The sequence below is a fragment of the Xanthomonas arboricola genome, assembly GCF_003353015.1.
In the GTDB taxonomy this organism is placed as follows: Bacteria; Pseudomonadota; Gammaproteobacteria; order Xanthomonadales; family Xanthomonadaceae; genus Xanthomonas; species Xanthomonas arboricola_E.
On sequence record NZ_QREM01000009.1, the window covers coordinates 1,254,729 to 1,312,399 of the forward strand.

Genomic DNA, 57,671 nt, shown 5'->3' on the forward strand with positions numbered 1-57,671 from the left:
CAGCACCGGCAACGCCGATCCCGCCGCACCACATCTGCACTTCGAGATCCATCGCCTGGGACCGGAAAAACAATGGTGGAAGGGAGAGGTGCTGAATCCCTATCCCGTGCTGCATGGCGATCAACCCCTGCAGTGATGCACCCAGTGGCGATGCAGACACGGGCCTGCGCGTGATGCGCAGGCCTTCGCAGTCAGATCAACATCCCGCCCGAGACCTCGATGCGCTGCGCATTGATCCACCCCGTTCCTGGCGCAAGTAACGCAGCAACCACCGGCCCGATATCGTCCGGCAGTCCTGGCCGTCCCAGCGCGGTGACCGACGACACCATTGCGTTGACCTGGGCGTTATCGCGTACGGTCCCGCCATTGAAGTCCGTTTCGATCGCACCCGGCGCCAGCGTATTGGCGCGAATGCCCCGTGCACCCAACTCTTTTGCAAGATAGCGGGTAAACACCTCCACCCCACCTTTCATCATCGCGTAGGCCGATGCACCGGGCAGCGCGAAGCGTGCCAGGCCACTGGACACATTGAGGATGCGTCCGCCATCGGCGATCAGCGGCAACAGCGCCTGGGTGAGGAAATACGGCCCCTTGAGATGGAGGTTGACCAGCGCGTCGAACTGCGCCGGCGTGGTATCGGCGATGGCTGCATGCAGCCCGGTGCCCGCGTTGTTGACCAGCGCATCGAACTGCGTACGATCCCAACCGGTCAGCACTTGCTTCAACTGCGCGGCGAATGCCGCAAACGACGCGGTGTCGGCAACATCCAGCGGCAATGCCTGCGCGCGGCGGCCGAGCTGGTGGATCTGCGCGACCACCGCAGCCGCCTCATCGGCCTGGCTGCGGTAGGTCAGCACGATGTCGCTGCCGTCTGCAGCGAGCGCAAGCGCGGCATTGCGGCCCAGGCCGCGGCTGCCGCCGGTAATCAGGGTGATCGGCGTGGTGGTCGACATGGATGGACTCCGGTGCGTGTTGCATGCGATGTGGAGCGATCAACAAACCAGCCGTGACCGCGAGACGGGCGTGACAGCGCCTGACCGTGCCAAGACTATTGCGCTTGCCGCGCCGCATAAATCGGTCCAACCTGATTGCACCGTTCAAGAACCTCGACCAATCGATGGACACCCTGGAGTCGCTGCGTGCCTTCCTGCGCGTGGCAGAGCTCGGCAGCTTTACGCGTGCCGCCGACACGTTGGGGCGACCCAAGGCCAGCGTCTCCACCGCCGTACAGCGGCTCGAAGCCTCGCTCGGCACGCAGCTCCTGCATCGCACGACGCGCCGCGTGCAACTCACCGGCGACGGCACCGCGTTCTACCAACGCAGCCGCGATCTGCTCGACGACATGGACGAGTTGCAGAGCATGTTTCAGCGCGAACGCAGCCAGTTGCGCGGACGCCTGCGGGTGGACATGTCATCCGGCATCGCGCGCAATTTCGTGATTCCCGCACTGCCCGCGTTCCTGGCGCAGCACCCGCAGCTGGAAGTGGAAATCAGCGGCACCGACCGGCGCGTGGATGTGGTGCGCGAAGGCTTCGATTGCGTGGTGCGCGTGGGCACGCTCGAAGACAGCAACCTGGTCGCACGGCCGCTCGGTGCGTTTCGCATCATTAGCTGCGCCAGTGCCGACTACCTCGCACGACGGGGCATGCCGCAGCGTCTGGACGATCTGGCACACCACGACCTGGTGCATTACGTGCCGACGCTGGGCCAGCGCTCGTCCGGCTTCGAGTACCACGACGGACACGCCTACCAGCTACTGCCGATGCGCGGGCCGGTCACGGTCAACAACGGCGATGCCTATCTTGCTGCGGCAATGGCGGGCCTGGGCATCATCCAGGCGCCAGCCAGCCCGTTACGTGCGCATCTGGACAGCGGCGCACTGATCGAAGTGCTTGCCGACCTTGCACCGGAACCGATGCCGGTCACGTTGCTTTACGCGCAGCGCCGCCACCTGCCGCAACGCGTGCATGCGTTCATGGACTGGGTTGCAGAGGTGATGGCACCGCATCTGGAGCCGTTGCAGCCCTAGCCCGCCGTGGATGCGATTGCCGGCACGTCGGCGCGCACGCGCGTGCGGAAGCGGCTCTGCAGCACGCCGACGCTGGCGGAACAGGCCATCAGCGCCTTGTGCAACAGATCGATTCCACTGAAGCACACCATCCCGGCATGCAGCGCAGGCGGTGCAGGCAGTGCGATACGCGCAACAGACCTAGGATCGGCCTGCAGGCTCCAGACAACAAAACAGGCACCTCTTGCGAGGTACCTGCATCGTTGCAGCGACAGGCCAGGCGCTGGAAGCGCGCCCGGCCCGGTCTGCGATCAGAACGTGTAGTTGAAGGTCAGCATGCCGTTGCGCGATGCGCCCCATGCGCCATAACCCCCGTTGAACTGCGCGTAGTAACGCTTGTCGAGCAGGTTGTCGACATTGAGCTGCACCGAGAACTGCGGCGACAACCGGTAGCGCGCGAAGGCGCTGACCAGTGCGTAGGCGCCTTGCTGGAAGGTGCCGTAGGCCGGGTCCACGTAGTACGAGCGGTTCTGCCAGTTGACGCCGCCGCCCACGGTCAGATCGCTCCATGCGCCTTGCGGGGTGTAGCTGTTGAACAGCTTGAGGGTGGTGCGCGGCAAATGCGTGTTGATCGAGGTACCGTTGTCATCGCGGGCGGTGTAGTGCGAGGCGCCGAAAGTGGTGTTCCAGCCCTCTGTCACCCGCCCGGACACCTCGAAATCGAAGCCTTCGCTGACCACGCCGTTGGCGGCCTCATACGCGAAGTCACTGCTACCGGGGACAACGACGCCGGTGGCCACGCCCAGGTTGTCCTGCTCGATGCGGAACACCGCCAGCGAGGCGTTGAGCTTGTCGTCGAACCATGCGGCCTTGACACCGGCTTCGTAGCCCTTGCCGCTCAACGGATCCAGGTAGCCGCCATTGGCATCGCGCAGGGTCTGCGGGTTGAAGATTTCGGTGTAGCTGACGTACGTCGACCACACATCGTTGATGTCGTAGACCAGGCCGGCGTACGGGGTGACTTCGGTCTGGCTGTCGGAGAACGGCACCAATTGCTGCGTAGCGGAGTCGAGATTGCGGCCATCGATCTGCCAGTCGGTGTAGCGCGCACCTACCAGCAACTTCAGCGAATCGGCCAGCGAAAAGCGCGCGGCCACGTAAGCCGCCTTCTGCTTGATGGTGCCGTCGCTCTGCACCAACCGCGGGCTCCAGTTGGGTTCCGGATAGGCGCCGTTCCAGCCGAAGTAGCTGGTCAGCGGCGTCAGGAACGGGAAATCGAAGGTACCGTTGTTGACGTATTCGCGACGGTTGTAGCTGGCACCGGCCACCAGCTGATGCTCGCGGCCGAACAGCTGGAACGGGCCTTCCGCATAGACATCGGCGCCATCGGCCTTGCGCTCGGTCTGGTAGTTGCCCGAGTACGGCACCACGCCGCCGCCGGTGGCGCGGTCGAAGCCGAAGATCGTATAGAACGGGTAGAACAGGTGATTGGCCGCTTCGGTCTTCTCGTGGCTCACATTCGCCTTGAGATTCCAACCGTTGTCGAAGCTCTGCTGCAGGCTGGCGAAGGTGCGCTGCAGACGCGTGTCCCAGAAGGTCCAGTCGGCCGCCGGGTTGAACGAACGATCGTAGTTCGGGCGAGTGCCATCGCTGTAGAACAGCGGGAAGCCGCCCCAGGTGACATCGTCCGATTCCTTCTTCTGGTACTCGTAACCCACGCTCAGCAAGGTGCTGTCGGTGAGGTCGGCGTCGATGATGGCCGAGCCGATCTTCTTGCGCAGGTTGTAGCGGTCCATGTCCGACTCGCCGTCCTGGTACACGCCGATCACGCGCGCACGCACGGTGCCGTCGGGGCTCAGCGGCACGGTGACATCGGCCACGCTGCGGGTCTTGTTGAAATCGCCGCCGCCCACCGACACGGTGCCGGTGAAGTCGCGGCTGAGCGCATGCTTGCGCACCAAGTTGATCGAGGCCGACGGATTGCCCGAGCCGGTCAGCAGACCGGTGGCGCCGCGTACCACTTCGACGCGGTCGTACAGCGCCACGTCCAGCGCCGAGTCGCCGTAGCTCCAGGCCTGCTCCATGTAGGCCGGAATGCCGTCGAACTGGTAGTTGTCGATGTAGAAACCGCGCGCGTAGAACTCCAACCGCTCGCTGTCGCTCTGTGCCGCCGAGATGCCGGTGACGTTGTTGAGCACGTCGGTGATGCTCTGCAGGTTCTGGTCGTCCATGCGGTCGCGGGTGATCACGGTCACCGACTGCGGAATCTCGCGCAGCGACAGGTTCATGCGCGTGCCGGCGGTGGTCTTCTCCACCGTGTAGCCCTTGGCCTGTTCGCCCTGCACGATCATCCGGTCCAGCGTGGTGACCTCGGCATCGGGGGCGGCAGCGGGCGTCTCGGCCAGCACCTGGCCGGCGGCCATGGTGCACAGCGCGGCCAGCAGCGCGCGCGGCAGGACATGGCGACGCGCGCCCACGGAAGCAAGACGCAATTCGGTACTACGGATCATCGGAGACTCCAACGCAGACGGGTCAGACCACGCGCTGCGAAGACGCCGCGCCGGCAACAAGGGGGAGGAACGCTGTGCCGAACCACCGGCAGCGCGTCATTTTAATGGGAATGATTCACATTTTAAACAGCCGGATTGACATTTTTTTAGCATTCGCTTGACATAAGCGAGCGCTACTGGACCTGACCCTCGGGTCGATCTGCATGATCGCGGTCTGCCATTCGCCCTTTCGATCCGGCCATTCAACGCGGCCAGGATCTGGCCGTTGCGAAGGAGATCAGCAAGGTCCGTTTCGATGGATTGCAGGCGCAGACCAGGCAACTCCTGTTGCTGCCACGCAGCAGGCACGGCCCATTCCACCGATGCTGGGCACCCATGGCAAGCACTGGCCATATCCACGCATCGGCGCCGGCCAACGTCGCGCAGTGGCAGGCGCAATGGGTTCGTTACACGCTGACCCATCGCGCACGAGGCCCCACAAAAAAAGCCGGCTTTCGCCGGCTTTTTTCAGGCAACACGCAAGGGCTTACAGCGCCTTGGCTGCCGCGACCACATGCTCGGCGGTGATCTTGAAGTACGCGTACAGCTGGTCGGCCGGCGCCGAGGCACCAAAGGTATCGATGCCGACCACGTCGCCGTCCAGGCCCACGTACTTGCGCCAGAAGCCGGTCACGCCCGCTTCCACCGCCACGCGCTTGCGCACCGCATTCGGCAGCACCGATTCGCGATAGGCCGCATCCTGGCGGTCGAACACATCGGTCGACGGCATCGACACCACGCGCGTCTTCAGCCCTGCCGCGTCCAGGGTCTGCTTGGCTTCCACCGCCAGCCCGACTTCCGAACCGGTGGCGATCAGGATCACGTCCGGCACGCCGCCTTCGGCCTCGGCCAGCACATAACCGCCGCGCTCGATCAGCTTGAGCTGCGCGTCGCTGCGCGGCTGGTGCTGCAGGTTCTGGCGGCTGAACACCAGGCAGCTCGGGCCGTCCTTGCGGGTGATGGCGGCCTTCCAGCTCACCGCCGACTCCACCGCATCGCCCGGGCGCCACACATCGTTGTTGGGGATGTAGCGCAGCGAGGCCAGGTGCTCCACCGGCTGATGGGTCGGGCCATCTTCGCCCAGGCCGATCGAGTCGTGCGTGTACACATGGATGGCGTGGGCCGGATTCAGCGCGCTCATGCGCACGCCGTTGCGGGCGTAATCGCTGAACACCAGGAAGGTGGCGTCGAACGGAATGAAGCCGCCGTGCAGCGCCAGGCCATTGGCGATGGCGGTCATGCCGAACTCGCGCACGCCGTAGTAGACGTAGTTGGCATTCGGGTCATCGGTGACCACCGACTTGCTGGCCTTCCACAAGGTCAGGTTGGAATGCGCCAGATCGGCCGAGCCGCCGATCAACTCGGGCAACAACGGCGCAAACGCTTCGATCGCCAGCTGCGAGGCCTTGCGCGAGGCGATGGTCTGGCCGTCCTGCTGCGCCTTGGCGATGTAGGCATCGGCCTGGGCGATGAAGTCGGCCGGCAGCTCGCCGTGCGAACGGCGGGTCAGCTCGGCGGCTTCGGCCGCGTACTGCTTGCCGTATTTGTCGAACAGCTGCTCCCACTCGGCCTGACGCAGCGTGCCGGTGCCACCTGCGCGCCAGCCGGCGTAGATCTCTTCGGGAATCTCGAACGGGCCGTACGGCCATTCCAGCGCCTTGCGGGCGCCCTCGAGTTCTTCCTTGCCCAGCGGTGCGCCATGCGAGGATTCCTTGCCGGCCTTGCTCGGCGCACCGAAGCCGATCTTGGTGCGGCAGCAGATCAGCGTGGGCTTGTCGGTATTGTCCAGCGCGGTCTCGATGGCGGCCTTGATCTTCTCGGCGTCATGTCCGTCCACATCGCGGATCACATGCCAGCCATAGGCCTCGAAACGCTCCGGGGTGTTGTCGCTGAACCAGCCGGCGGTGTTGCCGTCGATGGAGATCTGGTTGTTGTCCCAGAACGCGACCAGCTTGCCCAGGCCCCAGGTGCCGGCCAGCGAGGCGGCTTCGTGGGAAATGCCTTCCATCATGCAGCCATCGCCCATGAACACCCAGGTGCGGTGGTCGACGATTTCCAGCTCCGGACGGTTGTAGCGCTGCGCCAGCAACTTCTCGGCCAGCGCGAACCCGACCGCATTGGCAAAGCCCTGCCCGAGCGGACCGGTGGTGGTTTCCACCCCGGGGGTTTCGCTGCGCTCGGGATGGCCGGCGGTCTTGCTGTGCAGCTGGCGGAACTGCTTGAGCTGCTCGATCGGCAGGTCGTAGCCGGACAGGTGCAGCAACGCGTACTGCAACATCGACCCATGCCCGTTGGACAGCACGAAGCGGTCGCGGTTGAACCATTGCGGGTTGTTCGGGTTGTGCCGGAAATAATCGTTCCACAGCACTTCAGCGATATCGGCCATGCCCATGGGCATGCCGGGATGGCCGGACTTGGCGGCTTCGACCGCATCTGCGGCGAGAAAACGGATGGCGTTGGCCAGCTGGCGGCGGGTGGGCTGGGTCATGGGCGTCTATGGAAGCGGAGGGGAACACCGCTGGAAGCGGAGACCGCTATTCTCCCACAGAGCGTGTTAGTGGGGCCGGGATTGGGAATTCGGGATTGGTGAAGCCGAGCCAGAGCCTCTGCAGCCTCGTCTGCTAGACAGCGGCGCAACTGGCGGCGCAAACGCCGTCGCAACACCCCAACCTGACCTGGCACCTGCCGGTCGCAGCAGCCAGCTCTGACGAATCCCCAATCCCGACTCCCGAATCCCTATTCTTCGCCCTTGGCCACAAGGGTCGTCAGCGCCAGATCCCCGGTCACGTTCAGCGCCGTCCGGCACATATCCAGGAAGTGATTGACGCCCAGGATCATGCCGATGCCGACCGGGTTGACCCCGACCATCGCGCAGATCAGCGCCACCACCGGCAGCGAGCCGGACGGCACGCCCGCGGTGCCGATGCCGCCCAGGATGCAGACCAGCATCACCATGAACTGCTGACCCAGGCTCAAGTCCACGTTGAAGAACTGCGCCAGGAAGATCACCGTCACCCCTTCGAACAGGGCGGTGCCGTTCTGGTTGGCGGTCGCGCCCACGGTCAGCACGAAGCGCGACACCCGCGGCGGCAGGCCCATCTCGTCGGCCACGCGCAGGGCGGTCGGCAGGGTGGCGTTACTGGAGGCAGTGGAGAACGCCATCATCGTGGCCTGCTGGGTCTGCCGGAAGAAGCCGATCGGCGAACGTCCGGCGAACTTCACCGCCAGCCCGTAGCTGACCACCATGTGCAGGCCCAGCGCCAGCACCACCACGCCGACATAAGCGCCCAGACGGACCAACAGATCGAAGCCGAACAGCGCAGCCAGGTTGAACATGAAACAGGCCACCGCATATGGCGCCAGCCGGATCACCAGGCCGATCAGGGTCATCGAGATTTCGAAGACACCTTCGATGCCGCGCTTGAGCGTGGCCACCTTTTCATCGGCGGTGAGCACCATGCCCACGCCGAACATCACCGCAAAGAACATCAGCGACAGGATCGCGCCGTTGCTGGACGCTGCAGCTATCACGTTGCTGGGCACGATCGACAACAGCATGTCCATGCCCTGCGGCTGGGTGCCTGAGCTGGAGATGATCTCTCGGGTGCGCTCGGCGTTCTGCTGGATCAACTGGTTGGCCAGTTGCGGGTCCACGCCCGCGCCAGGCTTGAGCACATTCACCAACACCAGCCCCAGCAACACCGCCACGCCGGACAGCACGATGGTGTAGCCCAGGGTGCGCCACCCCACCCGCCCGAGCGCGCGGATGTCGCCCATTTCGGAAATGCCCATCACCAAGGCCGAAAACAGCAACGGCACGATCAGCATGAAGATCAGATTGAGGAAGATCTGCGAGAACGGAGTGGTGACGTACCTGGTCACCATACGCACCCAGTCCGCATCGCTGCCGGCCAGGTAGTAGACCGCCAGGCCCAGCAGCAGACCGACGGCGAAGCCAATGCCCATCTTCCAATGCAGGGGCAGGCCCGGGCGGCGCGCGGCGGGGGATGCAGTCATCTGGTCGGCCTTGATCTGGACACAAGCCCCGGAGCTTAACAAACGCCATCGACGCGGCCACCTACCCGGCCTGCCGCCGTGCGCCCGCCCGAGGGTAGGTATTCCTCGCGACATCAGGTGATGCAGGCGTTGGAGCGGGCGAGGCCCCTGCGACCAGCCCGCGGATCAGCCGCGCTGCAAGTGCTCTATCCGCAGTGCCCAGGCCTCATCGGGATGCGACGCGTAAAGCAACGGATGCGTAGACCGGGGGCGTCATCTAGTCGCGACCGGATGCTTGAATCAACAGCCCGGTACGTCGAGGGCGCGGNTGATGCAGGCGTTGGAGCGGGCGAGGCCCCTGCGACCAGCCCGCGGATCAGCCGCGCTGCAAGTGCTCTATCCGAAGTGCCCAGGCCTCATCGGGATGCGACGCGTAAAGCAACGGATGCGTAGACCGGGGGCGTCATCTAGTCGCGACCGGATGCTTGAATCAACAGCCCGGTACGTCGAGGGCGCGGTGCCCTCACCGCTTGCGGGACACGCCGTGAACCCATCCATGGGGACCGTGTGGCGGCATCCATGCCGCCGCACGGTCCCGCAACCGGCAAGGACACCGCACCAGACAGGTGGTCGGCTGCTTTATTGAAAGCGTTTCGCTCGGCTTGCAGCGGCAGACGAGACATTTCCATGTTTCGTGTCGAAAGCCTGCCTGTTGCTCGGCTTNGGCTGCTTTATTGAAAGCGTTTCGCTCGGCTTGCAGCGGCAGACGAGACATTTCCATGTTTCGTGTCGAAAGCCTGCCTGTTGCTCGGCTTGCGCGGGGAACTGATCGGACGCAACGTGCTTCGAACAGCGGACGCCATGCCTTGCTTGTAACTGCGCATACAGACCGTCTCGACTGCTCCTTGCCCGCCCACCGTCGCGGGACCTTACGCGGCATGGATGCCGCGTAAGAGCTTACATGGACGTACTTGCAACGTGTCCCGCGATGGTGGGCGGGCAAGGACACTGCAGCCACGCCGCAGACCAAACGCCTTGCCTTGGAAAAACGCCTTGCTTTACGCAGCACCGCTAAAGAACAGCAGTCAGCGCGTCAAAACGAGGCGCAGCACGCTGGCTATCCAGGACCTGTCACCGTTGCCGATGCCGCGACACCGATCAAGGCGCCGGCGGATACAGCGGCGCCAATACCTCCGGCTCCGCAGCGGTGGCGTGCCGCCAACGCGGCCCCTTGGCGAAGGCCTCGCGCAATGCCGAACGTGCACTGCTCACGTCACCATCGCCGCCCCAGCGGGCGCGCTGCATCTGCGCCACCGCCGCGCGCTGGGCCGGGTCGCTCAACGCGGCCAGCACGCTGTCGATGTCGGCAACGCCGGCCATGCCACACAGCACCGCGGCCACATTGTCCATGCCGCCGGTGTCGAGCGCGCGTCGCAATTCGGCCACACCGTGGGTCACACGCCGGCCGGGGGCAGCTGCATCGCTGGCATTGAGCACCGGCGCGCCGTGCGAACCGCCGCGAGGCCGTGACAAGGCCCACACCAGGGTGGCAATCCACAGCAGTGCAAAGCCGGTCGCCGCAGCGATCCAGCCCCACGGCCGTTGCGTGGCCGCCGGTTGCTGCAGGCTCAGCGTGCTGGCCGCAGGCGTGCTCGCCGGGTTCTCCGGTGCCGAATCGGCTGACGGCGCCGGCGCCGGCGCCGCAAACGCACCTGTACCGGCCGCCACGTCCAGCGTCAGATCCGGCAGCGAGGCCGTCTTGGCCGCCCCCGCGCCCACATCCCACCATGCCACCTGCAAGCCGGGCACCACCAGCGGCCCGGCACGGTTGGGCACAATCGAATAGCGGCGGGTCAGCCGCAGCTGCGGCGAGCCATCCACGAAGCGTTCTTCGTACTGCGCCGGCTCGGCAAACACCTGCGCGTCGGGCACGCTCGGCGTCGGCAACTCCGGGAACTGCGCCTGGGTGGCGCCGCGCGCGCTGGCCTCCACCACGATCTGCGCTGCTTCGCCGGCAGTGGCGCGCTGCGGCGTGGTCGTATACCGCAGCTGCAGGCTGCGCAGCGGCAACCACGGCTGCGGCGCATTGGCCGGTTGCGCACGGACCTGCAGCGGGATGCTGGCACTGCGCGCGCTCAGCTCGCCATTGCCGCGACCGAAGTAGTCGTCGAAGAAGCCCCCGACCGATCGGCCGTTGAAGCGCGCCGATGGCAACACCAGGCGGCCGCTACGCTCGGGCACCAGCAGATAACGCCGTTCGACCACATTGTATTGACGGTTGTTGAGCACCTTGACCGAACTGACGTCGTCGCCGATGCGCTGCAGCGATGCACCATCGGGCGCTTCCAGATCCAGCTCGCCGGACGCCAGCTGCGTGGCGAAATACAGCCGCACCACCACGCCCACACTTTGCTGCACATAGGGCTGCGGATCGTCCACCTGGGTCTGGACAAAGGCATCCTCATTGCCTTGCGCCGCAGCTGCTGCGCCGGGCGCGCTGCTGCCGGCGTCGCTTGCCGAAGCGCCCACCTGCAACCGCAACGGCTCGGTGCGCTCGTTACCGACGCGGATCGCCGGCACGATCAGCTCGCCGCTCTTGCGCGGCGTCAGCACCACGCCGAACAGCGCGCGCACCGTCACCGATCCATTGGTCACCTGCATCTGCTGGTTGGCGCTCTTGGCCCCCAGGGCGAAGTCGCTGCGCAAGGGCGTGTAATCCGGATCGACACCGCGCTGGTCGGTTTCGATGTTCAACATCACCACGTCGCCGGCATTGGCGCTGTCGCGGTCCAGCCACGCGCGCGTGACGGCGCCCGCCGGTGCACAGGTGAGCAGCATCACGCCGGTCAACATGCCGATCGCCGCGCGGCGCAAATGGTGTGTGCCGATCATCGTCCGTCCCGTTGCCTGCGTTCGTATTCCAGCCTGAATTTGGTACGCAGCAGGCTGCCCGGATCATCCGGCACCCGCCGTAGCCAGGCATCCACCGCCTGGCGCTGTTCGCGTTGCTCCGGCGTCTCGTTCGCCGCCGCTGCGGCGGCCTGCTTGCCGTCTGCATTGGCGTTCTTGTCGCCGGCCTGCGCCATCGCCTGCTGCATCTTTTGCCGCTGCGCGGCATCGGCCTGCTGCTGCGCCTTGGCATCGGCCGATTGCGGCGCTGCATCCTGCTTGCCCTGCGTGCCTTGCCCGTCCTTGGACTGCTGGTCCTGCGGGGTTGCGTCCTGCGGCGTCTGCGCAGACGACGGGTTCTTGCCGTCCTGCTTGTCTTGCGAATCCTGCCCGCCTTGCCCGTCCTGTCCAGCGCCTTGATCGTTCTGCTTGTTCTGTCCGGACGGATTCTGGCCGGAGCCGTTCTGCCCGGATTGCTTCCGGTTGTCGGGCTGGCCCTTGCCGTCCTGGCCCTTACCGTCCTTGTTGTTCTGCTGCTGCCGCTTGCGCGCCGCCTCCACCGCCGCACGATTGGCGATGGCGTCGGGTTGATCCGGATGTTGCTTGAGCGCGCGGTCGTAAGCGGCAATCGCTTCGTCGTACTGGCCCTGCCTGGCCAGTGCGTTGCCGAGGTTATACAGCCCCTCATCGGTGGGCACATGTTCGAAGGCTTTTTGTGCCGCGGCGAAATCGCCCTTGCGATAGGCCTGCACGCCGGCATCCAGGCGTTGCTGCTGCACCTGGTCGGCGCGTTGCCACAGGGTGCCATCGGCAGCATGCGCGGGCTGGGCCAACGGCAATACGCACACCAGGGCCAGGACCACCACAACCGCACGCCGGCGGAACGCCAGCAATGCCAGCAGCATCACCGGCAACAGCAGCCAGTAGCCTTCGTCCAGCCAGGTCTTGCCCCCAGTGGATTCGGCGGTTTCATCAGCCAGCGGCTGTTGCGCCGGGTCGAGCACGCCCAGCGCACGCAGGTCCGTATCGTCGGCGGTGATACGCGCATAGCGACCACCGCCCTGCCCGGCAAGATCGCGCAGGCTGCCCTCATTCAGTCGTGTCTGCGCAATCTCGCCGGTCGTGGTGCGATAGGCCGCGCCGCGCGCGCTCCCCACGCCGAGCGCAGACACGCTGAATCCACGCGAGTGCGCCAGCCGCGCAGAACTTCCGGCCGCACGATCGGCGCTATCGCTGACCAGCAGGATGTCGCCTTGCTTGAAGCCGGCCTGCAGCAGCAACTGCGTGGCCGCATCGATTGCCGCATCGGCGCGCTTGCCGTCCACCGGCATCACCGATGGCGACAGCGCATCCAGGAACAACGCCACGTTGGCGGTGTCATCGGTCAACGGTGCAACGGTGAAGCTCTCGCCCGCGTAGACCAGCAGCGCGACTTCGCCGCCTGCCCGCTTGCGCAACAAGGTGGCCAGCTTGGCACGCGCCTGCAGCAGGCGCGATGGCGGCAGATCGTTGGCAGCGATGCTGGAGGACAGGTCCAGCGCCACTACCAGCGGCATACTGGAGTGATACACCGGCCGCTCGGTCTGCCGCCAGCTCGGCCCGGCCATCGCCACCACCGCCAGCGCATAGGTCAGCGCAGCCAGCACGAATCCCAGCCATCCACGCCGGCTGCCGGACACCAGCAGGGTCGGCAGCAGGTGCGCATCCACGCTTTGCCGCCAGACATCGGCATCGCGTCGCCGCAGCTGCCACAGCACTGCCGCCGGCACGATCGCCAGCAGCGCCCACAGCAACCCCGGGCGCAGCAGGTGCAGCGACTGCAGCCAGCCGGCCAGTGCGGTCAGCGCGTTCATCGCCATCTCCGCGGCAACACGTAGGCCAGCAGCGCAATCACGATCGCAACGCCCAACGGCCAGTAGTAACGTTCCACGCGCGGCTGCACCGACGGGCCGAGCGCCTTGACCGGCTCCAGCCGATCCAGCTCGGCATAGATGCCCGCCAGCTCTTCGGTATCGCGCGCACGGAAGAAGCGCCCACCGGTTTGCGCGGCGATCTTGCGCAAGCCATCTTCGTCGATATCGTCATTGCCCGTGGCCGGAATCGGCACACCGAACAACGAATAGCCGCCATTGCCGCCAAAGGCGATCGTATGCACGCGCACGCCCTGGGCCTTGGCAAGTTCGGCGGCCTTGAGCGGATTGAGCACGCCTGCGGTGTTGACACCATCGGTGAGCAACACCACCACGCGCTGGCCCTGCTTCTGCTCGCGCAGCCGTTTGACCGACAACGCGATCGCATCGCCGATCGCCGTTTCGCGCCCGGCCAGTCCCACCACGCTGTCGGCCAACTGGTCGCGCACGGAGGTGAGGTCGGCGGTCAACGGCGTCAATGCATACGCCCGCTGACCAAATACCAGCAGACCGACCCGGTCGCCGTCGCGACGATCCAGAAAGTCCGACAACACCGCCTTGGCGGCCGTCAGGCGGTCCACCACCTTGCCGCCGAGCACCATGTCCGGCTCGCTCATGCTGCCGGACAGATCCACCGCCAGCATCATCTGGCGTGCCTCGCGCGGCGGCTGGATCACATCGCCCAATTGTTGCGGGCGCGCCAGCGCCGCGCACAGGAAGAACCAGCCCAGCCACGCCAGCCAGCGCGGCACCCGCAGCACCGGTGCACTCTTAGCCTGCGCGACCGCCTGCAGTTGGTCGGCGTAAGGCACGCGCAGTGCTGCCGTATCGGCGCGGCGCTGCGGCCAGAACCACATCAGCAACGGCAGCGGCATCAACCACCAGGCCCACGGCCATGCGCAGTGCGCCAGCGCATCCTGCCATTGCGACCACTGCAGCCAGTTCATCGCCGGCCTCGCATCAGGTCCAGAAAACGCCGCCGCGCCAGCGCCTGCACCGCGTCCAGATCGGTCACCGTCGGCGTACGTTGAAAACCACCGTCCAGCAGCGCGCGACCCGGCCCCTGCGAAAAGGCCTGCGTCTTGCTCTTGCACCCATCCAGGAATTGCACCCATGCCTCGCCCTGCAGCCGGTCTGCCTGGGTATCGACGCGGCGTGCGGCGCGCCGCAACAACAAGGACAACGCGGCCAGGCGCTGCGCAGGCGTCGTTGCGCGCTGCAACTCGGCATCGAATGCCGCCAGCCACAGATGCTGCCGCTGACGGCGGCGCCACCACCACCATGCTGCGGCGCCGAGCACCAGCACCGCCGCCGCAATGACCAGCCACCAGCCCGGCGCCAGCGGCCACCACGACGGTGACGGCGGCAGATGGACATCGCGCAGCGGCAGCGATTGCGGCGCCATCGTCACAGCCTCCGCACGGCAGCACTGCCGCCCAGCCAGGCATCGCTGGCATCGTCGGTAGACAGGCGATGCAGGCGCACGCCGCGTGCCTGCAAGACCGAGGTCAACTGCTCCAGCGGCGCCACGAATTCGGCCTGCCAGCGCGCACGTCCAGCCTGCGTGGACAGATCGATCGCAATGCGCTCGCCGCGCACATCGAAGCTGAGTGCGCGGGCCGGTGGCGCCAGCTCCAGGGGGTCGACCAGCACGATCACCACCACCTCGTGATGCAAGGCCAGCCCCGACCAGCGCGTGGCAGAAATCCTGCTGGCGCTGCGCGCATCGGCCAGCACGGTCAGCCGGGCGCCCGGGCGCAGCAGCCGCGCGGCATGGTCCAGTGCCACCTCCAGGCCCGCGTCGCCGGACGGTGGCTGCGTGTACCAGCGCGCCAATGCGTCCAGCACCGGCAACACGCCGCGTTGACCCGAGCGCGGTGCAATCGGCGCCTCGCTGGCAGTGCCACGCAGCGCGGCGATCCGGTCGCCCTGCCGCTGTGCCAGCCACGCCGCAACCGCACCGGCGCGCGCGGCCTGCACCGACTTGTAGCGCACCCGCGTGCCGAAGAAGAGCGCCGGCGAGGTATCGGCCACGATCAGGCTCAAGCGTTCGCGCTCGGCCTGGAACAACTTGGTATGCGCACGCCCGGTACGCGCAGTGACGCGCCAGTCGATATGCCGCGCATCGTCGCCGGCCACGTACTCGCGCGACTCGGCGTATTCCATCCCGCGCCCGCGCATTGCCGCGGGCACCGGCCCGACCAGTCCATGGCGGCCACGCCCCGGCTGCCCGCGATGGACCGTGGTGCCGCGCAGCGCAATCAACTCCGCCAGCGTCGGCCGCAGTCCATCGCCGGCGATCGACGACGGCGCGGTGACAGGGGAAGAAGACGGCATCGAAGACATCGGATTCTGGTCAGCGGACGGCATACCTCGGCGACACGCTACCCGATCAGGGCAGCGGAATCTTTTCCAACAAGGCGGCGACCAGGCGTTCGCCATCCCAGCCTTCGGCAGTGGCCTCGTAGCTGGGCAGCACGCGATGACGCAGCACGTCCGGCGCGATTGCGCGGATATCGTCCGGGGTCACGTAGTCGCGCCCGGCCAGCCATGCACGCGCACGTGCGCAGCGCTCCAGCGCGATCGATCCACGCGGGCTCGCGCCCCAGGCGATCCGCCGCGCCAATGCCGGGTCGTAGCGCTGGGCATCGCGCGACGCGAGGACGATCTCGATCAGGTAGCGCTCCAGCTGCGGCGCCAGATGCACGTCCAGCACGACACGCCGCGCGGCAAAGACATCTTCCAGCGGGATCTTGTCGGGCACCGTTTCGTGCTTTTCCAGGGTATCGCGTGCGGCTTCACGTGCCAGACGCAGGATCTCCGCTTCGGCATCGGCCTGCGGATAGCCGATACGCACATGCATCAGGAAGCGATCCAGCTGCGCCTCGGGCAACGGGAAGGTGCCCTCCTGTTCGATCGGGTTCTGCGTGGCCATCACCAGGAACAGTTGCGGCAGCGCATAGGTGTGACGCCCGACGGTGACCTGGCGCTCGCCCATCGCTTCCAGCAGCGCCGACTGCACCTTGGCCGGTGCACGGTTGATCTCGTCGGCCAGCAGGATCGGATGGAAGATCGGCCCGGGCATGAACTCGAACCGGCTGTCCTGCGGCCGCCAGATCTCGGTGCCGGTCAGATCGGAAGGCAGCAGATCCGGGGTGAACTGCACCCGCGCGAAATCCGCTTCCAGCCGTGAGGCCAGCGCACGGATCGCGGTGGTCTTGGCCAGACCGGGCGCGCCCTCGACCAGCAGATGACCATCGGCCAGCAAGGCGATCAGCAAGCGTTCGACCAGCGCAGACTGGCCCACGATGCGCTGCGTCAGCGACTCGCGCAGCAAGGTGAATTGACGATGCAACCGGTCCTCGGCGGGCGCGGCAGCGGCTTCGGGGGGCAAGAGCGGCGGTGCGTTCATAGGCCCAGTGTGACCGATTCGAATGTGATTGGTTCACTGCCGGGCAGAAAGATGTTCAGTGAGTGACCGGGTTCATGCTGCCGGGCACACCGCGGATGGCCGGCTCCTGCGGCACTCCGCAAGCCTTCCATTTGGGGAAAGACGTGGTTTCTCCACCCCTTTGATCTGGAGCACGCATGATAGAAAGGAAGAAGGCCGCTTTCGCGGCCTCCCTTGTCTCCATCGTATCGAGCGCGGTTACCGCGCTGCGTTTGCAACCCGCAATACCTTGGGAGTTACGAAGACCAGTAGCTCGGCTTTTTCCTTGCTACGCCCACGCTTCTTGAACAAATTGCCCAGGAACGGGATATCTCCCAAAAATGGAACCTTCGAAACGCTTTCCCGATCAGTAAATTCGTATACGCCACCGATCACCACCGTTTCACCATCTGCCACCAGAACCGCAGTATTGACTTCACGACGATTGATTTCCGGCACGGTGCCGTACTGCGGCAGATCAATGAATCGAGCAACCTCGTCTTTCTTCACATTCATATTGAGGAACACACGATTATCGTTGGTGATGGTTGGCGTCACCTTCAGCTCAAGCAATACTTCCTTGAACTGCACATTTGCTTGCGAGCCGCCGCCTGCAACACCAGCGCCGCTGATGGTTACGTAGCCAATTTCACGCCCCTGCTTGATGACACCTTCGCGTTGGTTAGCCGTCACGATACGCGGGTTGGAGACAACCTCGCCACGCCCCTCTTCTTGCATTGCCGACAATTCGATATCCAGATTGAAGTTGGAACCCAACAATGTATAAGCCAGGCCTGCCGCATTACTGTTTGTAAATCCACCCGCCCCCAAATCAATATTCAAACCGGAGGGAAAAAGAAAGGCTGGCAATGTACTACTCGTACCCGGAGTTGTAGCGGTACGCGTATTGTTAATCTCATTATTACGTTGCGCGAGCGTGTTACGGTAATTATTTGTGCTCTCGAGCGAACCACTCAATATCCCACGCCCGGTTGCACCAGATACCCCGAACCGTGCGCCCAGATCGCGCGCAAATGTATCTGTCGCGATCACGATACGGCTCTCGATCAACACCTGATCCACGGGGCGATCGATATGCGAAATCAGCTCGCGCATCTGCGCGACCTTCTTCGGAATATCGCTGATCATCAGGGTGTTGGTGCGCTCGTCGGCAACCAGGCGACCGCGAGGCGACAGGAATCCATTGTCCTGCTGGCCACCTTGTCCACCTTGACCGCCGCCCTGACCACCACCACCGCCACCAATCCCCTTGGCCTCCGTCAGCGCTTTGAAGATCACAGCTGCGTTGTGGTAATTGATCTGCACGTAATCGGTGATCAGATCCTCGCGGTTCTCGATCGCGATGCGGGCGTCTTCCTTGTCCTGCTCGAACTTGGCCAGCTCCGGCTGCGGGGCAACCCACACCACGCCGCCGTCGCGGCGCTTGTCCAGGCCCTTGGCGCGCAGCACGATGTCCAGCGCCTGGTCCCACGGCACGTTCATCAGACGCAGGGTGACATTGCCCTGCACGGTGTCGGAGGCGACGATGTTGAGGTTGGATTCCTCGGCGATCAGCTGCAGCACGGTGCGCACCGGCACGTCCTGGAAGTTGAACGTCACCGGGCGGCCGCTGTAACCGCGCGCGGCAATCTGCGCAGCGGCCTGGCTGACCGCTGCGGCGCTGACGCCACCGACTGCGGGCTGGCCCTTGCGCGGCGTGATTTCGACCACGTACTCGTTGCCGGTCTGGTAGGCCAGCGAATCGAACGCGCCCTTGGTCGACAGCACCAGCTGCGAACCCGAGCCGGACGGCCGGACCTCGACACGCTGCACCGGCGTTGCGAAATCGGTGACGTTGAGTGGGCGCTGCAGTTCGGCAGGCAACCGCGCGTTGCTGATGTCGACCAGCACATTGTCGCCCTGCGTGCGCAGGTCCGGGCTGGCACCCTGCCCGTCGAACTGCAGGATCAGCCGACCCGTGCCGTCCTCGCCCCGTTTGAAATCGATCTTGGACACCGCCAGGCTCGCCGGAGCGGTCCTGGCCGGATCCTGCGCAGGCTGCTTCTGTGCCGCCGCCGCGAATGCGCCACCACTGACCAGCGCCAGTGCGAACCCCAGCGCGCAGGACTGGAGTACCGCGTGGCGCCGGACCGGGCGCAGCCGCTGGGCATTGGAAAACGTCATCGTGCTATCCCCTATCACTTTATTGATCATCCAATGCGAGCGCGGCCGGCCGTTCAAGCCATCCACCCGCACCGTCGGGCACAAGTTCAATCAGCTCGATGCGGTCTTCGTAGACCCCGGTGACCCGGCCATCGCTCTGTCCCAGATACACACCCGGGCGTACCCGGTAGGTCACCTTGTCGGGCGCCATGACCAGCGCGACCAGGCCCGAACCGCCGCCAATGGTCCCCACCATGTCGAGGGCGTCGAGCGGATAGGCCTCCAGCGGCTCCTTGCGCCGGTTCGGATCCGGACGCATGCCGTTGCCGCCTTCCGCACTGACCCAGGCATCACTGAACGGGTCGCGCATCGACTGCGCCGCATACTCGAACGTCTCGAACTGCTGCATCACCGGCAATGGCTCCAACGGCGGCGCCGGCCGTGCGCGCACTTCGGCGACCCAGGCTTCCAGATTCGGCGCATCGCCCGGCGTGCTGGTCACACCGCGCGTACACGCCGGCAATACAGCCATTAGCGCCACGCAGGACAGGATCTTGAGCAGTCTCATGGTCATTGGCCGCCCTTCTTGGCAGCATCGGCCGCCGCCTTCTCCTGCTCGGCCATTTCCTCATCGTCCAGATAACGATAGGTCTTGACCGTGCCGGACAGTTCCAGCGCCCCGCGCGGGGTGATGCCGGCCTTGGGGTCCTTCGGCTTGAGGTTGATGTCGTGCATGGTCAGGATCACCACGCGCGGCAGCGACGCCACGCCGCTGACGAAGGCACCGAACTGGTGGTAACTGCCTACCATGCGCAGGGCGATCGGCTTTTCGGCGTAGAACTCCTTCGGCGATTCCGGGCCCGGCTGGAACAACTCGTTGGACAGCCCGCTGGACAGCGCGGTCTGCGAGATGTCGATGATCAGGTCCGGCATTTCGGTCTTGCTGGGCAGCTGCCGCAGCATCTGCTGCAGCACCTGTTCCATCTGCGCGAGCTGCTGCTTGAGCGGCTCCAGATTCACCGCGCGGCCCTGCTGGGTCTCGAACTCGGTGCGCAGCTGTGTTTCGGTCCCTTCCAGGCCTTCGAGTTCATCGCGCTTGCCGCTGATCAACAGGAACCAGGCCAGCACCATGATGAACAGGCCGACCACCACGCAGAACACGATGCGTGCCTGCTGCGGCCAGCCGCCGATGTTGTTGAAATCCAGATCGCTGAGCTTGAATGCTTTCTTACTCATGACGCCGCCCCCTCCTGTGGCCGAGTGGCTGGCGCCGGCGCTGGATGCACAGGCGCAGCGGCCGGCGGCGTCGCAGGCGCAGGCGCTGCAGGTGCCGCTGCTGGCGTGCCCGCAGGTGCCGCTCCGGCCGGCGCTGCACCCGGCGCTTGCGCGTCGACCGGTGCGGTGCCGTTCTTGTCAGCCTCGTTCGGATTGGCCAGCTTGACCTTGAGCGTGAATACGTACGGCAGTGCCGTGGTGTCCATCGGAGATGCGGCAGGCTGCCCGGTCTTGTCCTGGCTCTTGGCCTCGATGATCGACAGGTCCGGATTGGTCATCCAGCCCGAGCCTTCCAGGTTGCGCATATAGGCACTGACGCGCGCATTGGACTGCGAGCGTCCTTCCAGGGTGAGGATGTCGCCGTCCTGCTTGATGTTGGTCAAGGCCACGCCATCGGGAATGGTGCGCACCAGCGAATCGAACAGGTGCACCATCTGCGAGCGATTGGCCTGCAGCTCCTCGATCACCTTCTTGCGGGCCAGCAGGCGGTCCTTCTTCTTGTCGAGTTCACTGATCTCCTGGTTCTGCGCCTTGACCTTGTCGATTTCGGCGGTCAGGAACGCATTGCGCTCGGTCTGGCCGGTGATCTGTGCGTCGTAGTAGAACCAGACCAGGACCGACAGCAGCACCCCGCCCAGCGCGGCGAAGCCCAGCATGGAGTAGAACTCGCGCTCGCGCGCCTTCCGGCGCTCGGCGCGCCAGGGTAAAAGATTGATTCTTGCCATCAGTCAAAGCTCCTCAGGGCCAGGCCGGTGGCAATCATCAATGCAGGCGCATCCAGCGCCAGCGCATGGGCCTGGACCTTCGGGCCCAGCGTCATCTGCGCAAGCGGGTTGGCGACCACGGTGGTCACACCGAGCTGCTCCTCCACCATCTCCGGCAGGCGCGACAGCGCGGCGCAACCGCCGGCCAGCACGATGCAGTCGACGCGATTGAATTCGCTGCCCGCGTAGAAGAACTGCAGCAAGCGGCTGATCTGCTGCACCGTCGCCTCCTTGAACGGCTCCAGCACTTCGACCTCGTAGCTTTCCGGCAAACCGCCCTGACGCTTGGCCAGGCCGGCCTCTTCGTAGGTCAGCCCGTACCGGCGCATCACCTCGTCGGTGAGCTGCTTGCCGCCGAAGACCTGCTCGCGGCTATACAGGCTGCGGCCGGAACGCAGCACGCTCAGCGTGGTCATGGTCGCGCCGATGTCCACCAGCGCGACCACCGCATCGGCGGCAACCGGCAGCTCGCTGGCAACCAGGGCGAACGCGTTCTCGACCGCAAAGGCCTCCACGTCCATCACCTTGGCAACCAGCCCCCCCAGCTCCAGCGCGGACTGGCGCAGTTCCACGTTCTCCGAACGCGACGCCGCCAGCAGCACCTGGACCATGTCCGGGCTGTTGGGCATCGGGCCGATCACTTCGAAATCGAGATTCACTTCCTCGATCGGGTACGGGATGTAGTTGGTGGCTTCCAGCTCGACCTGGGCTTCCATGTCGCTGTCATCCAGATCGGCCGGCATCGGGATCAGCTTGGTGATCACCGCCGAGCCGGCCACCGCAGCTGCGGCATTCCTGGCCTTGCTGCCGGACCGGTTGATGGCGCGGCGGATCGCTTCGCCGACCGCCTCGACTTCGACGATGTTCTTTTCCACGACCGCATTCGGCGGCAACGGTTCCACCGCATAGTGGTCCACGCGGAAACGGTTCCCGCTGCGCGACAGCTGCAGGAGCTTGACCGCAGTGGAACTGATGTCGACACCGATCAGTGGCGACTGACTCTTGGGTAGAAGCCCCACGGAAACTCCCCTGCCGATGGGCACTTGGACGCATGTTCGCGCCCTCGTATTAATAACTAGATTTTAACAGTTGACAAGCCCTTCACGCGCAAGGCAATGGCCCCGCGACGTGACCCCAGTACCGTCTTCTGCGATCCCCAGAGTTCGGCCCCAGCCAAACCCGGCGTCATCTATACTCTGTGACCAAGAAATCTGCAATCGGAATCTCTCTTACATGCCCCGTATTCGCCGTTGGCTGGGCTGGATCCTGGCCGCGTTCGTGGTGCTCGCCCTGCTTGGTGCTATTGCTGCCGGCGGCCTGTATTACGCCATTTCCTCCAAGTTGCCGGACGTGCAGTCGCTCAAGCAGGTCGAACTGCAGGAGCCAATGTACGTGTATTCCAGCGACGGCCGCCTGATGGCCGTCTACGGCGAGACCCGTCGCTACCCCGTCCAGATGAAGGACGTGCCGCTGCGCCTGAAGCAGGCCTTCCTGGCAACCGAGGATGCGCGCTTCTACGAGCACGGCGGCGTGGACTACAAGGGCATCGCCCGCGCGGTGTGGCTGCTGGCCAGCACCGACGCCAAGCGGGTGCCGGGTGGTTCGACCATCACCCAGCAGGTGGCGCGGCAGTTCTTCCTCAGTTCCGAATACAGCTATACCCGCAAGCTGGCCGAGATCCTGCTGGCGCGCAAGATCGAAAGTGAGCTGAGCAAGGACGAGATCTTCGAGCTGTATCTCAACAAGAGCTTCTTCGGCAACCGCGCCTACGGCGTGGGTGCGGCGGCCGAGTACTACTACGGCAAGAAGATGAGCGAGCTGAGCCTGGACGAGATGGCCTCGCTGGCCGGCATCCCCAAGTTCCCGTCCAGCGGCAACCCGATCAGCAATCCGGAACGCGCGCAGGAACGCCGTGACTATTACGTCCTGCAGCGCATGGCCGACCTGGGCTTCGTCAGCCAGGCCGAAGCCGATGCGGCCAAGGCGGTGCCGATGCACGCCAAGCCGCACGAGCCGCCGGTCGAGGTCTACGCCCCGTACGTGGCCGAGCTGGTGCGCCAGGAAATGATCGCCAAGTACGGCGGCGATGTGCTCAACAAGGGTTACCACGTCACCACCACCATCGATGCCACGCTGCAGACCGGCGCCGATGCGGCGGTGGCCGAAGGCCTGCGCCTGTACGACCACCGGCATGGCTGGCATGGCGTGGAGCAGCATGTCGATGTCCCCGCCGACGCGGATGCAGCGGCACTGGCCAAGCATCTGTCCGGCGTGTTCACCCAGGGCGGCCTGCGCGCGGTGATCGTGGCGCGCACCAATGCCGACGGCGGCGTGACCGTCGTGCAGAGCGACAAGACCGAGCTGACCCTGCCGGCCAGCGCCAGCCGCTGGACCAACAAGACCCCGGCCAAGTTGCTGACGCGCGGCGACCTGACCCGCATCCGCGCCGGCGAAAAAGACGGCGAATGGATCATCGACCAGTTGCCGCGCGGCCAGGCCGCGCTGGTGTCGCTGGATGCCAACAGCGGTGCGCTGCGTGCGCTGGTCGGCGGTTTCAGCTTCGCCGGCAACAAGTTCAACCGTGCCACCCAGGCACGTCGCCAGCCGGGTTCCAGCTTCAAGCCGTTCGTGTATGCGGCCGCGTTCGAGAAGGGCTTCAACCCGGCCTCGATCGTGCTGGATGCCCCGGTGGTGTTCCGCGACCGCCGCGGCAAGACCTGGTCGCCGCAGAACGACGGCGGTGGCTTCCGCGGCCCGATGCGCCTGCGCGAGGCGCTGGTGCAATCGCGCAACCTGGTGTCGGTGCGCCTGCTGGACGCGATCAGCGTCGATTTCGCACGCAAATACATCAGTCAGTTCGGCTTCCAGGAAGCCGAGCTGCCGCCCAACCTGTCGATGTCGCTGGGCACTGCGTCGCTGACGCCGCTGTCGGTGGCGCGTGGCTATGCGGTGTTCGCCAATGGCGGCTCGCGGGTGGAGACCTGGATCGTGGACGAGATCAAGGACCGCGACGGCAATGTCGTCTTCAAGGAGGTTCCGGCGGTGGCCTGCCGTACCTGCGCGCTGCAGGGTGGCAATGTCGCGCCGGTGAGCCAGGTGGTGGACGGCTTCAACTTCGGCGCCCCCGCACTGCCCAAGTCGATCGAGCCGACCACGGCGACGCCGGACACGCCGGCGGAGACCGCCCCGGCAGCCACTGCCGAAACCAAGATCGCGCCGCGCGCCATCGACGAGCGCACCGCCTACCAGCTGGTCTCGATGATGCGCGACGTGGTCCAGCGCGGCACCGGCACCGCGGCCAAGGTGCTGGGGCGCGAGGACGTCGGCGGCAAGACCGGCTCGACCAACGATCACCGTGACGCCTGGTTCTCCGGCTTTGGCGGCCCCTACGCCACCACGGTGTGGGTGGGCCGCGACGACTTCCGCTCGCTCGGCTATCGCGAATACGGTGGCAAGGCCGCGCTGCCGATCTGGATCGACTACATGCGCGTGGCCCTGAAGGACAAGCCGATCGCCGCCAACGACCCGCCCGACGGCATGACCCAGGCCACCATCAATGGCGCGGTGGAATGGGTGAAGAACGAGGACCTGGATCGCCTGCAGGATTACGACTACGGCCTGCAGGAGCAGCAGGACGAGAAGGCGTTCGATATCTTCTGAGTGCCGGGGTTCGGGAATCGGAACGGCGCAGGCCGGCCGATTCCCCGGACTCGACACGTAGCGGCAGCGATGGTTCAACGCATGCCAGGGCGTGCCTGCGCTGATCGAACACGGTCCGTCGGGCATGCGCCCCGTGACTTTCGCCACGCCGTCATGCGGCTGTTGTAGAGTCGAACCAGGTTCATGAGGGGAGCCCGGTCATGCATCACGCGCGCGAACACGCCGATACGCGAACCCGAGAACGGCGCCACCGCCTGGCGCACGAGGCGGCCCGGCTGATGGCCGAAGGCGGCATCCGCGATTTTCATCAGGCCAAGCTCAAGGCAGCCAGCCGGCTGGGCATCCACGACGACGCGTCGCTGCCGCGCAATCGCGAGATCGAAGACGCCCTGCGCGAGCACCAACGCCTGTTCGCCGGACCGGCGCACGGGCTGCGGCTGCGCCAGCGCCGCGAGGCCGCCTTGCGCGCGCTGGAGTTTCTCGGCCCGTTCCAGCCGCGCCTGACCGGCCCGGTACTCGACGGCACGGCCGACGCCAATGCGCCGGTGCAATTGCAGCTGCACAGCGACGATGCCGATGCCGTGCAGCGGTTTCTGGAAGAACACCGCATTCCTGCCGAATTGCGGACGCGCCGGCTGCGCCTGGACCGCGAGCGGACTGCCGAGTTCCCGGTCTGGTTGTTCAGTGCCGAGGACCTGACCTTCGACCTGACCGTGCTGCCGTACGACGCGCTGCGCCAGGCGCCGTTGTCGCAACTGGACGAAAAGCCGATGCAGCGCGCCTCGGCCGCCCAGCTGCGTCAGCTGTTGGCAGACGACGACGGTGGCGGCGCCCTGCCGCCCATGCGCTGATTACAACGCGCCAGGCTCGGCCGCTGGCACAAGTGCGCCAGATCCGTAAACACAAACGCCCCGCAGTGCGGGGCGTTCGTTCAAGCAGACAACCGCAAGCGTTTAGCGCTTGGCGCTGTCGGTGTAGTCGCGCTTGTCGTAGCCGGTGTAGATCTGGCGCGGACGGCCGATCTTCATTTCCGGGTCGACCTGCTGCTCCAGCCAATGCGACACCCAACCGGCGGTGCGTGCAATGGCGAACATCACGGTGAACATCTCCACCGGAATATTCAGCGCCTTGTAGATCAGGCCCGAGTAGAAGTCGACGTTCGGGTACAGCTTGCGCTGCACGAAGTAGTCGTCCTTCAGCGCGGCTTCTTCCAGCTTCAGCGCAACTTCCAGCAGCGGATCGTTGACGCCCAGCTCGCCCAGCACCTTGTGGGTCATCTCGCGGATGATCTTGGCGCGCGGGTCGAAGTTCTTGTAGACGCGGTGACCGAAGCCCATCAGGCGGAACGAGGAGTTCTTGTCCTTGGCCTTGGCCACGGCGGACTCGACGTTGTCGGCGGTGCCGATCTCTTCCAGCATCTTCAGCACGGCTTCGTTGGCGCCGCCGTGTGCCGGGCCCCACAGCGCGGTGATGCCCGCTGCGACCGAGGCGTACGGATTGGCACCGGTCGAGCCGACCAGACGCACGGTCGAGGTCGAGGCATTCTGCTCGTGATCGGCGTGCAGGATGAACAGCAGATCCAGCGCCTTGGCCACCACCGGATTGATCTCCAGCGGCTCGCTCGGCACTTCGAACATCATGTGCAGGAAGCGGTCGACGTAGTTGAGGTTGTTGCGCGGGTAGCGGATCGGCCAACCGATCGAATAGCGGTACGCGGCAGCAGCCAGGGTCGGCACCTTGGCGATCAGGCGGATGGCGGCCTGACGGCGCTGCTCCGGATCGTTGAGGTCCAGGGTGTCGTGATAGAACGCCGACAGCGAGGCGACCGAACCGGCCAGCATGGCCATCGGATGGGCGTCGTGACGGAAGCCACCGAGGAAGTTCTTCAGCGACTCGTGCATCATCGTGTGATGCGTCACTTCGTGGTCGAACTTCTTGAACTCGTCCGCGGTCGGCAGCTCGCCGTTCATCAGCAGGTACGAGACTTCGAGGAAGCTGGACTTCTCGGCCAACTGTTCGATCGGGTAGCCGCGATACAGCAACACGCCGTTGTCGCCATCGATGTAGGTGATGGCCGACTTGCAGCTGGCGGTGGCGGTGAAACCCGAGTCGTAGGTGAACAGACCGGTTTCTTTGGTCAGCTTTGAGATATCGACGCAATCATTGCCAAGCGTGGGCTTGAGAACCGGCAGAACGACCGACGTGTCGCCGGCGTTGAGCGTGACCTGATCAAGATCGGACACTGTGTACGCTCCTTCAGTGGAAGGCGCCTGTCACCAGATGGGCAGGCACGTGATGGAAGTCCAGGGCATCGCCCCGGATCACGTCATTATCGCACAGCAACATTTTGGCCGTCGCTTGGACAGAAGTCGTAGACGCACCCGTCGAAGGCGTGAAAACGAAGTTGCCGACGCCCAAAAAACAACGGCCGCGCAATGCGCGGCCGCTGCCGGTACAGCCCGTCCTGCAAGCTCAGCGCGCGTAGCGCTTCTGGAACTTGTCGATCCGGCCGCCGGTGTCGATCACCTTGTGCTTGCCGGTATAGAACGGGTGCGAGGCCGAGGAGATATCCACCTTGATCAGCGGGTATTCCTGGCCGTCTTCCCACTTCACGGTCTCTTTCGAGCTCATGGTGGAACGGGTCAGAATCTTGAAATCGGACGTCACGTCGTGGAAGACGACGTCGTTGTAGCTGGGATGAACGTTATCTTTCATGGACTTGGCGCCGGGCTGCCTGGATAAGCCGGGCATTATAGCGGCCTCCAGACGCCCGGCGCAAGATCACCCTAACCCGCCGCCAGCGCCGCCCCGACCAGGCCGTAGAACTGCCGGCGGTCGTACTCCAGCAGCAGGTTGGCGTTGTCGGGCGCGCCACCCTGCCGGTTCCAGTCCACCAGGGTCATCCCGCGGGTGTGCGTACCGGTCAACTCGATATGCACCGGCCGCTGTTCCAGCCGCTGGGCACCTTCCGGGTGCAGCGCGAACGCCATCGCCAGTGCATCGGCGGCGTACCAGTACTCGCCGCGGCTGTCTTCGGACCACAGGCGGGTCTTGCGCGAGATTTCCTCGTAGAACCGCGCCCGCGCAGAGTCCGCCGCCAGCCATTGCTCGACATCGCGATGCAGCAGGCCGTGGGCGATGGTGGCCTCCCAGTCGGCCACGTCGAAGTGCGGGAAGCCGCGGAACACGATGTGCGCCGCCTCCGGGTCGAAGCCGATGTTGAATTCGGCCGCCGCGGTGATGTTGCCGTGCCCGGTCAGCGCCCCGCCCATCACCACCAGCCGCGCCACCCGCTGCGGCAGGGTCGGATCCAGCGTCAGCGCCAGCGCAAGATTGGTCAGCGGGCCGAGCGCCACCAGCAGCAGCTCGCCGGCGTATTCGTGCGACAGGCGCAGGATGGCCAGCGCGGCGTGCTCGGTCTCGGCAGTGCGTTTGGCCGGCGCCAGGCCGACATCGCCGAAGCCGTCGATGCCATGCACATGCGCTGCGTCCACCGAGGGGTGCAGCAGCGGCTGCGGGCAACCCGCGTAAACCGGCACATCCTCGCGCCCGGCAATCTCGCAGACCTTCAAGGCGTTGCGCACGGTGTGCTCCAGGCCGACGTTGCCGGCGGCGATGGCCAGGCCGACGACGTCATGCCGGGAGTCGTTGAAGGCCATCAGCAAGGCCAGCGCGTCGTCCACGCCCGGGTCGGTGTCGATCAGCAGCGGTATCTTTTTGGTCATGGGATTCGGGATTCGGGATTCGGGATTCGTTGCAGCATCTTCGCAAGGATCAGCGAGGCACGCGAATCACCGGGACGCCAAGGCGGCAGCAGCCTTGCCTTTACGATTCCCGATTCCCGATTCCCGATTCCCGATTCCCCAATCCCGATTCCCGATTCCCCGCCACTCAAGCCGCGGCGTAACGCACCGCGCTGCCGATCCAGCGCGCGACCACACGGTCGGCAATCTCCGGCGCGTCGGCCAGCAGCCGTTCGGCGAGCACCTGCACGCGCGGCAGCAACCCGGCATCGCGGGTGAGATCGGCGATGCGGAAGCTGGCCAGGCCGGTCTGGCGGGTGCCCAGCAATTCGCCGGGGCCGCGCAGCTCCAGATCCTTTTCCGCGATCACGAAGCCGTCGTTGGTCTGGCGCATGGTTTCCAGGCGTTGCCGCGCCATCATCGAGAGCGGCGCCTGATACAGCAGCACGCAACTGGACGCGGCCGCGCCACGCCCGACCCGGCCGCGCAACTGGTGCAACTGCGCCAGGCCCAGGCGCTCGGCGTTTTCGATGATCATCAGCGAGGCGTTGGGCACGTCCACGCCGACCTCGATCACCGTGGTGGCCACCAGCAGATCGGTGCGGCCCTGCTTGAAATCCAGCATGGCCTTCTGTTTTTCGGCCGCTTTCATGCGCCCGTGCACCAGCGCCACACGCACGCCGGGCAATTGCGCGGACAGCGCTTCGAAGGTGACCTCCGCCGCCTGCGCTTCGATCCTTGGCGGGCCGCTGGGCGCACCCTTGCCGGGCTCTTCGCTTTCTTCGATCAGGGTGCAGACCCAGTAGGCCTGGCGCCCTTCGGCGCAGGCGGCGCGGATGCGCTCGACCAGCTCCGGCCGGCGCTCGGCACTGAGCACGATGGTCTGCACCGGCGTGCGCCCGGGCGGGAGTTCGTCGATCGCCGAGACATCCAGGTCCGCATAGGTGGACATCGCCAGGGTGCGCGGAATCGGTGTGGCGGTCATCACCAGCTGATGCGGCACGCTGCCGGCGGCCGCCCCCTTGTCGCGCAAGGCCAGGCGCTGGTGCACGCCGAAGCGGTGCTGCTCGTCGATGATGGCCAGCGCCAGATCGTGGAAGACCACCGCGTCCTGCATCAACGCATGCGTGCCGACCACCACCTGCGCCTGGCCGGAGGCTACCTCGGCCATCGCCGCGGCACGTGCCTTGCCGGTGACCTTGCCGGCCAGCCAGACGATGCGCACGCCCAGCGGTTCCAGCCAGCCGCGCAGATTGGCAAGGTGCTGCTCGGCCAGCAGCTCGGTCGGCGCCGCCAGCGCGACCTGCTTGCCCTGCTCCACCGCCAGCATCGCCGCCAACGCGGCAACCACGGTCTTGCCGCTGCCGACATCGCCCTGCACCAGCCGCAACATCGGCGATGGCTTGGCCAGGTCGCGGGCAATCTGCGCGAACACGCGCTGCTGCGCACCAGTGAGCTGGAATGGCAATGCCGCGCGCAGTTGCTGCACCAGGGTGCCGTTGCCCGGCAGCAACGGCGCGTGGAAGCGCTGCAGGGCGATGCGCTGGCGGCGCAGGCTGAGCTGATGCGCCAGCAGCTCTTCGAGCGCCAGCCGCTGCTGGGCCGGGTGCCCACCGGCGAGCAGCTGCTGCGGGTCGGTGTTCACCGGCGGGCGATGCATGGTCAGCAGCGCGGCGCGCAGCGAGGGCAGTTGTTGGTCCTGCAGCCAGTGCGGCGGCAGCAGTTCCAGCGCCGCCTCCGCCGGCAACCGCTCCAGCGCCTGGCCGATGAGCTTGCGCAGCGTGGCCGGGCCAACGCCTTCCAGCACCGGGTAGACCGGGTCCAGGCTGTCGCCCAGCCCGGCATCCTCGCCCGGTGCCAGCACCCGGTAACTGGGGTGCACGATCTCCCAGCCCTGCTGCCCGGGCTTGGGAGTACCAAACACGCGCACGCGCGTGCCGACGGCAAACTGCGCCACCTGCGCAGCGCGGAAATGGAAGAAGCGCAGCACCACGCTGCCGTGCGACGCGTCCGAGACCGCCACCCGCAACACCGGACGAAAGCGGAAGCCACGCTCCACCGCCTCCACGCGCCCCTCGATCTGCGCCGGCACGCCGCTCTGCAACTGCGCGATCGTGGTCAGGCGGGTGCGGTCCTCGTAGCGCAACGGCAGATGCAGCCACAGATCCTGCAACGTCACGATGCCGCGCGCAGCGAACTTCTCGGCCACTTTCGGGCCGACGCCGGGCAGGCTGGCAAGCGAGGCCTGGCCGGCGACGGCCAGGCGCGGGGTGGCGGTCGCTGCGCGTGGCACGGCAGGGCGCTCGGATCAGTCGAGCACCATCACCGCATCGACCTCGAAGCCGGCGCCCTTGGGCAGGCCGGACACCTCGATGGTCGAACGCGCGGGGAACGGCGCCTGGAAATACTCCTGCATCACCGCGTTGACGGCGGCGAACTGGCCCAGGTCGGTCAGGTACAGGCCCAGCCGCACGATCCTGTCGAGCGAGCCACCGGCCGCTTCCGCAACCGCCTTGAGATTGTCGAACGCGCGGCGTGCCTGCGCGCCGATGTCGCCGGGCACGATCTCGCCGGTGGCCGGGTCCAGCGGGATCTGCCCGGAGAAATACACGGTGCTGCCGGCGCGCACGGCCTGGGAATACGGACCGATGGCGGCAGGCGCCTGATCGGTATGGATGATCTGGGACATGGGAACTCCGTCAACACTGAAAACAAGCGCGCATTGTATCGGCGCATGCGGCAGGGGAGCGACTGGTGAAGGCGCAGGACCGGCCTGGTGAATCAGGTGCCGGCACCTGACGCGAGCCGGTGGGTTGAAAGCCCCCAAGCCGCGGGGCGAGAAGGCACGGATTGCCCGCCACCGGTGCGCCTGCCCGGGAGCGCCCGCATCGCGGGCCGGGCCGTGGCGTGGCACGAGGGTTGGGGTGAGGGTACGGAATCGCCCTAGGTGATCGGCGCCGGGTTGAACAGGGCCAGGTCATTGTGCAGGCGATGCTGCTCGGTCCAGGTGCGTTGGCCGCTGGCCACGTCCAGATAGCGCTGGAACAGCTCCCAGCCCAGTTGCTCCAGCGTCTTGGCCCCGGTGGCCACCCCGCCAGCGTCGATATCCATCAGGTCGGACCAGCGCTGCGCCAGCTCGCTGCGGGTGGCGACCTTGATCACCGGTACCATGCCCAGGCCGTACGGGGTGCCGCGCCCGGTCGTGAACACATGCAGGTTCATGCCGGCGGCCACCTGCAGCGTGCCGCAGACAAAATCGCTGGCGGGCGTGGCGCAGTACTGCAATCCACGCCCCTTGACCCGCTCACCGGGCGGCACCACGCCGTTGATCGCCGACGAGCCGGACTTGGCGATCGAGCCCATCGCCTTCTCCACGATGTTGGCCAGCCCGCCCTGCTTGTTGCCCGGCGTGGTATTGGCGCTGCGGTCAGCCTGGCCGCGTGCCAGATAGCCGTCGTACCAGGCCATTTCGCGCACCAGCGCCCTGGCCACATCCGCATTGGCCGCGCGGGGCACCAACAGATGGATGCCATCGCGCACTTCGGTGTTTTCCGAGAACATCACCGTGGCGCCGGCACGCACCAGCAGGTCGGCGGCCACGCCCAGGCCTGGGTTGGCGGTGACGCCGGAAAACGCGTCGCTGCCGCCGCATTGCATGCCCACCACCAGTTCGCTGGCCGGCACGGCTTCGCGGCGGCGCAGGTCCAGATGGCGCAGCCGTTCCTCGGCCATGGCCATGATCGAACTCACCATGTCGGCAAAGCCCAGACTGGCTTCCTGCAGGCGATACACGCCACTGTCGTCCTCGGTGGCGTCGTCGGGCAGCAGACGCTCGGGTGCGAGCTTCTCGCAACCTAGGCCCACGATCAGCGCCTGCCCGCCGAAGTTGGGGCTGCGCGCGATATTGCGCAGCGTGCGGATGGGAATGATGGCCTCCGGCGCGGTGATCGCCACGCCACAGCCGTAGACGTGATTGACCGCCACGACATCGTCGACATGCGGATACCTGGGCAGCACCTCGGCGCGGATGCGCTCGACCGCATGCTCAAGCACGCCGACCACGCACTGCACGCTGGTCATGATGCCCAGGATGTTGCGAGTGCCCACGCTGCCATCGCGATTACGGTAGCCCTGGAAGGTGTAGCCCTCCAGCGGCTCGGGCTCCGGCGCCGGATGCAGCGACAGATCCAGCGTGGTCAGCTCGGGGGCCTGCGGCATGTCCAGCAACTGCTCGCTCACCCATGCGCCGCGCAGGATGTCGGCGTTGGCAGTACCGATGACCGCGCCCAGGCGGATCACCGCCGCGCCTTTGCGCAGGTCCACCAGGGCGATCTTGTGGCCCTGCGGAATATGCTCGATGGCGGTGAGACCGTCGGCGAAGGTGGCGCCGGCGGGCGCGCCGCCATCGTTGACGACAATGGCGACATTGTCGCGCGCATGGGCGCGGATACTGAGCCAGGGCATGGCGTGCTGGGTTGCGGACATCAGGGGGCTACCTTGCAGGGCATTGGGGGTGGAGTGCATTAGCGGTCGGGGCTGTCGAACTGGCGCCGGTACTGCAGGATCAACCGGTTTTCATCGACATTGCGCTGGTAGTTGGAGCGAAAGGTGCCGTTGAACCAGATGATGCTGAGGTGCTTGAAGCGCTCGCCCTGGAATTGATAGGTGGTCAGCACGTCGCGCGCCCACTCGCGGCCTTCGCCGGCATAGGTGGCCGGCCGTGCATCGTCACCGCTGATGTAGCGCGCCATGACGCTGAGGCCGGGGACGCCGATGCTGTCGCCATCGATGCTGTAGCGCAGCTGCCAGCTGCGCTCGCCGCGTTCGAGAAAGTCGTTGATGAAGGTCCAGTTGAAGACGTTGCCATCGGTACCTCCCGGCCAGGGCATCGCGCTGGGCCCGGACAGCTTCTGATAGCCGGCGCCGAATTCATGGCCGCCGCTGCGCCAGGACAGCATGCTGCTGACCATGCGGTTGTCGATCGGGCCGGCGCGCGACTGGCCGACAGCGTCGGTGCGGAAATAGCGCAGATCCACGCGCAGGCGGTCCTTGCCGAACATGTGGGTCTGGATCAGGTTGTAGAGCTGCTGGCGGTAGATGTCCTCCATCAACCCGCCTTGATAACGCAGCTGGGTAGCGCGGGCCAGCGTGTAGGTGGCCGACACCAGATTGAACGCATCCGAATCCGGGGTACCGAGGAAGCGGCGGTTCTTGTTGGTCAGGGTGATCGGCACGCGTGAATCGCCGTCGCGGTACCAGGCGCTGGTGAAGCGGGCCAGCAGCAGGTCGAGCTTCGGGATGTCCTTGGATTCCAGCGTCACGCCCTGAAACGTCTCGGGCATGATGCGGGTGATGCTGGCACGCACCAGCGGCTCGTTGGGAATGAAGCTGCCCCATTTCAATTCTGTCTGCGAGGCGCGCAGCTTGAGCGTGGGCGCCACCCGGACCAGCGCATGCCGGGCGGTGCCGTCGTCGTCGTTGGGCAGCAGGCCGGTGCCGCCTTCGGCGCGTACGCCATCGAGCTTGAAATCGCCGATGCCCATCAGGTCCAGGCCCGCGCCGATCGGACCGCGGGTGTAGCCGCTCCTGGCATCGACCACGAAGCCCTGCGCCCATTCGGCCCGCTTGCCCTGCCCTTCGCCATTGCGGAAGTCGCGGTTGTAGTAGAAGTTCAGCGCGGTGACCTCGGCGGTGGCGCCCTGCCAGAACCCCTCGTCGGGGTGTTGCGCGCGCGCGCGCCCGGCTGCGCCGACCGCCAGCAGCGCGGCGCCGCTGACTGCCATCAGGCGTTTCATTGCTCGGTTCTCCACCTGCGGTGAACGCGCCGCCATGCGCTGCGGCCGGCACTCCGGCAGCAGGCATCGGGACGCCTCAGCGCACCAGGCACGGCCGCTTGTTGTCGAAGGTCCAATTGGGGATCAGCGCCTGCATGGCGGCCGCATCGTCGCGCACGCCCAGGCCCAGGCTCTGGTAGGTGCGATGCGCGGCCTCCAGCGCGTCCATGTCCAGCTCCACGCCCAGCCCTGGCCTGGCCGGCACCTGGATCTGGCCGCCGGCAATCTGCAACGGAGCGCGGGTGAGGCGCTGGCCGTCCTGCCAGATCCAGTGCGTATCGATGGCGGTGATGCGCCCGGGCGCGGCGGCGGCCACATGGGTGAACATGGCCAGTGAAATGTCGAAGTGGTTATTGGAATGCGAGCCCCAGGTCAGGCCCCAGTCGCGGCACAGTTGCGCCACCCGCACCGAGCCCTGCAAGGTCCAGAAATGCGGATCGGCCAGCGGGATGTCCACCGACTGCAACTGGATGGCATGGCCCATCTGGCGCCAGTCGGTGGCGATCATGTTGGTGGCGGTGGGCAGGCCGGTGGCACGACGGAATTCGGCCATGACCTCGCGGCCGGAATAGCCCTGCTCGGCACCGCAAGGGTCCTCGGCATAGGCCAGCACGCCATGCATGTCGCGGCACAGCGCGACGGCCTGCGGCAGCGACCACGCCCCATTGGGATCGAGGGTGATACGCGCCTGCGGAAAGCGCGCGTGCAACGCGTGGATCGCCTCGATCTCGTCCTCGCCGCGCAGCACGCCGCCCTTGAGCTTGAAATCGCGGAAGCCGTACTTCGCATAGGCCGCTTCGGCCAGCTGCACCACCGCCGCAGGCGTCAACGCTTCTTCGTCGCGCAATGCTTCCCACTCATTGCGTGCAGTGCTGCCGTCGCGGTAACTCAGGCCGGTCTTGCGGCGGTCGCCGATGAAGAACAGATAGCCCAGCACGTCCACCGCATCGCGCTGCTGGCCTTCGCCGAGCAGCGCGGCGACCGGCTGGTCCAGGAACTGCCCCAGCAGATCCAGCAGCGCCGCCTCGATGGCGGTCACCGCATGGATGGTGATGCGCAGATCGAAGGTCTGCAGGCCACGCCCGGCGCTGTCGCGGTCGGCAAAGGCGGTGCGCACGTGGTTGAGGATGCGCTGGTAGTCGGCGATGGAGCGGTTGTGGATCAGCGCAGCCGCCTCGTTCAACAAACCGGCGATGGCAGCGCCGCCAGGCACCTCGCCCACGCCGGTGCGTCCGGACGAATCGCGCAACACCAGCACGTTGCGGGTGAAGTACGGCGCATGCGCGCCACTGAGATTGAGCAGCATGCTGTCCTGGCCGGCGACCGGCACCACGCGGATGTCGGTGATGCGCGGCGTGGTGCCGATGTTTGCAGCTGAGGGATGAATGGTCATCAAGAGTCTCCGAAGACGATCAACGCGGTGCGGTGACAGGCGCGGCCGGGCCACCCGGAGGCGCCTTCAGTTCGACGCGCTTGATCTCGCCAACCACGGCCAGATAGGACACCACCGCCAGCAGGGCATTGAGCCCGACGAAGACCAGCGCCCACTCGAAGCTGCCGGTGGTGGAGACGATGTAGCCGATGACGATCGGCGTGGTGATGCCGGCGATGTTGCCGAAGGTGTTGAACAGGCCGCCGGACAGGCCGGCGATTTCCTTGGGCGAGGTATCGGCGACCACCGCCCAGCCCAGAGCGCCGATGCCCTTGCCGAAGAAGGCCAGCGCCATCAGCCCCACCACCATCCATTCGGCCTGCACGTAGTTGCAGCCGATCATCGTCACCGACATCAGCATGCCGACCACGATCGGCGTCTTGCGCGAGACGGTGAGCGAATACCCACGCCGCACCATGCGGTCGGAGAGATAACCACCGAGCACGCCGCCGGCGAAGCCGCACACCGCCGGCAATGAGGCCACGAAGCCGGCTTCCAGGATCGACATGCCGCGTTCCTTCACCAGGTACACCGGGAACCAGGTCAGGAAGAAATAGGTCAGCGTGGTGATGCAGTACTGGCCGATATACACCCCCAGCAGCATGCGGTTGCACAGCAGCTGCTTGGCGTAGTGCCATTGCGCGCCACTGGGCTGGCTGCCTGGCCTGTTGCCCTGCTCCATGTCCACCAGCGCGCCATTGCGCTGGATGTAGTCCAGCTCTTGCGCAGACAGGCGCGGGTGTTCGCGTGGCGCATAGATGGTCTTGCGCCACAGCAGCGCCAGCAGCACACCCAAGCCGCCCATCACCAGGAAGACATGCTCCCACCCCCAGGCATGCACCAGCCAGCCCATCAGCGGCGCAAACGCCACCGTGGCGAAGTACTGCGCGGAGTTGAAGATGGACGCGGCCAGGCCGCGCTCGGCGGTGGGAAACCAGGCCGCGACGATGCGGCTGTTGCCGGGAAACGAGGGTGCTTCGGCAATGCCCACCAGAAAGCGCAGCACGAATAGCGTGGTCACCGCCCAGGCCATCGGCACCCAACCGATGAAGCCCTGCAGCGCGGTGAACAATGACCAGATCAGCAGCGACAGCCCGTACACGCGGCGCGAGCCGAAGCGATCGAGCAACCAGCCGCCGGGAATCTGCCCGGCCACATACGCCCAGCCGAACGCGGAAAAGATGAAACCCATCTGCAGCGCGTCGATGCCCAGTGCATCCTGGACCGCGGAACCGGCAATGGACAGGGTGGCGCGATCGGCATAGTTGATCGTGGTCACCACGAACAACATCAGCAGGATCAGGTAACGCCTGCGCGGAACCGCCGCTGCGCCGATTGCCGTTGAACCGACCGTTTTTGAATCGATAGCCATCATCGTTCCTCACCTATGACGATGGAAGCGCACTGCGCTTCGGTACTTCGAGTGGGCCTGCGATTGGCGTGCCGGACCCTCCTCCGGCACGCCTCAGGCAACGTTGCGAGCGGGGCGGTCAGTCGTGGCCCAGTGCGCCGTCCACGCGCCGCCACAGGCCCAGCGGATTGCCGTGCGCCACGGCCGCCGGCAACAGCGCCGCCGGCACATCCTGGTAGCAGACCGGCCGCAGGAAGCGGTCGATCGCCAGCGTGCCCACCGAGGTGCTGCGGCTGTCGGACGTGGCCGGGAACGGGCCGCCATGCACCATCGCGTGGCAGACCTCCACGCCGGTGGGCCAGTCGTTGACCAGGATGCGGCCGGCCTTGCGCTCCAGCACCGGCAGCAGCGCGGCCGCCAGCGCGGTATCGCCGTCGTCCATGTGCAAGGTGGCGGTGAGCTGGCCCTCCAGCTGTTCGCTCAATGCGCGCACCTGGGTGATGTCCTTGCAACGCACCAGCAGCGACGAGGCGCCGAACACCTCGGCTTGCAGCGCTTCGTCGGCCAGGAAGGCATCGGCATCGGTACCGAACAACGCCGCCGGGCAACGCCCCGTGTCCGCCGCCGCGCCACGCGCCAGCGTGGCCACTCGCGGATGTGCACCCAACCGTTGCACGCCTTGCGCGTACGCCTGGCCGATGCCTGCGCTGAGCATCGGCGCCGGTGAAACGTCCTGCAGCGTTTGCGTTGCGGAGGCGATGAAGGCATCCAGCGCCGGCGAATCGATTGCCAGCAGCAGGCCGGGGTTGGTGCAGAACTGTCCCGCACCCAGGGTGAGTGAGCCGACGAAGGCCTTACCCAGGGCCGCTGCGCGCGCCTGTAACGCCCGCGGCAACAGGTATACCGGGTTGATCGCGCTCATCTCCGCATAGACCGGAATCGGTTCGCGACGTGCGGTGGCGATCTGCACCAGCGCCATGCCGCCGGCACGCGAGCCGGTGAAGCCCACCGCCTTGATGCGCGCATCGGCCACCAGCTGCGCGCCAATCTCGATCCCCGCATCGAACAGCAGCGAGAACACCCCTTCCGGCAGGCCGCACTGCGCCACCGCGGCCTGGATCGCGCGGCCGACCAGCTCGGAAGTGCCTGGATGCGCGCCATGCGCCTTGACCACCACCGGGCAGCCGGCCGCCAGGGCCGAAGCGGTATCGCCGCCGGCCACCGAGAACGCCAGCGGAAAGTTGCTGGCGCCGAACACCGCCACCGGCCCCAGCGCGATATGGCGCTGGCGCAGGTCCGCGCGCGGCAACGGCGTGCGCTGCGGCATGGCGGGGTCGATGCGGGCCTGCAGCCAGCTGCCTTCGCGCACCACGTTGGCAAATAACCGCAACTGCCCAACGGTGCGTCCGCGTTCACCTTCCAGGCGTGCGCGTGGCAGGCCGCTTTCGCGCATCGCGCGTTCGATCAGCGTATCGCCCAGCGCCAGGATCTGCTCGGCGATGGTCTCCAGAAAGCCGGCGCGCGCTTCCAGCGATGTGTCGCGATAGATATCGAGGGCCGCGTGCGCCAGCGCACAGGCCTGTTCCAGGTCCTGCACGCTTGCCGAGCCGAACGCTGGCTGCAACGACGCGCCGCTGGCCGCATCCACGCCATGGAATGGCGCACCGGTGCCTTGCACACAGCGCTGTCCGATCAGCGATTCACCCTGGATGGCATGCATCAGCCGCGCCCTCCGATCAGTTGCTTGAGGTGCGCAAATTCGGCCTCGGTCAGGTCGGCCAAGGGCGAGCGCACCGGCCCGGCCGGGCGGCCCACCGCGCGCATGCCGGCCTTGACGATGGACACCGCATAGCCGGCGCGCCGGTTGCGCAACACCGTGTACGGCAGTACGAAGTCGTTGAGCTCGCGGTAGATGGTGGCGTGGTCGCGGGCGCGCACTGCGGCATAGAACGCCAGCGCCCATTCGGGGAGGAAGTTGAAGATGGCCGACGAATAGGTGGTGACGCCCATTTCCAGATACGGCAGTGCAAAGGTTTCGGCGGTGGGCAGGCCGCCCACGTACAGCAGCCGGTCGCCCAGCCGTGCGTAGATGCGGGTCATGCGATCCACGTCGCCGATGCCGTCCTTGTAGCCCACCAGGTTGGGGCAGCGTTCGGCCACGCGCGCCAGGGTCACATCGTCGAGCCTGGCGTTGGCGCGGCCATAGACGATCACGCCCAGTGAGGTCGCCTTGCAGACGCGTTCGACATGCTCGGCCACGCCGTCGGCATCGCACTCGGTCAGGTATGGCGGAAACAGCAGGATGCCGTCGGCGTCGCTGCGTTCGGCCGCCTGCGCCATTTCGATCGCGATCGCGGTGCCGTAGCCGGCCGGCGCGATCACCGGCATGCGCCCGGCGGTCTGGGTCACCGCGGCACGCACGGCGCGGTTGACCTCGTCCAGGGTCAGCGAAAACAGCTCGCCGGTCCCGCCTGCGGCGAACAGGCCGGCCGCCGGGTGGGAGGACAGCCAGTCCAGGTTGGCGCGATAGGCCGGCTCGTCAAACGCCAGATCGGCATCGAAATGGGTGACCGGAAACGACAGCAACCCGGCGCCAAGCGCCTGGGCCATTTCGGACGGGGTATATCTGCTGCTCATCGGACAAACGCTCCTAGGCGGGGATGGGCTGATCCTAGGAACGCAGATCATTGCTGGTCCAAACCAAATTACGTATTGTTTGATATGCAAATTGAATCAATCGCGCCATGGATGGTGCGAAAGTGCCGCAAATCGCTGCTTTGCAACGATTTTTCGTGGGCGTCATCGCGGCGGATGCTCGCGTTCGTTGCGGCCGCCCGCGGCGCCCGTGCCGTATTTATCCCGGCCCTGCGCGTCGCGATGTTGCACGTGCAGCATCGAACTCGCCCCAACTCCCCCACCCAACAGGGACTGCCACCATGTTCGACCTGCCCCAGTTGCGCTGCTTCGTCGCGGTGGCCGACGAACTGCACTTCCGTCGCGCGGCCGAGCGCCTGAACATGACCCAGCCGCCATTGAGCCGCCAGATCCAGCTGCTGGAGCACAGCGTCGGTACCGCATTGCTCGAGCGCAACAGCCGGCATGTGCGGCTGACCCAGGCCGGGCGCAGCCTGCTGGCCGAAGCGCGCGCGATCCTGCGCATGGCCGAGAACGCCGGCCTGCGCGCACGCCGGATCGGCACCGGCGATGCCGGCAGCGTATCGGTGGGCTTCACCGCTGGCGCCAGCTACCGCTTCCTGCCCGAAGCCATCGCGCGCTGGCGCAGGCAGGCACCGGATGTGGACCTGCAGCTCAAGGAAATGGTCAGCCTGGCGCAGCTGGATGCGCTGGACGCGGGGCGGCTGGACATCGGCCTGCTACGCCCGCCGATCAAGCGCCCCAGCCTGCACAGTCGTTGCGTGGCGCGCGAGCCGTTGATCGCCGCGCTGCCCGAGGACTCGCCGCTGGCACAGCGGAGCAGCTTGTGCCTGCAGGACTTCGATGGGCAGCCGCTGGTCAACTACGCCCCGGACGAGGCGCGCTACTTCTACGACCTGCTGGCGCAGCTGTTCGGCAGCCGCGGCATCGCGCCACGCTCGGTGCAATACGTCAGCCAGATCCACTCGGTGCTGGCGCTGGTGCGCGGCGGCATGGGCATGGCGCTGGTACCCGAGGGGGCCAGCGGCCTGCGCTATGCCGGCATCGTGTACCTGCCGCTGCGCGATGAGGCGCCTGCCACGCCGGTGGAATTGCATCTGGTATGGAAGCAGGACAACGACAATCCGGCGCTGCGCCGATTGATTGCCTGAGCACGGCGAGCCCGCGCCTGCGCGATTCAAGCAGGACTGCTCGCCGCAGTCACACAGCAACACCTGCTCCAAGAGCTTGGGCATCGAGGTTGGCCGACGCGCGCACGCCGGAGTGTCCTGAGGGCGGGTGCGGTGCATGCCTTCCACGTCCAACGAACACCGCGCAGCGCCGTCACAGCGGGCATGACATGCCGAGCGCAGACATCGCATCGAACAACCGCCAGGCACACGCAGTCCCCGCCGCCGCGAGCAAGCAGCGCTTCCGCCGCGGCGCCTGCAGTAACTCACGATGCCAGCACTGCGCTGCATCAACCGTTTCACCCGCCCTGCAGGGCGCTACGCCGCAGAGATAAAAGCGCAGCGCCTTCGCCGCGAACCGATCCGGGAGGCCGGCCCCCGGGCACGCCCCTGGACGCCTACTGCCGCCCTACGCTCTGCACCACATGCAGCCGCCGCAGCCGGCGCATCACCTCGGCCAGATGGCGGCGGTCGCGCACCTGGATGTTGAAGCGCAGCACCGCGGCGTTGAAGTCGCGGTCCAGGTAATCCACCCGCTCGATATTGGACTGGCTTTGCGCGATCGCCGCGGCCAGCTGGGCCAGCACGCCGGTGCGGTTTTCCACCTCGACGATCAGGGCGGTGTCGTAGTCGCCACTGACGCTGGAATCCCAGTCGATCGGCACCCAGCGCTCGGGCGACTTGCGCAGCTCGGCCAGGTTCGGGCAATCCAGGCGGTGCACCACGATGCCCTTGCCGGCGGTGTGGTAGCCCATGATCTCGTCGCCGGGGATCGGCTGGCAACAGTTGGCGAAGCTGATCACGCCACGCTCGCTGCCGTCGATGAGGATCTTTTCGTGCGAATGCTTGGAGTGGCCGCCACCGCGCAATTCGGCGTAGGCCATCAGCGCCTGCGCGGCCTGGGTCGGCATCCAGTTGCCCAGCGCCACATCGGCCAGCAGCGCTTCCAGGCGTGGATAGCGATGCTCGGTGAGGAAGGCATCCAGGCGTCCCTTGGGCAAGCGTTCCAGCGAGCTGTCCATCGCTTCCAGCGCGCGATCGAGCATGCGGTGGCCGAGCTGCACGGCATCTTCGTGTTCGAGCTGCTTGAGCTGGTGGCGGATCGCGGTACGCGCCTTGCTGCTGACCACGAACTCCAGCCACTGCGGCTTGGGCGTGGCCGAGCGCGCGGTGATGATCTCCACCGCCTGGCCGCTGACCAGCTTGGTGCGCAGCGGCACCAGTTTCTTGTCCACCCGCGAGGCGACCGCGCGGTTGCCCACGTCGGTGTGCACCGCATAGGCGAAATCCAGCGCGGTGGAGTTGCGCGGCAGCGCCAGGATCTTGCCCTTGGGCGTGAACAGGTAAACCTCGTCCGGGAACAGGTCGACCTTGACGTTGTCCAGGAACTCCAGCGACGAGCCCGCCGCGCGCTGCGAATCGATCAGCTCCACGATCCAGTCGTGCGCACGGCTCTGCGCGCTGTTGGGCGAGGCCGAGCCGACCTTGTAGGTCCAGTGCGCGGCCACGCCGCGTTCGGCGATCAGGTCCATCTCCTCGGTGCGGATCTGCACCTCGATCGGCGAGCCGTACGGGCCGAACAACACGGTGTGCAGCGACTGGTAGCCGTTGGCCTTGGGAATGGCGATGAAATCGCGGAAGCGCCCGTCCAGCGGCTTGAAGGTGGCATGCACCGCACCGAGGGCGTGATAGCAGTCGGCCACCGAGCGCACCACCAGGCGGAAGCCGAACACGTCCATCACCTGGTCGAAGGACTTGTTCTCCTCGTGCATCTTCGAATAGATGCTCCAGGGCGTCTTGATGCGGCTGACCAGGCGATGTTCCAGCCCTTCCTTGGCCAGCCGCTGCGACAGCTGCACTTCCACCTGCGCCATCGATTCGCGCCGCACCACCGGCTGGCTGCGGATATGTTTTTCGATGATGGCGTGACGCCACGGATACAGCGCGCGGAAGCCCAGGTTCTGCAGCTCGGACTTGATCAGGCTCATGCCCAGGCGCTGGGCGATCGGCGCGTAGATCTCCAGCGTTTCGCGCGCGATGCGGCCGCGCGCTTCGCTGCTCTGCGCGCCCAGGGTGCGCATGTTGTGCAGGCGGTCGGCCAGCTTGATCATGATCACGCGCAGGTCGCGCGACATCGCCAGCAGCATCTTGCGGAAGCTTTCCGCCGCCGCTTCCTGGCGGTCGCGGAACTTGAGCTTGTCCAGCTTGGTGACGCCATCGACCAGCTCGGCCACCGCCTCGCCGAATTCCGAGGCCAGTTCCTCGCGGGTCAGCGGGGTGTCTTCGATGGTGTCGTGCAGGATCGCGGCGATCAGCGATTCCATGTCCAGGCCGAGCTCGGCGAGCACGCCGGCCACCGCGACCGGATGGGTGATGTAGGGCTCGCCCGACTTGCGGGTCTGGCCGGCATGCGCACTGGCGCCCACTTCCCAGGCGCGGCGCAGGATCGGCAGCTGCTCCTTGGGAAGGTAGCTGGCCGCGCGTTCGAGATGCAGGACGTAGTCGGGGATGGCCTGGTCGGAAGACGGGGACGTCACGACGGTCGCCTGGGCAGTGGGGCCTGGGTTCATGCCGGAAGACTATGCCAGCAACGCAGTCACGGCAAACGTTTGCACACTGCGCGCGGCCACGCGGGCCTGAAACGAAAACAGCCCGCACGCGGCGGGCTGTCCAGATCGATCGCCGCGATGCGGACGATCAATCGTCGTTCTTGGACATGTCTTCGTCGGCGACGACTTCGGCAGCAGCCCATTCCAGCGCTTCGCGCTCGGCACGCTCGCGCTCGGCCTTCTCCACTTCGTCGATCAGTGCGTTATCGATCCGGCGTGCGGCGATCTCGCGCAGGGCCATCACGGTGGGCTTGTCGCTGGCGTCGGCATTTTCAATCAGCGGCTGCACGCCGTTGGCGAGCTGACGGGCGCGCTTGGAGGCCATCATGACCAGCTCGAAACGGTTGTTCACGACTTCCAGGCAATCTTCTACGGTAATGCGGGCCATGCGGGCTCCCGGCGACCAGCAACGGCCGCGCATCTGAATGAGGGAAAGGGGGCGGAGTGTACGCCTGCGCGCCTGGGCGGGCAACCGGCGGTCATTCAGTTTGCTTTGGAATCAGTCACTTGGACCAGATCGATCAAGCCACATCGCTGCCCTGGTGCGCAGAACGGCCCCGCACGCCTGGCCGGCCGCCTGCCTGCCTGCGAACCACGGCGACGTGCCGGCCGAATGCCGATGTCCAGCTGCAGCGTCGTCGCTACGGTGGCATCGCCACTCGCCGCTCCCGCCCTGGCGCACCCGCAAATCAGTCCAGCAACGCCTGGATCAGGCCGGCATGCCGTTGCTGCTGCGCCTGCCGGCGCAGCCGGCTGGCGGTGAAGATGGCGCACATCTCCGAGACCGCGGTGTCGAAGGTTTCGTTGATGATGACGTAGTCGAATTCCTCGAAGTGCAGCATCTCTTCGCGGGCGGCAGCCAGGCGTTGCGCCATCACGTCCTCGCTGTCCTGGCCGCGCTTGCGCATGCGCTCGTCCAGCGCCTGCCGCGACGGCGGCAGGATGAACACGCTGACTGCGTCGGGCACCTTCTGGCGCACCTGGCGCGCGCCCTGCCAGTCGATCTCCAGCAGCACGTCGTGCCCGGCGGCCAGCTGCGGCTCCACCGATTGGCGCGCGGTGCCCTTCCAGTCGCCGTGCACCAGCGCATATTCGAAGAAGTCGCCCGCCTCGATCATGCCCTGGAACTCGTCGGCGGAGACGAAATGGTAGTGCTCGGCATGCCGCTCGCCCGGCCGCGGCGCGCGCGAGGTGAACGAGATCGACAAGGCGATCTTGGGATCACGCGCCAGGGTGGCGTTGACGATGCTGCTCTTGCCGGCGCCGGAAGGGGCCGCAACGATATAGAGAGTGCCGCGCATAGGGTCAGGGATTCGGGCTTGGGGAGTCGGGATTCGCAAACGGGCTGCGGACCGGTACCACCGGGGTCGATATGCTACCGGTATTGGCCGCGCCCCGCTGAAACCCGGGACGGCCGTCGACCAATCCCGAATCCCCAATCACCACTCCCGGCTATTCGATGTTCTGCACCTGCTCGCGGATCTGGTCGATCAGCACCTTCAGATCCACGGCGGCGTTGGAGGTGCGGCTGTCCACCGACTTGGAGCCGAGCGTATTGGCTTCGCGGTTGAATTCCTGCAGCAGGAAATCCAGGCGGCGGCCGACCGGCTCGCGCTGCCGGAGCACGCGGCGGATCTCGGCGATGTGGCTGGACAGGCGGTCGAGCTCTTCGTCCACGTCCAGCTTCTGCAGCCACAGCACCAGTTCCTGTTCGGCGCGGCCCGGGTCCACCGGATGCGGCAGATCGGCCAGGCGTGCGGCCAGCTTGGCGCGCTGACCTTCGCGGATGACCGGAATCAGCGTGCGCACCTCGGCGGCGATGCGTTCGATCGCATCGACCCGTTCGCTGATCGCGTCGGCCAGCTTGCCGCCTTCGCGCTCGCGCGCGGTGACGAAACTGTCCACCACCTCGTCCAGCAATGCCAGGGCCTGGGCCTGCAAGGCCGGTGCGTCCACGTCCTGCACCTGCAGCACCCCGGGCAGCTGCAGCAGATCGGTGAAACCCACCTGCAGCTTGGGAAACATGCCGTCAAGGCGCGTGGCCAGGGCGCCCAGTTCCTGCAGCAGCGATTCGTTCACGGCCAGGGTCTGCGCGTTGTCCGGCGCGCGCAGGCGCAGCGCCAGATCCAGCTTGCCGCGGCTGTTTTTCGCCGCCACGCGCTCGCGCAGCAGCGGCTCCAGCGCACGCAGTTCTTCGGGCAGGCGCACGCCCACTTCCAGAAACCGATGGTTGACCGAGCGCAGCTCGCAACCGAGCGTGCCCCAGGGCGTGATGCGTTCGCCACCCGCAAACGCGGTCATGCTTCGAATCATCGTCAGTCCCGTACCTTCAAAGCGCGAATGGTACCCTAGCGGCCCGCGCCGGCTGACCGCCCCGCCACGCGCCGCCCCAGACCCACCTCCCGACTTCCGGACCCATCGCATGACCTTTTCCCGTCCCAGCGGCCGCACGGCCGACCAGCTGCGCCCGGTGCGCATCGAACGCGCCTTCACCCGTCACGCCGAAGGCTCGGTGCTGGTCAGCTTCGGCGATACCCGCGTGCTGTGCACCGCCAGCGTGGAAAACCGCGTGCCCGGGTTCCTGCGCGGCAAGGGCGAAGGCTGGGTGACCGCCGAGTACGGCATGCTGCCGCGCTCCACCCACACCCGCTCCGATCGCGAAGCCGCGCGCGGCAAGCAGGGCGGGCGTACGCTGGAAATCCAGCGCCTGATCGGCCGCGCGCTGCGCGCCTGCGTGGATCGCAATGCCCTGGGCGAACGCACCATCACCCTGGACTGCGACGTGCTGCAGGCCGATGGCGGCACCCGCACCGCCGCGATCACCGGCGCCTACGTGGCGCTGGCCGATGCGGTGAACCTGCTGCTCAAGCGCGGCGACATCAAGAAGCACCCGCTGATCGGCGCGGTGGCCGCGGTGTCGGTGGGCATCTATCGTGGCGAGCCGGTGCTGGATCTGGACTACCCCGAAGACAGCGACTGCGACACCGACATGAATGTGGTGATGAACGACGGCGGCGGCTTCATCGAGCTGCAGGGCACCGCCGAAGGCCACGCCTTCCGCCGCGACGAACTCAACGCGCTGCTCGCCCTCGCCGAACAAGGCATGCGCGAGCTGTTCGCCCTGCAACGCGCTGCGCTGGCCGGATGAGCCGACGCATTGCCCTGACCACCTTGCTGGTCGCCGACTACGATGCGGCGATCGCCTGGTACACCGGCGCGCTGGGGTTCCAGGTGCTGCAGGACCTCCCGCTGGACGATGGCAAGCGCTGGGTGGTGATCGGCCCGGGCGGCGCACAGGAGGCCGCGCTACTGCTCGCGCAGCCGGGCGACGACGCCCAGCGCGCGCGCATCGGCGACCAGACCGGTGGGCGGGTGGATCATTTTCTCTACACCGACGACTTCTGGCGCGACCACGCGGCCATGCAGGCGTTCGGCGTGCAATTCCTGGAAACCCCGCGCGAGGAACCGTACGGCACGGTCGTGGTGTTCCGCGACCTGTACGGCACCAAGTGGGACCTGCTGGAGCCCAAGCAATGAAACACCTGGTCCTGGCCAGCGGCAACGCCGGCAAGCTGGAAGAACTGCGTGCCATGCTCGCCGACCTGCCGCTGCGCATCGTGGCGCAAGGCGAGCTCGGCGTGGAAGACGTGCCGGAAACCGGCCTGACCTTCGTCGAGAACGCCTTGATCAAGGCGCGCCATGCCAGCGCGGTCACCGGCCTGCCGGCCCTGGCCGACGACTCCGGCCTGATCGTCGATGCGCTTGGCGGCGCACCCGGCCTGTACAGCGCGCGCTACGCCGGCAGCCCGACCGATGCACAGGCCAACAACGCCAAGTTGCTCGATGCCCTGCGTGAGGTGCCGGCCGAGCGCCGCAGCGCGCGGTTCTACGCGGTGATCGTGCTGCTGCGTCACCCGGAAGATCCGCAGCCGTTGATCGCCGAAGGCAGCTGGGAAGGCGTGATCACCACCGCGCCGCGCGGCACCGGCGGCTTTGGCTACAACCCGGTGTTCCTGGATCCGGTGCATGGCCTGACCGCTGCGGAAATGGATACCGCGTTGAAGAACCGGCTGAGTCACCGTGCGGTGGCATTGGCCACGTTGCAGCACAAGCTGCACGCCCTGTCGCTGTGAACGATGGCCTGATGCAGTGCCCGACCTGATCCCGCCCCCGCTCTCGCTGTACGTGCACCTGCCCTGGTGCGTACGCAAGTGCCCGTACTGCGACTTCAATTCGCATGCGGCCAAGGGCGTGCTGCCGTTCGAGGAGTACGTGGATGCGTTGATCCGCGACCTGGATGCGGACCTGCCGCTGGTGTGGGGGCGCGTGGTGCATTCGGTGTTCTTCGGCGGCGGCACCCCGAGCCTGTTCCCGCCCGAGGCGATCGACCGTTTCCTGCAGGCGGCCGCCGCGCGGCTGCGCTTTGCGCCGAATCTGGAGATCACCTTGGAAACCAATCCGGGCACCGCCGAGCATGGCCGCTTCGACGGCTATCGCGCCGCCGGCGTGAACCGGCTGAGCTTCGGAGTGCAGACCTTCGACGATGTGGCGCTGCAGCGGCTCGGCCGCATCCACGACAGTGCCCAGGCCGAGCGTGCGATCACGCTGGCGCAGGATGCCGGCTACGACAATTTCAATATCGACCTGATGTACGCGCTGCCCGAGCAGACCCTGGCGCAGGCCGAGCGCGATCTCGAACGCGCCTTTGCGCTGCAGCCCACCCACCTGTCGCATTACCAGCTCACGCTGGAGCCGAACACGGTGTTCTTCGCGCGGCCGCCCAAGGGCATTCCCGACGACGATGCGGCCTGGGACATCCAGGAACATTGCCAGCGCCTGCTGGCCGAGGCCGGCTACGCGCAGTACGAAGTGAGCGCCTACGCCAGGCCCGGGCGGCAATGCGCGCACAACCTCAACTACTGGCGCTTCGGCGACTACCTGGGCATCGGCGCCGGGGCGCATGGCAAGATCAGTTCCGGTGCCGAACAACATGTGCTGCGACGCTGGAAGCACAAGCATCCGCAGAGTTACCTGGCCAGCGCCGGCAGCACGGCGTCGATCGGCGGCGACGAGATCGTGCCGCGCGAGCGGCTGCCGTTCGAGTACATGCTCAACCTGCTGCGCCTGCACGAGGGCTTCGCCCTGCGCGACTTCGAGGCTTCCACCGGGCTGGCCGCGGCGGTCATCGACCTGCCGGTGGCGCGCGCGATCGCGCAAGGCTGGATGACCGCGCAGGACGGACGCGTGGTGCCGACCGAGCTGGGCCGCCGCTTCACCAACGACGTGGTCGAGCTGTTCCTGGCCTGAGCGCGGCAATCGCGCCGCCGCGCAACGCCCCAGCCACGCTGCGCTCAATGACGCATGCGACAGCGCCGGGCACAGATCCGCCGAGTGCGCGCCACGCGCCTGTTCCGCACCAGCACAGCGGACAGGCGCGTCCGGCGCCCGCGTGGTCGCTGAGCGATGGGAAAACATGCTACATAGCTCACGCCTCGCATCGAGCCTGCCTCCCCCGGATGTCCACTCCCGCCTCCTCCCTGCAGCCCACGCTCAGCGGCCCGATCGCCGATGCGCCGGTGTCCGTGCGCGGCCGGCGCCTGCTCGCCGCGCTGCACGCGCACTGCGTGCAGGCGCTCGGCGGGCCGCTGCGGCTGACCATCGTCGAGCTGGAACGCGAGCTACTGCATCAGGCCGAGCATGCCCGCAACAGCCAGATCCAGGCCGAAGCCTATGCGCAGACCCGTGGCCTGCGCGATCACATCGACCGGTTTCCACAGGTATTCCTGCAGCAGCTGGCGCAGGACCTGGCCACGCTGCGCGATCGCCCGTCGCTGACGCCGGCAGCCGACGCAGCAGCGCACGCGCATCCGCAGCTGCTCACCCTGGTGGAAGACACCGATATCGATCGCGATATCGTGCTCAGCGAGATTGCGCGCCGCGAGACCTCCCGCAGGGCCGATGCACTGCAATTGCTGGCACAGCGGGTGGCGGTGATCGGCGCGGTGGCCGAGTTCGAACTGGAAGCCGTGCCATTGGGCCCATACGCCCTGTGCCGCGCGTTGCGCCAGTGCGGCCAGACCCTGGGGCTGAGCCTGGACGGGCAGCTGACGCTCTACCGCGTGTTCGAGCGCCAGGTGATCGAGCGTTTGAACGACCTGTACGAGCGCGCCAACGCCGCACTCGCGCAGGAAGGCATCCTGCCGGGACTGATCTATCACCCGTACCTGGTCAAGCCCACGCATGTGCAGACGCGGCGTACAGCACCTGCATCGGCCACCGCAGCGAAGGACGCTGCGGCCGCCAGCCCACGCGCGATGCCGCCGCGCAACGGGCGGCCTGCAACCGGCTGGAGCGGGCAATCGGCACCGACACCATGGCAGAGCGCCTTGCTGGGCCCGCCCGATGTTCCGCTCACGCTGGCAGCGGCGACCTACGGCGACCAGGCGGCACCTGCACCGCGCGATGCCGTGCAGGCGCTTGGCGGCCTGATGGCGTCGGCGCGGCAGTCGCAGGCAGCCGGCAACGTCGGCGCGGTTGCGGCGCAAAACGCTGCAAATCACCGCGCAGCGCCGGCGCCAGACGCGCAGGCGACGCCTGAAGCAGCCCCTGCCCAGCGTGCCGCCATGGCCGTGCCCGACGCTGCCCTCGGCGATGCACTGGCCAGCCTGCAAGGCCCGCTGGCCGCGCAGGCAGCGGCAGCCTCGCAGCCCGGCGGCATCGATGCGGTACAACGCCAGGTGCTGGCGTTGCTGCAGGCCCGACACGGCCCGGACGCCGCGCTGTCGCCGCAGCACACCGACACCTTCGATCTGCTCGGCCTGCTCTACGCGCAGATGCAACGCGAAGTGCGCCCGCAGACCCCGGCGCAGGCCCTGCTCGCCAAATTGCAGGTGCCGGTGGTGCGCGCGGCGTTGGCCGATACGCATTTTTTCGTCCGCGACCAGCACCCGGTGCGCGAACTGCTCAACACCGTGGCCGAGTCCGGCGCGGTCTGGCTGGGCGAGGACGATGTCGACCCGCAGCTGCTGCACAAGCTGGCCAGCGCGGTGGACAGGATCGTCAACGACTATCAGGGCGACGAGGCCGTGTTCGCCGCGGCCAACGACGAGATCCAGGCGCATCTGCGCACATTGGCGCGCAAGGCCGACCTCGCCGAGCGGCGCCATGTGGATGCCGCGCGCGGCAAGGAGCGGCTGGAGTCGGCCAAGCAGCAGGCCGAGGCGCGCATCGAGCAGCTGTGCGAGCACAGCGCCCCGCCGCGCTTCGTGCAGGCGCTGCTGCGTCAGGCCTGGTCGGACGTACTGACGCTGACGCTGCTGCGCCAGGGCGAGCAATCGCCCGAGTGGGACGAGCGCCTGGCGCTGACCGCGCGCATCGCCGAAGTCACCTGCCGCAGCAAGGGGCAGCCCGCCGACATCGCGCTCGGCACCGAGATCGACACCGCGCTGCTGCAGGTCGGCTACCACCACGATGAAGCGGCGGCGATCGCGCGGCGCCTGTCCACGCCCGGTGGCGAGGACGAGACGACCTCGCGCACCGAACTCGCCGCCAGGCTCAAGACGCGCACGCGGCTGGGTGACCAGGGCGGCAGCGCCCCGCGCAATGACATCGCCGCCCCGCGTTCGGCGGCCGAGGAGGCGTGCTATGCGCAGCTGCAGGGCCTGCCGTTCGGCAGCTGGTTCGAATTCGTGATCAACCAGCAGGGCGACCTGCGTCGGCAACGGATGTCCTGGTATAGCCCGATGACCGGCAACGCGCTGTTCGTCAATCAGCGCGGACAGAAGATCGGCGAGCACTCGCTGGATGGCCTGTCGCGACTGATGGCCGGCGGCCAGGCGCGCCTGCTGGTCGAAGAGAAATCGCGCCTGATCGATCGCGCCTGGCAGGCCACCGTGCGCACGCTGCGCAGCCTGGCCGGCCAGTCGCCCGCTGCCGAGGCCGCCCCATGATCCAGGACACCCGCCGCGCACCACGCCGCCAGCCGTCCGACCTGGTACCGGTGACCGACATGCTCAGCGAGGCGCAGATCGGCCGGGTGGGCAATGTCTCGGAAACCGGCATGCTGCTGCTGGCCTCGGTTCCGCTGCACGACGACGCCCTGTATCAATTGCGCTTCAGCCTGCCCGAGCGCATCGGCCGCGCCACCGAGATCGATGTCGGCGTGCACCTGTTGTGGACCGAAGCCGCGCACGCCCCCGGACAGGCCTGGGCCGGCTTCCGCTTCCTGACCATGTCCGAGCCGCATCGCCAACGCCTGCGCGCCTGGATCGCCGAAGAACACATGGCCGGCTGAGAGTGACTGTCAAAGCGACTGCGCTCACCAGCAGGCCAGTGCTTGGAACCGGCGTGTACCACTCCTACACACGGCGATTCTGAGTATGTAAACACCTGCTCGGTTCACCGGCGCCCCGCAAGGGATACTCAAGTGTCCACGACACGTCCGCGATTCACGCGGATCGACACCTGTGGCCTTGGCTAACCAGGGACATCTGAGCGGACTTTTTTCCGAAGCCAGGCGTTTTCCGCCGCGTTCGTGCGATTTTGATAATCTGCAGCAAGTTCGTTATACCTTACCATCTGAGCCACATGCGCATCATCGCCGGGCCCTGGTTCCGCGCTCCAAAATGGATCATTTTCGAACGACTTCATCAATGCCTCGTATTCATCGGCATACAGCTGCTTGACCCCGGCTCTCCACGTCTCGTTAGCCAACAGGAAGTCACCCAATGTATCTTTATCCCGTTCACTCGCGCGAACAGAGCTTGCCAGCGCCTCAAAATCGGCCGTAGTCAACACACTGACGATATTGAATATCATTGATGACGGCATGTTCGGCAGATCAAGCTCCTCGCGCAACATCACCTTGGCATGCATCATCGTTTCTACCGGTTCATCTGCAAGCATATTCAACTTATTCATAAGCTCCGCCCTCCTGAGTACTTGCTCTTCACTTACTGGTGGTAGCCGATGATAATCTTGCGAGTTCTGATCAAGATATTGCATCCACTGAAAAAGATTTTGCGACATGGGGTCACCCGGTATGGGTTCAATTTGCCCTGACTGGTACATCGCAACAATGTCGGAACACACCTGGCCAACTTCCTGCTCAAACGTCGCAGGGTCTGAGTCCCCTGATTGGTCAACCCTGGCCATCAGCTCCCCGATCCTCGAATCAAATGGAGCCAGCTGCGTCCAATGCTGCAACAGGATCGATGTGCTGGTTTGGATAGCCGTCAAGCAAGCCTGTCGCTGAACTTCAGTCGGATCTGATGAATACTGTTCAAGCTCTGTCTTACAGGCCTCAATGGACTGGTGGATGAAACGATGCACTTCCGACTCAAGCGTATACAGGCGAAACTGCTGCCCCGCCCAAGCCTGCAACCCGGCAGCATCGAGCCGTCCTTGTTTCACGGCTAGCGACAACTGGTGATTACGAACAGTATTGACAATGGCCGAAAATCCGGTTGAAACGTTGTCATCGCATGTCCCAAGCGCACTCTCAGCCATCGCAAAGACCAGCTCGCGCAATTCAGGATCTGCTGCGACGGCGTTGATCACTTCCGCTCCCAGCTGCAGCACCTCACCCTTCTCAATTTCCGACTGGTTCGCTGTTGCTTCATAGCGCTTGTTGAGAAGCTCGGAAAACTGGCCCGCGTTAAACTCAGTATCGAACGCGTGCGGGTTTTCCAGGCACGGCTGGCAGGCATCTGTCAGCCAATGATCGATTCGCTCCCCGAGAGCGCGCGGCGACGATTCGTATGCCCCCACCATTTGCAAATCCTCGTGGATCTGCAATGCGCGCATTGAATCGGCCCAGGCCACGATATCAACCACTTCCGCAGAGGACGAGGACGGAGCCGCCGCGCCGGCAGTGCCAGCCGTGTGACCGTGGACAGGTGAAGATGACTGAGCACGGGAACGCGACGGAGATCCAGGCCGGGAAGAAAGGCCAGCCAGCGGACCGGCGCCGACGTGAGCAGGGGTCTCGGATTGCGGCGACGAGGCGGGTTCAGCAGCATGCTGCTGATACGCCGGATCATCGACCGGCACCCGGCTCGTTGAAGGCGCACTGGACAACGAAGAAGTGGGAAGCCGTGACATGAGCTGCTAGCCTTCAGTCAAGTGTATTGGCGCAATGGCGACAAACGGAAAATTCCACACAGATCGCATTGGTTTGAATCATTCGTCTCCGTCATGCCTTACCGCATCAGTGCGACCACGCTAGTGGACATACACGCTGCATCCCGACACACAGCCGAAGAGGCTCTTCCAGCTGCGAAGAGTGCATGGCGCGACACGCGTTGAGAGGGTGTTCATATAATCCACAATAACTGCACCTCCTCACGACCAGCCCATCTGAATGGTCCGCCCACCGGGAATTCCGGGGATTGGGGGTGCTGGCCAAGCATCGGGTGGTCGAGCGCACGCATGCCTGGAACGACCGTGCACGCCCACTGGTCATGCACCACGGGCGGCTACCCAAGGTTGCCGAGGCTGGGGTACGGCTGGCCCACGCACGAGTGCTGCTGGCGCGGTTGACTAGTTGCCCCCCCCAGGCGCAGCGCCGTTGCAAGGATTGCGGCAAAATTGCGCACTGTCTTTGCATTGCCTATCGAGCCCCCGCATGACCCAGCCCTCCTTGAGCAGCCTGTACCACGACCACCTGCGCACGCTTACCGCGCGCGCCGACGCCGCGCTGCAGCGCGGGGGCTTCGATCATCTGGTGGTGCCCAGCGGCAGCCTGCATTACCAGGTGTTCGACGACCGCGATTACCCGTACGCGGTCAATCCGCAGTTCAAGGCTTGGGTGCCGCTGACGCGGGTGCCCGACAGCTGGCTGGTCTACACCCCGGGCAAGCGTCCGACGCTGATCTTCTGCCAGCCGCAGGACTACTGGCATGTGGTGCCCGACGCCCCCAGCGGCTGGTGGGTGGACCACTGCGACATCCACATCATCCGCACCCCGGACCAAGCCCTGGCGCTGCTGCCCAGGCAAATCGAGCGTTGCGCCATCCTGGGCGAGGCGCAGAGCGCGCTCGGTGCCTATGTGCCGAACAATCCGCAGCCGGTGCTCGATTACCTGGAGTATCAGCGCGCCTTCAAGACGCCCTACGAACTGACCTTGATGCGCATCGCCCAGCAACTGGCGGTACGCGGCCACCGCGCGGCCGAAGCGGCCTTCCGCGCCGGCCAGAGCGAATTCGGCATCCACATGGCCTATTGCGCCGCCGTCGGCCAGGATGCCAACGAGCTGCCGTACGGCAACATCATCGCGCTCAACGAACACGGTGCAGTGCTGCACTACACCGAGCTCGGCCAGCAGCCGCCGCAGCCGCTGCGCAGCTTTTTGATCGACGCCGGCGCCTCGGCCTACGGCTATGCCAGCGACATCACCCGCAGCTATGCCGCCGACCCCGGCAGCGAATTCCAGGCGCTGATCGATGCGGTCGATGCCGCGCAGATCCGCATGGGCCAGAACGTGCGCGCCGGGGTGGATTACAAGCAACTGCATGTGGATGCGCATCTGGCCTTGATGGGCATCCTCAAGGACTTCGGCATCCTCACCGTGTCGCCGGAAGCTGCGCTCGCCACCGGCGTCAGCGCCGCGTTCTTCCCGCACGGCCTGGGCCATCTGATCGGCCTGCAGGTGCATGACGTGGCCGGTTTTGCGGCCAGTGACCGCGGCGGGCGCATCGAACGCCCGGATGGCCACCCGTATCTGCGCCTGACCCGCGTGCTGGAACCGGGCATGGTGGTCACCATCGAACCGGGCGTGTACTTCATCGACATGCTGCTGGACGAAGTGAAGAAAAACGGCCACGCCGCCAGCATCGACTGGCAGCGCGTGGAGCAGTTCAAACCGTATGGCGGCATTCGCATCGAAGATGAAGTGGTGTGCACCGACGACGCGCCGGAAAACCTGACGCGCCCGGTGTTTGCCGCACTCACCTGATGCATTTTATCAGCGTGGAAACACATTGCCAGCAACTGGTGGTCGATCTCAGGGGTTGTCTTGGCACGTCCAATTGCTGGCGACGAAAAATTTGCCTATGAGAGTTCTATTGATCACCCTAAATTCGGTCAAGCTCAACGACCGCGTCTTTGGATGACTAACCTTGCATTTGTCCCAGGCCAATTGCCAGTGAGAAGCGAAGACCTGTTTCGAAGTGATCGATGATCCAGCTGCTGCGGGGCCAGACGCGTTGGCCACAACTCTCACCGGCCCAAGCGGAGCCCCCATGACGGGTGCAACTGCGAGCATCGTGGTCAAGGCCAGGACGGCGATGCCTAATCCACCGCGCGGCATCCTTCTGTTGAGTATTCGGCACTGCATATCGCGGTCTCCAAGAAGTGGGTAGAGTGCAAACCTTGCGATGGTGTGGAGTCACAAGACACGCCGGGTCGCCGTCCCCACCGAACCTAACTCAACGCCTGCATCCTCACGTGGGCACGCTTCGCTATCCGAATCACGCGTGCGCGTCATTTGCAGAACGTGACCCTCCTTCGAACTGCATCGCACCAGCCAGCAAACGCGGGCGCCCGCCACCCTGAACATCGTGGCGCCGGCTTGAGCGACCTCCGCGCGTGTGCGGGACTGACTCGACAGCGACGCGATGTAGTGCAGTGCGCTGTTATCCAGGCCCTACTTGTCCTTGCATCTGTCCGCGTCACTGCGGCCGAGTCGCAGCCATCTCCGCTTCGATTTCCTCGGCGCTGCGCGCCAAGGCATCGGTCAGCACGCGGTGGCCGTCGGCAGTGATCAGCACGTTGTCTTCGGTGCGAATGCCGATGCCGCGCCACCGGGCCTCCACCGAGGTGTCGTCGGCGGACACATAGAGCCCCGGTTCGATGGTGAACACCATGCCGGGCTCGAGCAGACGCGAGTCGCCGGCCAACCGGTAGTCGCCCACATCGTGCACGTCCAGCCCCAGCCAGTGGCCGGTCTTGTGGCGGTAGAAGCGCTTGTAATGGCCATCGGCGACGTTGCGCTCCAGCTTGCCCTTGAGCAGGCCCAGCTGCAGCAATCCTTCGGTCAGCGTCTGCACCGCCACCAGATGCCCGGCTTCGTAAGGCACGCCGGGGCGCGCCTGTGCAAGTGCGGCAGCCTGCGCCGCGCCGACCAGATCATGCAGCGCGCGTTGCGCGGGGGTAAAACGGCCGTTGACCGGGAAGGTGCGGGTGATATCGGCCGCGTAGCCGCGGTATTCGGCACCGGCATCGATCAGCACCAGCTCGCCATCGCGGCTGCGCGCGTTGTTGGCACGGTAATGCAGCACGCAGGCATTGCTGCCGGTGCCGACGATGCTGCCGTACGCCGGCCACGCATCGGCGGCGCGGAATTCGCGCTCCACCTCGGCCTGCAGTGCGTACTCATGCATGCCCGGCTGCGCCAGCCGCATGGCGGCGCGATGGGCGCGCACGCTGATGTCGGCGGCGTGCTGCATCAAGGCGATCTCGTCGCGCGACTTGAACAGCCGTTGCTCGTGCAGCAGATGCCCGAGCTCGAGGAATTCGTGCGGTGGCTGCGCACCGTGGCGCACCTGCTCGCGCACGCGCTTGAGCCAGCCGATCAGCTTGAGGTCGAAGTCCACGTCGCGCCCGAAGTGGTAATAGACGCGGCTGCGCCCTTCCAGCAGGCCCGGCAGGATCTCGTCGACATCGTCGATGGGATAGGCATCGTCCATGCCGTAGCGCTCCACCGCGCCTTCCTGGCCCTCGCGCGGGCCATCCCACGCTTCGCGCTCGGCATCACGCTCGCGGCAGAACAGGATCGCCTCGCCATGCTTGCGGCCCGGCACCAGCACCAGCACCGCCTCCGGCTCGGGAAAGCCGCTCAGGTACCAGAAATCCGAATCCTGCCGGTACGGGTAATGGGTGTCGTGGCTGCGCACCCGCTCGGGTGCGGCCGGCAGGATCAGGATGGCCTGATCGCCGGCCATCTGCATCAGCTGCTTGCGCCGGCGCGCGTACTCGGCCGCGCCGATCCCGGTGAGCTTCTTCATATCGGGGCGACGATCAGTTCAGACGCTGGCGGAAGCGCGGCCCCATCACGCAGTCGCCATGCAGCAACAGCACCGCCACACGCACGAACTCTTCGATCTCCGCCAGGGCGGTGTCGTCCTCATCGGCCGCATCGAAATCGTCGCTGGACGCCTGCGCCAGCCGCGCCAGGTCCTGCAGCGCCTCTTCGCCCTCTTCGGTCAGTGCGGGGCGCTGCTGCGCCGCCAGGCCGA

The 57,671-nt window shown here is 66.2% G+C and carries 45 protein-coding genes and 1 pseudogene (2 of these 46 cut by a window edge); 13 read left to right on the plus strand and 33 right to left on the minus strand.

The genetic code is table 11. The features are described from left to right. A protein-coding gene (locus tag C0541_RS15950; RefSeq protein WP_115049823.1) for a M23 family metallopeptidase crosses the window boundary here: on the plus strand, positions 1-136 show its end. The gene continues 614 nt to the left of window position 1, outside the view; 136 of the gene's 750 nt are visible here — the last part of the coding sequence; the start codon falls outside the window, past its left edge; it ends in the stop codon at positions 134-136. A gap of 55 nt (positions 137-191) precedes the next feature. Here the strand turns inward: C0541_RS15950 and C0541_RS15955 are convergent, their stop codons facing one another. Next, positions 192-953, minus strand: a complete 762-nt coding sequence (locus tag C0541_RS15955; RefSeq protein ID WP_115049825.1) for an SDR family NAD(P)-dependent oxidoreductase — start codon at positions 951-953, stop codon at positions 192-194. Positions 954-1,051: 98 nt separating this feature from the next. Between C0541_RS15955 and C0541_RS15960 the strand changes: the two genes are divergently transcribed. After that, complete coding sequence (locus C0541_RS15960) at positions 1,052-2,029, plus strand: LysR family transcriptional regulator (RefSeq protein WP_161960133.1); 978 nt, start codon at positions 1,052-1,054, stop codon at positions 2,027-2,029. Positions 2,030-2,319: 290 nt separating this feature from the next. Here C0541_RS15960 and fhuE read toward each other — a convergent pair whose 3' ends face one another. The 14 genes from fhuE to C0541_RS16030 all read right to left on the minus strand — a co-directional run bounded on the left by fhuE (position 2,320) and on the right by C0541_RS16030 (position 22,003). Then, positions 2,320-4,518 carry a ferric-rhodotorulic acid/ferric-coprogen receptor FhuE gene (gene fhuE, locus C0541_RS15965; protein WP_115049827.1) on the minus strand — a complete coding sequence of 733 codons (2,199 nt, stop codon included), beginning with the start codon at positions 4,516-4,518 and terminating at the stop codon, positions 2,320-2,322. Positions 4,519-5,044: 526 nt separating this feature from the next. Beyond that, the gene (gene tkt / locus C0541_RS15970; protein WP_115049829.1) at positions 5,045-7,045 is read right to left on the minus strand and encodes a transketolase; all 2,001 of its coding nucleotides are present in this window, start codon (positions 7,043-7,045) and stop codon (positions 5,045-5,047) included. A 248-nt stretch (positions 7,046-7,293) separates the two neighbouring features. Then, positions 7,294-8,574 carry a dicarboxylate/amino acid:cation symporter gene (locus tag C0541_RS15975; RefSeq protein WP_115049830.1) on the minus strand — a complete coding sequence of 427 codons (1,281 nt, stop codon included), beginning with the start codon at positions 8,572-8,574 and terminating at the stop codon, positions 7,294-7,296. Positions 8,575-9,711: 1,137 nt separating this feature from the next. Next, a complete protein-coding gene (locus tag C0541_RS15980) occupies positions 9,712-11,445 on the minus strand; it encodes a BatD family protein (protein ID WP_115049831.1) in 1,734 nt (577 codons plus the stop codon). After that, positions 11,442-13,295 (minus strand): vWA domain-containing protein, encoded by a 1,854-nt coding sequence (locus tag C0541_RS15985; protein WP_161960100.1) that lies wholly within the window; start codon positions 13,293-13,295, stop codon positions 11,442-11,444. The genes C0541_RS15980 and C0541_RS15985 overlap by 4 nt, the downstream gene beginning before the upstream one ends. Beyond that, positions 13,292-14,299 (minus strand): vWA domain-containing protein, encoded by a 1,008-nt coding sequence (locus C0541_RS15990; protein ID WP_115049833.1) that lies wholly within the window; start codon positions 14,297-14,299, stop codon positions 13,292-13,294. Before C0541_RS15990 ends, C0541_RS15985 begins: the two co-directional genes overlap by 4 nt. Continuing rightward, the gene (locus C0541_RS15995) at positions 14,296-14,757 is read right to left on the minus strand and encodes a DUF4381 domain-containing protein (RefSeq protein ID WP_115049834.1); all 462 of its coding nucleotides are present in this window, start codon (positions 14,755-14,757) and stop codon (positions 14,296-14,298) included. The genes C0541_RS15990 and C0541_RS15995 overlap by 4 nt, the downstream gene beginning before the upstream one ends. A 2-nt stretch (positions 14,758-14,759) precedes the next feature. Next, positions 14,760-15,722: a DUF58 domain-containing protein gene (locus C0541_RS16000; protein WP_161960101.1), complete on the minus strand. Its 963-nt coding sequence runs from the start codon at positions 15,720-15,722 to the stop codon at positions 14,760-14,762. Between the two features lie 22 nt (positions 15,723-15,744). Further along, the gene (locus tag C0541_RS16005; RefSeq protein WP_104584784.1) at positions 15,745-16,764 is read right to left on the minus strand and encodes an AAA family ATPase; all 1,020 of its coding nucleotides are present in this window, start codon (positions 16,762-16,764) and stop codon (positions 15,745-15,747) included. Positions 16,765-17,001: 237 nt separating this feature from the next. Continuing rightward, positions 17,002-18,966 (minus strand): type IV pilus secretin PilQ, encoded by a 1,965-nt coding sequence (locus C0541_RS16010; protein ID WP_115049836.1) that lies wholly within the window; start codon positions 18,964-18,966, stop codon positions 17,002-17,004. A gap of 19 nt (positions 18,967-18,985) precedes the next feature. Then, positions 18,986-19,519, minus strand: coding sequence for a pilus assembly protein PilP (locus C0541_RS16015; protein ID WP_115049837.1), 534 nt, complete (start codon positions 19,517-19,519; stop codon positions 18,986-18,988). Further along, entirely contained in the window at positions 19,516-20,181 is a 666-nt protein-coding gene (locus C0541_RS16020; protein WP_016903585.1) for a type 4a pilus biogenesis protein PilO, read from the minus strand. The genes C0541_RS16015 and C0541_RS16020 overlap by 4 nt, the downstream gene beginning before the upstream one ends. Then, complete coding sequence (locus C0541_RS16025; RefSeq protein ID WP_115049838.1) at positions 20,178-20,945, minus strand: PilN domain-containing protein; 768 nt, start codon at positions 20,943-20,945, stop codon at positions 20,178-20,180. Before C0541_RS16025 ends, C0541_RS16020 begins: the two co-directional genes overlap by 4 nt. Next, the gene (locus C0541_RS16030; protein WP_115049839.1) at positions 20,945-22,003 is read right to left on the minus strand and encodes a type IV pilus assembly protein PilM; all 1,059 of its coding nucleotides are present in this window, start codon (positions 22,001-22,003) and stop codon (positions 20,945-20,947) included. Before C0541_RS16030 ends, C0541_RS16025 begins: the two co-directional genes overlap by 1 nt. Positions 22,004-22,217: 214 nt before the next feature. On the opposite strand from C0541_RS16030, the gene C0541_RS16035 reads away from it, so the two are divergent. Together C0541_RS16035 and C0541_RS16040 are read left to right on the plus strand one after the other, a co-directional pair. Continuing rightward, entirely contained in the window at positions 22,218-24,644 is a 2,427-nt protein-coding gene (locus C0541_RS16035; RefSeq protein ID WP_161960102.1) for a penicillin-binding protein 1A, read from the plus strand. A 200-nt stretch (positions 24,645-24,844) separates the two neighbouring features. Further along, positions 24,845-25,495, plus strand: coding sequence for a hypothetical protein (locus C0541_RS16040; protein WP_115049841.1), 651 nt, complete (start codon positions 24,845-24,847; stop codon positions 25,493-25,495). Between the two features lie 102 nt (positions 25,496-25,597). On the opposite strand, the gene C0541_RS16045 is transcribed toward C0541_RS16040, so the two are convergent. From C0541_RS16045 to kdgD, 11 genes are all read right to left on the minus strand, one after another. Next, positions 25,598-26,887 (minus strand): citrate synthase, encoded by a 1,290-nt coding sequence (locus tag C0541_RS16045; protein WP_115049842.1) that lies wholly within the window; start codon positions 26,885-26,887, stop codon positions 25,598-25,600. 229 nt (positions 26,888-27,116) lie between these two features. Continuing rightward, positions 27,117-27,359 carry a type B 50S ribosomal protein L31 gene (locus C0541_RS16050; RefSeq protein ID WP_024938126.1) on the minus strand — a complete coding sequence of 81 codons (243 nt, stop codon included), beginning with the start codon at positions 27,357-27,359 and terminating at the stop codon, positions 27,117-27,119. A 71-nt stretch (positions 27,360-27,430) separates the two neighbouring features. Next, positions 27,431-28,369, minus strand: a complete 939-nt coding sequence (locus tag C0541_RS16055; protein ID WP_115049843.1) for a nucleoside hydrolase — start codon at positions 28,367-28,369, stop codon at positions 27,431-27,433. A 166-nt stretch (positions 28,370-28,535) separates the two neighbouring features. Continuing rightward, positions 28,536-30,680, minus strand: coding sequence for an ATP-dependent DNA helicase RecG (gene recG, locus C0541_RS16060; RefSeq protein WP_115049844.1), 2,145 nt, complete (start codon positions 30,678-30,680; stop codon positions 28,536-28,538). 15 nt (positions 30,681-30,695) lie between these two features. Beyond that, positions 30,696-31,076 carry a RidA family protein gene (locus tag C0541_RS16065; RefSeq protein ID WP_115049845.1) on the minus strand — a complete coding sequence of 127 codons (381 nt, stop codon included), beginning with the start codon at positions 31,074-31,076 and terminating at the stop codon, positions 30,696-30,698. A 254-nt stretch (positions 31,077-31,330) separates the two neighbouring features. Further along, on the minus strand, positions 31,331-32,851 hold the full coding sequence (gene garD / locus C0541_RS16070) for a galactarate dehydratase (RefSeq protein ID WP_238601343.1): 1,521 nt from the start codon (positions 32,849-32,851) through the stop codon (positions 31,331-31,333). A 59-nt stretch (positions 32,852-32,910) separates the two neighbouring features. Then, complete coding sequence (locus tag C0541_RS16075; protein ID WP_115049847.1) at positions 32,911-34,182, minus strand: OprD family porin; 1,272 nt, start codon at positions 34,180-34,182, stop codon at positions 32,911-32,913. 76 nt (positions 34,183-34,258) lie between these two features. Continuing rightward, positions 34,259-35,614, minus strand: coding sequence for a glucarate dehydratase (gene gudD / locus C0541_RS16080; RefSeq protein WP_115049848.1), 1,356 nt, complete (start codon positions 35,612-35,614; stop codon positions 34,259-34,261). A 19-nt stretch (positions 35,615-35,633) separates the two neighbouring features. Beyond that, the gene (locus tag C0541_RS16085; RefSeq protein ID WP_338016144.1) at positions 35,634-37,028 is read right to left on the minus strand and encodes an MFS transporter; all 1,395 of its coding nucleotides are present in this window, start codon (positions 37,026-37,028) and stop codon (positions 35,634-35,636) included. A gap of 115 nt (positions 37,029-37,143) precedes the next feature. Further along, positions 37,144-38,724, minus strand: a complete 1,581-nt coding sequence (locus C0541_RS16090; RefSeq protein WP_115049849.1) for an aldehyde dehydrogenase (NADP(+)) — start codon at positions 38,722-38,724, stop codon at positions 37,144-37,146. Next, positions 38,724-39,641: a 5-dehydro-4-deoxyglucarate dehydratase gene (gene kdgD / locus C0541_RS16095; protein WP_115049850.1), complete on the minus strand. Its 918-nt coding sequence runs from the start codon at positions 39,639-39,641 to the stop codon at positions 38,724-38,726. Before kdgD ends, C0541_RS16090 begins: the two co-directional genes overlap by 1 nt. Before the next feature lie 299 nt (positions 39,642-39,940). Here kdgD and C0541_RS16100 point away from each other — a divergent pair, with 299 nt between their 5' ends. Further along, entirely contained in the window at positions 39,941-40,810 is an 870-nt protein-coding gene (locus C0541_RS16100; protein WP_115049851.1) for a LysR family transcriptional regulator, read from the plus strand. A gap of 416 nt (positions 40,811-41,226) precedes the next feature. Here C0541_RS16100 and C0541_RS16105 read toward each other — a convergent pair whose 3' ends face one another. From C0541_RS16105 to C0541_RS16120, 4 genes are all read right to left on the minus strand, one after another. Continuing rightward, entirely contained in the window at positions 41,227-43,398 is a 2,172-nt protein-coding gene (locus C0541_RS16105; RefSeq protein WP_104584756.1) for a RelA/SpoT family protein, read from the minus strand. A 127-nt stretch (positions 43,399-43,525) separates the two neighbouring features. Beyond that, positions 43,526-43,825 (minus strand): DNA-directed RNA polymerase subunit omega, encoded by a 300-nt coding sequence (rpoZ, locus tag C0541_RS16110; protein WP_002812428.1) that lies wholly within the window; start codon positions 43,823-43,825, stop codon positions 43,526-43,528. Between the two features lie 301 nt (positions 43,826-44,126). Continuing rightward, a complete protein-coding gene (gene gmk / locus C0541_RS16115) occupies positions 44,127-44,738 on the minus strand; it encodes a guanylate kinase (RefSeq protein ID WP_005996765.1) in 612 nt (203 codons plus the stop codon). A gap of 151 nt (positions 44,739-44,889) precedes the next feature. Then, positions 44,890-45,750, minus strand: a complete 861-nt coding sequence (locus C0541_RS16120; RefSeq protein ID WP_115049852.1) for a YicC/YloC family endoribonuclease — start codon at positions 45,748-45,750, stop codon at positions 44,890-44,892. Between the two features lie 109 nt (positions 45,751-45,859). On the opposite strand from C0541_RS16120, the gene rph reads away from it, so the two are divergent. The 6 genes from rph to C0541_RS16150 all read left to right on the plus strand — a co-directional run bounded on the left by rph (position 45,860) and on the right by C0541_RS16150 (position 51,730). Further along, positions 45,860-46,585: a ribonuclease PH gene (gene rph, locus C0541_RS16125; RefSeq protein ID WP_115049853.1), complete on the plus strand. Its 726-nt coding sequence runs from the start codon at positions 45,860-45,862 to the stop codon at positions 46,583-46,585. After that, the gene (locus tag C0541_RS16130; protein WP_115049854.1) at positions 46,582-46,974 is read left to right on the plus strand and encodes a VOC family protein; all 393 of its coding nucleotides are present in this window, start codon (positions 46,582-46,584) and stop codon (positions 46,972-46,974) included. The genes rph and C0541_RS16130 overlap by 4 nt, the downstream gene beginning before the upstream one ends. Further along, positions 46,971-47,570, plus strand: a complete 600-nt coding sequence (rdgB, locus tag C0541_RS16135; protein ID WP_161960103.1) for an RdgB/HAM1 family non-canonical purine NTP pyrophosphatase — start codon at positions 46,971-46,973, stop codon at positions 47,568-47,570. The genes C0541_RS16130 and rdgB overlap by 4 nt, the downstream gene beginning before the upstream one ends. Positions 47,571-47,586: 16 nt before the next feature. Beyond that, entirely contained in the window at positions 47,587-48,744 is a 1,158-nt protein-coding gene (gene hemW / locus C0541_RS16140) for a radical SAM family heme chaperone HemW (RefSeq protein ID WP_115049856.1), read from the plus strand. Between the two features lie 209 nt (positions 48,745-48,953). Beyond that, the gene (locus tag C0541_RS16145; RefSeq protein ID WP_115049857.1) at positions 48,954-51,386 is read left to right on the plus strand and encodes a DUF1631 domain-containing protein; all 2,433 of its coding nucleotides are present in this window, start codon (positions 48,954-48,956) and stop codon (positions 51,384-51,386) included. Next, positions 51,383-51,730, plus strand: coding sequence for a PilZ domain-containing protein (locus C0541_RS16150; RefSeq protein WP_115049858.1), 348 nt, complete (start codon positions 51,383-51,385; stop codon positions 51,728-51,730). The genes C0541_RS16145 and C0541_RS16150 overlap by 4 nt, the downstream gene beginning before the upstream one ends. Positions 51,731-51,912: 182 nt before the next feature. On the opposite strand, the gene C0541_RS16155 is transcribed toward C0541_RS16150, so the two are convergent. Continuing rightward, positions 51,913-53,538, minus strand: coding sequence for an NEL-type E3 ubiquitin ligase domain-containing protein (locus C0541_RS16155; protein ID WP_115049859.1), 1,626 nt, complete (start codon positions 53,536-53,538; stop codon positions 51,913-51,915). 284 nt (positions 53,539-53,822) lie between these two features. Here C0541_RS16155 and C0541_RS21410 point away from each other — a divergent pair. Further along, positions 53,823-53,981, plus strand: a pseudogene (locus C0541_RS21410) (IS5/IS1182 family transposase); the annotation flags it as partial. An 80-nt stretch (positions 53,982-54,061) separates the two neighbouring features. Then, entirely contained in the window at positions 54,062-55,390 is a 1,329-nt protein-coding gene (pepQ, locus tag C0541_RS16165) for a Xaa-Pro dipeptidase (protein ID WP_115049860.1), read from the plus strand. A 715-nt stretch (positions 55,391-56,105) separates the two neighbouring features. Here pepQ and C0541_RS16170 read toward each other — a convergent pair. Together C0541_RS16170 and C0541_RS16175 are read right to left on the minus strand one after the other, a co-directional pair. Next, positions 56,106-57,440 (minus strand): aminopeptidase P N-terminal domain-containing protein, encoded by a 1,335-nt coding sequence (locus C0541_RS16170; RefSeq protein WP_115049861.1) that lies wholly within the window; start codon positions 57,438-57,440, stop codon positions 56,106-56,108. A 13-nt stretch (positions 57,441-57,453) separates the two neighbouring features. Further along, a protein-coding gene (locus tag C0541_RS16175) for a YecA family protein (protein ID WP_024938111.1) crosses the window boundary here: on the minus strand, positions 57,454-57,671 show its 3' portion. 325 nt of this gene lie beyond the right edge of the window; only the last 218 of its 543 coding nucleotides appear in the window; its start codon lies off the right edge, out of view; it ends in the stop codon at positions 57,454-57,456.

What these genes read in the sequence shown, in the direction of transcription:
- C0541_RS16050 (WP_024938126.1), bottom strand. Translation starts at nt 27,359, where the DNA reads ATGAAAGATAACGTTCATCCCAGCTACAACGACGTCGTCTTCCACGAC.
- rpoZ (WP_002812428.1), bottom strand. Translation starts at nt 43,825, where the DNA reads ATGGCCCGCATTACCGTAGAAGATTGCCTGGAAGTCGTGAACAACCGT.
- C0541_RS16105 (WP_104584756.1), bottom strand. Translation starts at nt 43,398, where the DNA reads ATGAACCCAGGCCCCACTGCCCAGGCGACCGTCGTGACGTCCCCGTCT.
- C0541_RS15990 (WP_115049833.1), bottom strand. Translation starts at nt 14,299, where the DNA reads ATGAACTGGCTGCAGTGGTCGCAATGGCAGGATGCGCTGGCGCACTGC.
- C0541_RS16150 (WP_115049858.1), top strand. Translation starts at nt 51,383, where the DNA reads ATGATCCAGGACACCCGCCGCGCACCACGCCGCCAGCCGTCCGACCTG.
- gmk (WP_005996765.1), bottom strand. Translation starts at nt 44,738, where the DNA reads ATGCGCGGCACTCTCTATATCGTTGCGGCCCCTTCCGGCGCCGGCAAG.
- C0541_RS16120 (WP_115049852.1), bottom strand. Translation starts at nt 45,750, where the DNA reads ATGATTCGAAGCATGACCGCGTTTGCGGGTGGCGAACGCATCACGCCC.
- C0541_RS16015 (WP_115049837.1), bottom strand. Translation starts at nt 19,519, where the DNA reads ATGACCATGAGACTGCTCAAGATCCTGTCCTGCGTGGCGCTAATGGCT.
- C0541_RS16000 (WP_161960101.1), bottom strand. Translation starts at nt 15,722, where the DNA reads ATGCCGTCCGCTGACCAGAATCCGATGTCTTCGATGCCGTCTTCTTCC.
- garD (WP_238601343.1), bottom strand. Translation starts at nt 32,851, where the DNA reads ATGCCCTGGCTCAGTATCCGCGCCCATGCGCGCGACAATGTCGCCATT.
- C0541_RS15985 (WP_161960100.1), bottom strand. Translation starts at nt 13,295, where the DNA reads ATGAACGCGCTGACCGCACTGGCCGGCTGGCTGCAGTCGCTGCACCTG.
- C0541_RS16100 (WP_115049851.1), top strand. Translation starts at nt 39,941, where the DNA reads ATGTTCGACCTGCCCCAGTTGCGCTGCTTCGTCGCGGTGGCCGACGAA.
- C0541_RS16035 (WP_161960102.1), top strand. Translation starts at nt 22,218, where the DNA reads ATGCCCCGTATTCGCCGTTGGCTGGGCTGGATCCTGGCCGCGTTCGTG.
- C0541_RS16085 (WP_338016144.1), bottom strand. Translation starts at nt 37,028, where the DNA reads ATGATGGCTATCGATTCAAAAACGGTCGGTTCAACGGCAATCGGCGCA.
- fhuE (WP_115049827.1), bottom strand. Translation starts at nt 4,518, where the DNA reads ATGATCCGTAGTACCGAATTGCGTCTTGCTTCCGTGGGCGCGCGTCGC.
- C0541_RS16145 (WP_115049857.1), top strand. Translation starts at nt 48,954, where the DNA reads ATGTCCACTCCCGCCTCCTCCCTGCAGCCCACGCTCAGCGGCCCGATC.
- rph (WP_115049853.1), top strand. Translation starts at nt 45,860, where the DNA reads ATGACCTTTTCCCGTCCCAGCGGCCGCACGGCCGACCAGCTGCGCCCG.
- C0541_RS16075 (WP_115049847.1), bottom strand. Translation starts at nt 34,182, where the DNA reads ATGAAACGCCTGATGGCAGTCAGCGGCGCCGCGCTGCTGGCGGTCGGC.
- gudD (WP_115049848.1), bottom strand. Translation starts at nt 35,614, where the DNA reads ATGACCATTCATCCCTCAGCTGCAAACATCGGCACCACGCCGCGCATC.
- C0541_RS15975 (WP_115049830.1), bottom strand. Translation starts at nt 8,574, where the DNA reads ATGACTGCATCCCCCGCCGCGCGCCGCCCGGGCCTGCCCCTGCATTGG.
- C0541_RS16130 (WP_115049854.1), top strand. Translation starts at nt 46,582, where the DNA reads ATGAGCCGACGCATTGCCCTGACCACCTTGCTGGTCGCCGACTACGAT.
- C0541_RS15980 (WP_115049831.1), bottom strand. Translation starts at nt 11,445, where the DNA reads ATGATCGGCACACACCATTTGCGCCGCGCGGCGATCGGCATGTTGACC.
- C0541_RS16170 (WP_115049861.1), bottom strand. Translation starts at nt 57,440, where the DNA reads ATGAAGAAGCTCACCGGGATCGGCGCGGCCGAGTACGCGCGCCGGCGC.
- C0541_RS16040 (WP_115049841.1), top strand. Translation starts at nt 24,845, where the DNA reads ATGCATCACGCGCGCGAACACGCCGATACGCGAACCCGAGAACGGCGC.
- C0541_RS16010 (WP_115049836.1), bottom strand. Translation starts at nt 18,966, where the DNA reads ATGACGTTTTCCAATGCCCAGCGGCTGCGCCCGGTCCGGCGCCACGCG.
- rdgB (WP_161960103.1), top strand. Translation starts at nt 46,971, where the DNA reads ATGAAACACCTGGTCCTGGCCAGCGGCAACGCCGGCAAGCTGGAAGAA.
- C0541_RS16090 (WP_115049849.1), bottom strand. Translation starts at nt 38,724, where the DNA reads ATGCATGCCATCCAGGGTGAATCGCTGATCGGACAGCGCTGTGTGCAA.
- tkt (WP_115049829.1), bottom strand. Translation starts at nt 7,045, where the DNA reads ATGACCCAGCCCACCCGCCGCCAGCTGGCCAACGCCATCCGTTTTCTC.
- C0541_RS16020 (WP_016903585.1), bottom strand. Translation starts at nt 20,181, where the DNA reads ATGAGTAAGAAAGCATTCAAGCTCAGCGATCTGGATTTCAACAACATC.
- C0541_RS16065 (WP_115049845.1), bottom strand. Translation starts at nt 31,076, where the DNA reads ATGTCCCAGATCATCCATACCGATCAGGCGCCTGCCGCCATCGGTCCG.
- C0541_RS16005 (WP_104584784.1), bottom strand. Translation starts at nt 16,764, where the DNA reads ATGAACGCACCGCCGCTCTTGCCCCCCGAAGCCGCTGCCGCGCCCGCC.
- C0541_RS16155 (WP_115049859.1), bottom strand. Translation starts at nt 53,538, where the DNA reads ATGTCACGGCTTCCCACTTCTTCGTTGTCCAGTGCGCCTTCAACGAGC.
- C0541_RS15955 (WP_115049825.1), bottom strand. Translation starts at nt 953, where the DNA reads ATGTCGACCACCACGCCGATCACCCTGATTACCGGCGGCAGCCGCGGC.
- C0541_RS16055 (WP_115049843.1), bottom strand. Translation starts at nt 28,369, where the DNA reads ATGACCAAAAAGATACCGCTGCTGATCGACACCGACCCGGGCGTGGAC.
- C0541_RS16025 (WP_115049838.1), bottom strand. Translation starts at nt 20,945, where the DNA reads ATGGCAAGAATCAATCTTTTACCCTGGCGCGCCGAGCGCCGGAAGGCG.
- kdgD (WP_115049850.1), bottom strand. Translation starts at nt 39,641, where the DNA reads ATGAGCAGCAGATATACCCCGTCCGAAATGGCCCAGGCGCTTGGCGCC.
- pepQ (WP_115049860.1), top strand. Translation starts at nt 54,062, where the DNA reads ATGACCCAGCCCTCCTTGAGCAGCCTGTACCACGACCACCTGCGCACG.
- C0541_RS15995 (WP_115049834.1), bottom strand. Translation starts at nt 14,757, where the DNA reads ATGGCGCCGCAATCGCTGCCGCTGCGCGATGTCCATCTGCCGCCGTCA.